Annotated in this window: 50 protein-coding genes (2 of these 50 running past the window's edge); 27 read left to right on the top strand and 23 right to left on the bottom strand. The window is 67.3% G+C overall.

Going from position 1 to position 57,174, the window contains the following annotated elements; translation table 11 throughout:
• Positions 1-1,081 carry the 3' portion of a sensor histidine kinase gene (locus F1609_RS16165; RefSeq protein WP_167077427.1) on the top strand. The gene continues 107 nt to the left of window position 1, outside the view, so 1,081 of the gene's 1,188 nt are visible here — the last part of the coding sequence; the start codon falls outside the window, past its left edge; its stop codon occupies positions 1,079-1,081.
• A gap of 160 nt (positions 1,082-1,241) precedes the next feature.
• Here F1609_RS16165 and F1609_RS16160 read toward each other — a convergent pair whose 3' ends face one another.
• Positions 1,242-1,400, bottom strand: coding sequence for a hypothetical protein (locus F1609_RS16160; protein ID WP_167077426.1), 159 nt, complete (start codon positions 1,398-1,400; stop codon positions 1,242-1,244).
• A 129-nt stretch (positions 1,401-1,529) separates the two neighbouring features.
• Between F1609_RS16160 and F1609_RS16155 the strand changes: the two genes are divergently transcribed.
• Together F1609_RS16155 and F1609_RS16150 are read left to right on the top strand one after the other, a co-directional pair.
• Positions 1,530-1,973 carry a hypothetical protein gene (locus F1609_RS16155; protein WP_167077425.1) on the top strand — a complete coding sequence of 148 codons (444 nt, stop codon included), beginning with the start codon at positions 1,530-1,532 and terminating at the stop codon, positions 1,971-1,973.
• Positions 1,974-2,049: 76 nt separating this feature from the next.
• Positions 2,050-3,186, top strand: coding sequence for a TonB family protein (locus F1609_RS16150; RefSeq protein WP_167077424.1), 1,137 nt, complete (start codon positions 2,050-2,052; stop codon positions 3,184-3,186).
• 9 nt (positions 3,187-3,195) lie between these two features.
• Here F1609_RS16150 and F1609_RS16145 read toward each other — a convergent pair whose 3' ends face one another.
• Complete coding sequence (locus F1609_RS16145) at positions 3,196-4,272, bottom strand: aldo/keto reductase (protein WP_167077423.1); 1,077 nt, start codon at positions 4,270-4,272, stop codon at positions 3,196-3,198.
• Positions 4,273-4,349: 77 nt separating this feature from the next.
• Here F1609_RS16145 and F1609_RS16140 point away from each other — a divergent pair, with 77 nt between their 5' ends.
• Positions 4,350-4,982 (top strand): TetR/AcrR family transcriptional regulator, encoded by a 633-nt coding sequence (locus tag F1609_RS16140; RefSeq protein WP_196785442.1) that lies wholly within the window; start codon positions 4,350-4,352, stop codon positions 4,980-4,982.
• Here the strand turns inward: F1609_RS16140 and F1609_RS16135 are convergent.
• The 4 genes from F1609_RS16135 to F1609_RS16120 all read right to left on the bottom strand — a co-directional run bounded on the left by F1609_RS16135 (position 4,965) and on the right by F1609_RS16120 (position 6,851).
• Positions 4,965-5,396, bottom strand: a complete 432-nt coding sequence (locus F1609_RS16135; RefSeq protein WP_167077422.1) for an STY0301 family protein — start codon at positions 5,394-5,396, stop codon at positions 4,965-4,967. The two genes, F1609_RS16140 and F1609_RS16135, sit on opposite strands and share 18 nt — an antisense overlap.
• 67 nt (positions 5,397-5,463) lie before the next feature.
• Positions 5,464-5,895, bottom strand: coding sequence for an STY0301 family protein (locus tag F1609_RS16130; RefSeq protein ID WP_167077421.1), 432 nt, complete (start codon positions 5,893-5,895; stop codon positions 5,464-5,466).
• On the bottom strand, positions 5,892-6,347 hold the full coding sequence (locus F1609_RS16125) for a BPSL0067 family protein (RefSeq protein WP_167077420.1): 456 nt from the start codon (positions 6,345-6,347) through the stop codon (positions 5,892-5,894). The genes F1609_RS16130 and F1609_RS16125 overlap by 4 nt, the downstream gene beginning before the upstream one ends.
• Before the next feature lie 12 nt (positions 6,348-6,359).
• Entirely contained in the window at positions 6,360-6,851 is a 492-nt protein-coding gene (locus F1609_RS16120; RefSeq protein ID WP_167077419.1) for an Hcp family type VI secretion system effector, read from the bottom strand.
• A gap of 323 nt (positions 6,852-7,174) precedes the next feature.
• On the opposite strand from F1609_RS16120, the gene F1609_RS16115 reads away from it, so the two are divergent.
• Positions 7,175-7,432 (top strand): hypothetical protein, encoded by a 258-nt coding sequence (locus F1609_RS16115; protein WP_308609411.1) that lies wholly within the window; start codon positions 7,175-7,177, stop codon positions 7,430-7,432.
• Here F1609_RS16115 and F1609_RS16110 read toward each other — a convergent pair.
• The gene (locus tag F1609_RS16110) at positions 7,429-8,343 is read right to left on the bottom strand and encodes a LysR family transcriptional regulator (RefSeq protein WP_167077418.1); all 915 of its coding nucleotides are present in this window, start codon (positions 8,341-8,343) and stop codon (positions 7,429-7,431) included. The genes F1609_RS16115 and F1609_RS16110 overlap by 4 nt on opposite strands.
• 129 nt (positions 8,344-8,472) lie before the next feature.
• Here F1609_RS16110 and F1609_RS16105 point away from each other — a divergent pair, with 129 nt between their 5' ends.
• Positions 8,473-9,525: an ankyrin repeat domain-containing protein gene (locus F1609_RS16105; RefSeq protein WP_167077417.1), complete on the top strand. Its 1,053-nt coding sequence runs from the start codon at positions 8,473-8,475 to the stop codon at positions 9,523-9,525.
• Here the strand turns inward: F1609_RS16105 and F1609_RS16100 are convergent.
• A complete protein-coding gene (locus tag F1609_RS16100; RefSeq protein WP_167077503.1) occupies positions 9,522-10,421 on the bottom strand; it encodes a LysR family transcriptional regulator in 900 nt (299 codons plus the stop codon). The genes F1609_RS16105 and F1609_RS16100 overlap by 4 nt on opposite strands.
• Before the next feature lie 101 nt (positions 10,422-10,522).
• On the opposite strand from F1609_RS16100, the gene F1609_RS16095 reads away from it, so the two are divergent.
• Together F1609_RS16095 and F1609_RS16090 are read left to right on the top strand one after the other, a co-directional pair.
• Complete coding sequence (locus tag F1609_RS16095) at positions 10,523-11,374, top strand: type 1 glutamine amidotransferase domain-containing protein (RefSeq protein ID WP_167077416.1); 852 nt, start codon at positions 10,523-10,525, stop codon at positions 11,372-11,374.
• A gap of 112 nt (positions 11,375-11,486) precedes the next feature.
• The gene (locus F1609_RS16090) at positions 11,487-13,997 is read left to right on the top strand and encodes a TonB-dependent receptor plug domain-containing protein (protein WP_167077415.1); all 2,511 of its coding nucleotides are present in this window, start codon (positions 11,487-11,489) and stop codon (positions 13,995-13,997) included.
• 108 nt (positions 13,998-14,105) lie between these two features.
• On the opposite strand, the gene F1609_RS16085 is transcribed toward F1609_RS16090, so the two are convergent.
• Both F1609_RS16085 and F1609_RS16080 read right to left on the bottom strand, forming a co-directional pair.
• The gene (locus F1609_RS16085) at positions 14,106-14,549 is read right to left on the bottom strand and encodes a hypothetical protein (protein ID WP_167077414.1); all 444 of its coding nucleotides are present in this window, start codon (positions 14,547-14,549) and stop codon (positions 14,106-14,108) included.
• A complete protein-coding gene (locus F1609_RS16080) occupies positions 14,546-15,232 on the bottom strand; it encodes a TetR/AcrR family transcriptional regulator (protein WP_167077413.1) in 687 nt (228 codons plus the stop codon). The genes F1609_RS16085 and F1609_RS16080 overlap by 4 nt, the downstream gene beginning before the upstream one ends.
• 162 nt (positions 15,233-15,394) lie before the next feature.
• Here F1609_RS16080 and F1609_RS16075 point away from each other — a divergent pair, with 162 nt between their 5' ends.
• Positions 15,395-16,549, top strand: a complete 1,155-nt coding sequence (locus F1609_RS16075) for an epoxide hydrolase family protein (protein ID WP_167077412.1) — start codon at positions 15,395-15,397, stop codon at positions 16,547-16,549.
• 71 nt (positions 16,550-16,620) lie between these two features.
• On the opposite strand, the gene F1609_RS16070 is transcribed toward F1609_RS16075, so the two are convergent.
• The 3 genes from F1609_RS16070 to F1609_RS16060 form a co-directional block, all read right to left on the bottom strand.
• Complete coding sequence (locus F1609_RS16070) at positions 16,621-16,989, bottom strand: pentapeptide repeat-containing protein (RefSeq protein ID WP_167077411.1); 369 nt, start codon at positions 16,987-16,989, stop codon at positions 16,621-16,623.
• 64 nt (positions 16,990-17,053) lie between these two features.
• On the bottom strand, positions 17,054-17,617 hold the full coding sequence (locus tag F1609_RS16065) for a cohesin domain-containing protein (RefSeq protein ID WP_167077502.1): 564 nt from the start codon (positions 17,615-17,617) through the stop codon (positions 17,054-17,056).
• An 80-nt stretch (positions 17,618-17,697) separates the two neighbouring features.
• Positions 17,698-20,712 carry a reprolysin-like metallopeptidase gene (locus F1609_RS16060; protein WP_229421912.1) on the bottom strand — a complete coding sequence of 1,005 codons (3,015 nt, stop codon included), beginning with the start codon at positions 20,710-20,712 and terminating at the stop codon, positions 17,698-17,700.
• Between the two features lie 480 nt (positions 20,713-21,192).
• On the opposite strand from F1609_RS16060, the gene F1609_RS16055 reads away from it, so the two are divergent.
• The 13 genes from F1609_RS16055 to F1609_RS15995 all read left to right on the top strand — a co-directional run bounded on the left by F1609_RS16055 (position 21,193) and on the right by F1609_RS15995 (position 41,454).
• The gene (locus F1609_RS16055; protein WP_167077410.1) at positions 21,193-21,708 is read left to right on the top strand and encodes a sigma-70 family RNA polymerase sigma factor; all 516 of its coding nucleotides are present in this window, start codon (positions 21,193-21,195) and stop codon (positions 21,706-21,708) included.
• On the top strand, positions 21,708-22,724 hold the full coding sequence (locus F1609_RS16050) for a FecR domain-containing protein (RefSeq protein WP_167077409.1): 1,017 nt from the start codon (positions 21,708-21,710) through the stop codon (positions 22,722-22,724). The genes F1609_RS16055 and F1609_RS16050 overlap by 1 nt, the downstream gene beginning before the upstream one ends.
• Before the next feature lie 94 nt (positions 22,725-22,818).
• Positions 22,819-25,257, top strand: coding sequence for a TonB-dependent siderophore receptor (locus tag F1609_RS16045; protein WP_167077408.1), 2,439 nt, complete (start codon positions 22,819-22,821; stop codon positions 25,255-25,257).
• 328 nt (positions 25,258-25,585) lie between these two features.
• A complete protein-coding gene (locus F1609_RS16040) occupies positions 25,586-26,449 on the top strand; it encodes a hypothetical protein (RefSeq protein WP_167077407.1) in 864 nt (287 codons plus the stop codon).
• A gap of 62 nt (positions 26,450-26,511) precedes the next feature.
• Entirely contained in the window at positions 26,512-27,546 is a 1,035-nt protein-coding gene (locus F1609_RS16035) for a DUF4214 domain-containing protein (RefSeq protein ID WP_167077406.1), read from the top strand.
• Between the two features lie 5 nt (positions 27,547-27,551).
• Positions 27,552-29,507: a glycosyltransferase family 2 protein gene (locus tag F1609_RS16030; protein ID WP_167077405.1), complete on the top strand. Its 1,956-nt coding sequence runs from the start codon at positions 27,552-27,554 to the stop codon at positions 29,505-29,507.
• Positions 29,504-30,154 carry a class I SAM-dependent methyltransferase gene (locus F1609_RS16025; protein ID WP_167077404.1) on the top strand — a complete coding sequence of 217 codons (651 nt, stop codon included), beginning with the start codon at positions 29,504-29,506 and terminating at the stop codon, positions 30,152-30,154. The genes F1609_RS16030 and F1609_RS16025 overlap by 4 nt, the downstream gene beginning before the upstream one ends.
• Positions 30,151-31,356 (top strand): glycosyltransferase, encoded by a 1,206-nt coding sequence (locus F1609_RS16020; RefSeq protein WP_167077403.1) that lies wholly within the window; start codon positions 30,151-30,153, stop codon positions 31,354-31,356. The genes F1609_RS16025 and F1609_RS16020 overlap by 4 nt, the downstream gene beginning before the upstream one ends.
• A 44-nt stretch (positions 31,357-31,400) precedes the next feature.
• Positions 31,401-35,780: a glycosyltransferase family protein gene (locus F1609_RS16015; protein ID WP_167077402.1), complete on the top strand. Its 4,380-nt coding sequence runs from the start codon at positions 31,401-31,403 to the stop codon at positions 35,778-35,780.
• On the top strand, positions 35,777-37,231 hold the full coding sequence (locus F1609_RS16010) for a class I SAM-dependent methyltransferase (RefSeq protein WP_167077401.1): 1,455 nt from the start codon (positions 35,777-35,779) through the stop codon (positions 37,229-37,231). The genes F1609_RS16015 and F1609_RS16010 overlap by 4 nt, the downstream gene beginning before the upstream one ends.
• A complete protein-coding gene (locus tag F1609_RS16005; protein WP_167077400.1) occupies positions 37,228-38,541 on the top strand; it encodes a polysaccharide deacetylase family protein in 1,314 nt (437 codons plus the stop codon). The genes F1609_RS16010 and F1609_RS16005 overlap by 4 nt, the downstream gene beginning before the upstream one ends.
• The gene (locus F1609_RS16000) at positions 38,529-40,544 is read left to right on the top strand and encodes a class I SAM-dependent methyltransferase (RefSeq protein ID WP_167077399.1); all 2,016 of its coding nucleotides are present in this window, start codon (positions 38,529-38,531) and stop codon (positions 40,542-40,544) included. The genes F1609_RS16005 and F1609_RS16000 overlap by 13 nt, the downstream gene beginning before the upstream one ends.
• Positions 40,537-41,454, top strand: a complete 918-nt coding sequence (locus F1609_RS15995) for a methyltransferase domain-containing protein (protein WP_167077398.1) — start codon at positions 40,537-40,539, stop codon at positions 41,452-41,454. Before F1609_RS16000 ends, F1609_RS15995 begins: the two co-directional genes overlap by 8 nt.
• On the opposite strand, the gene cysC is transcribed toward F1609_RS15995, so the two are convergent.
• Positions 41,445-42,035: an adenylyl-sulfate kinase gene (gene cysC, locus F1609_RS15990; protein WP_167077397.1), complete on the bottom strand. Its 591-nt coding sequence runs from the start codon at positions 42,033-42,035 to the stop codon at positions 41,445-41,447. The two genes, F1609_RS15995 and cysC, sit on opposite strands and share 10 nt — an antisense overlap.
• A gap of 112 nt (positions 42,036-42,147) precedes the next feature.
• Between cysC and F1609_RS15985 the strand changes: the two genes are divergently transcribed.
• The 4 genes from F1609_RS15985 (at position 42,148) to rfbA (ending at position 45,592) form a co-directional block, all read left to right on the top strand.
• Positions 42,148-42,795: a hypothetical protein gene (locus F1609_RS15985; protein WP_167077396.1), complete on the top strand. Its 648-nt coding sequence runs from the start codon at positions 42,148-42,150 to the stop codon at positions 42,793-42,795.
• Complete coding sequence (locus tag F1609_RS15980; protein WP_167077395.1) at positions 42,731-43,549, top strand: class I SAM-dependent methyltransferase; 819 nt, start codon at positions 42,731-42,733, stop codon at positions 43,547-43,549. Before F1609_RS15985 ends, F1609_RS15980 begins: the two co-directional genes overlap by 65 nt.
• Before the next feature lie 100 nt (positions 43,550-43,649).
• Positions 43,650-44,705, top strand: coding sequence for a dTDP-glucose 4,6-dehydratase (rfbB, locus tag F1609_RS15975; RefSeq protein ID WP_167077394.1), 1,056 nt, complete (start codon positions 43,650-43,652; stop codon positions 44,703-44,705).
• A complete protein-coding gene (gene rfbA, locus F1609_RS15970; protein WP_167077393.1) occupies positions 44,702-45,592 on the top strand; it encodes a glucose-1-phosphate thymidylyltransferase RfbA in 891 nt (296 codons plus the stop codon). Before rfbB ends, rfbA begins: the two co-directional genes overlap by 4 nt.
• Positions 45,593-45,615: 23 nt before the next feature.
• Here rfbA and F1609_RS15965 read toward each other — a convergent pair whose 3' ends face one another.
• The 9 genes from F1609_RS15965 to F1609_RS15925 all read right to left on the bottom strand — a co-directional run bounded on the left by F1609_RS15965 (position 45,616) and on the right by F1609_RS15925 (position 55,772).
• The gene (locus F1609_RS15965; RefSeq protein WP_167077392.1) at positions 45,616-46,587 is read right to left on the bottom strand and encodes a hypothetical protein; all 972 of its coding nucleotides are present in this window, start codon (positions 46,585-46,587) and stop codon (positions 45,616-45,618) included.
• A gap of 65 nt (positions 46,588-46,652) precedes the next feature.
• Positions 46,653-47,714, bottom strand: a complete 1,062-nt coding sequence (locus tag F1609_RS15960) for a ferritin-like domain-containing protein (protein ID WP_167077391.1) — start codon at positions 47,712-47,714, stop codon at positions 46,653-46,655.
• Between the two features lie 30 nt (positions 47,715-47,744).
• A complete protein-coding gene (locus F1609_RS15955; RefSeq protein WP_167077390.1) occupies positions 47,745-49,604 on the bottom strand; it encodes a hypothetical protein in 1,860 nt (619 codons plus the stop codon).
• Between the two features lie 31 nt (positions 49,605-49,635).
• Positions 49,636-50,406 carry a VOC family protein gene (locus tag F1609_RS15950; RefSeq protein WP_167077389.1) on the bottom strand — a complete coding sequence of 257 codons (771 nt, stop codon included), beginning with the start codon at positions 50,404-50,406 and terminating at the stop codon, positions 49,636-49,638.
• A 48-nt stretch (positions 50,407-50,454) separates the two neighbouring features.
• Positions 50,455-51,558: a TatD family hydrolase gene (locus F1609_RS15945; RefSeq protein WP_229421911.1), complete on the bottom strand. Its 1,104-nt coding sequence runs from the start codon at positions 51,556-51,558 to the stop codon at positions 50,455-50,457.
• A 53-nt stretch (positions 51,559-51,611) separates the two neighbouring features.
• Positions 51,612-52,481, bottom strand: coding sequence for an EboA domain-containing protein (locus F1609_RS15940; protein ID WP_167077388.1), 870 nt, complete (start codon positions 52,479-52,481; stop codon positions 51,612-51,614).
• On the bottom strand, positions 52,478-53,371 hold the full coding sequence (locus tag F1609_RS15935; protein WP_167077387.1) for a UbiA family prenyltransferase: 894 nt from the start codon (positions 53,369-53,371) through the stop codon (positions 52,478-52,480). Before F1609_RS15935 ends, F1609_RS15940 begins: the two co-directional genes overlap by 4 nt.
• Positions 53,368-54,576, bottom strand: a complete 1,209-nt coding sequence (gene eboE, locus F1609_RS15930) for a metabolite traffic protein EboE (RefSeq protein ID WP_167077386.1) — start codon at positions 54,574-54,576, stop codon at positions 53,368-53,370. The genes F1609_RS15935 and eboE overlap by 4 nt, the downstream gene beginning before the upstream one ends.
• A complete protein-coding gene (locus F1609_RS15925) occupies positions 54,567-55,772 on the bottom strand; it encodes a 3-dehydroquinate synthase (RefSeq protein ID WP_167077385.1) in 1,206 nt (401 codons plus the stop codon). The genes eboE and F1609_RS15925 overlap by 10 nt, the downstream gene beginning before the upstream one ends.
• Before the next feature lie 246 nt (positions 55,773-56,018).
• On the opposite strand from F1609_RS15925, the gene F1609_RS15920 reads away from it, so the two are divergent.
• Positions 56,019-57,174, top strand: the 5' portion of a protein-coding gene (locus F1609_RS15920) for an alkaline phosphatase family protein (protein ID WP_167077384.1). It continues 284 nt past the right edge of the window; 1,156 of the gene's 1,440 nt are visible here — the first part of the coding sequence; its start codon is at positions 56,019-56,021; its stop codon lies beyond the right edge, outside the window.

The raw sequence follows: 57,174 nt of genomic DNA, 5'->3' as shown, positions 1-57,174 counted from the left end.
CCGCCGCAACATACGCGGCGCCCAGGCGCTGCTCACGCCCATCCTGGTCAACACCCTGCCCTCGTTCTACGCCAACCTGCTGCAGGCGCTCACGCCCGGCTACCCGCGCGACGACGCCACCAGCCATTCCAGCGCGGCGAGCGCGCACGGCGGCGAGCGCGCCCGCATGACCGACTACGGCGCCGAACAGCTGATCCACGAATACCAGTTGCTCCAGGAAGCGATCCGCGAGGTCAGCGCGGCGCAAGGCGTGGCCATCAGCGGTGACGAATGGCTGATCATCGAGCGCTCCGTCAACGCCGCCATTCGCGAATCGGTGCGCGCATTCACCTCGATTCATGAAGAGCTGCGCCACAAGGTGGCGGCCGCGCTGTCGCACGACATGCGCACCCCGCTGGCCGTCATCCCCAACGGCGCCCAGCTGATCGAGGTGGCGCAAGACCTGGCGCAGGCCAGGCGCCTCGGCCAGAAAATCGGCGCCAATGCGCAGCGCCTCGAGACCATGGTCGGCGAGGTGCTCGATGCGCTCACCGCGCACAAGGGCGCGCGCCTGCCGCTGCGCCTGGCCCGCTTCGACATGCGCGAACTGATCGGGCAGGTGCGGCGCGAATTCGCCGACCGCTATCCGGCCGCGCTGGAAGTGGCCGCGCCCAGCGTCACCGGCTGGTGGTGCCGCGAAACGCTGCGCCGGGCGCTGGAGAACCTGGTGGCGAACGCGATCAAATATGGCGACGGCGGCCCGATTCGCATCGAGCTGACCGAAGCGCATGGAAATATCGTGCTCACCGTGCACAACACCGGCAATCCGCTCGGCGCGGAGCAGCGCGCGCGCATTTTCGATTATCTGCGGCGCGAGCGGCAGGTGCAGGCGCCAGGCTGGGGCATCGGCCTGCCGTTCGTCAGGCAGGCTGCCGAAAGCCACGGCGGCAGCGCGGCCGTGGACAGCTCGGCGGCCGCCGGGACCACCTTCCTGATCGATGTGCCGGTCGACTGCCGTCCATATGTCGACGCGGGCAGCCGCGCGGCAGCGCACGATGCGCCGGCGCTGCCCGCGGCCGGGCTCGCGCCCGCGCTCGAATAAACAGGCCTGCGGGTTAGCGCTGCAGATTGCGGGTCGCCGCGCTGATCTGCTCGAGCGGCACCTTGGGCGTGCGGTCCGCGCAGCAGCCCGTTGGTCTCCTGGAAGATGTCGGCGAACTGGGTGCAGCAAAAGCCGCTTCCGAGCCGGCGCATGCGTAGCCTCAGGTATACTCGCCTGTCGCGCTCCTGTCGAAGGCGATGCCGACGAATTCGGTGAGCACGATCGGCTGGCCGCGCTCGACCCGAACGCGGACAGCGAACTGATTCGCGACATGCAGGCCCTGTGCCCATGACCACCACCTTTCCTGGATAACCACCATGCTGATCCACGCAAGCAGACTCGCGCTGCTCAGCTTCCAAATGGGTCAGCCTGGTGCTCAACAGGGTGCCGATGTTCCTCGGCGCCGCGTTCTGGGTGCTCACTGTCGATTGAGCCGGATGCCTTCACCATGACATCGGACACCTTGCGCATCAAGCTGCTTGAGCGCCGCGTGCGCCAGTTCGCCGCCGCGCTGGACGGACTTGACGATGTGCGCATCAGCCAGCCGGCGCCGGGCGACTTCCTGCGGCACCGCCAGGCGCTTGCGCAGGCGAACGCGCTTGATGCGCCGGGGCTGCGGCGCTGGCCTCATCCGGTCGACCGGGCCGCCGTGCTGGACTTTGTCCGTACCCGCATCGCGCGCGCCGGCCCCGAGGTACACATCCCCTGCGAACAGCCCTTCCACGTGGTGGCGCGGATACACGCTTGCGGCGCCTTCGTCAGCAGCATCTGGCGCCGGCAAGCGACGCTCGACCTGGCCTTGTATTTCACCTCGCCCGCAACCGTCATCGCGCTCCACGATCTCGAATACGAACTGGCATACCTCGAGACAGCGCCCGGCCAAGCACCCTGAAGCAGCGTCATGCTTTCGCACGCGGGCCTCACTAGCCTGTAAAATTGATTTATTGCAACCTTAACGATCAGACCAGATGACCGCCCCTGCTCCATTCATGCTCCACGTGCGCCGCCCGCGCGCACTGATTTGCCTTGCGGCCTCGCTTGCCATGCTGTGCGCAGGCGCGCATGCCCAACAGGGTGACGCACCGGGAGCGGCGGCGCAACGCGCCACGCCAGTCAAGCGCGGCCCCAATTTCGCCACCTGCGCCAAGCCGCTGTACCCGCCCGAGGCGCTGCGCCAGGAGCAGACGGGCACGGTGACGCTGTCGTTCCTGATCGGCACCGACGGCGCTGTAAAGGGATCGAAGATCGTCAAGTCGAGCGGCTTCCCCTTGCTCGACAAGGCGGCCAATGACGGCATCGGCCGCTGCAAGTTCAACCCGACGCTGGTTGACGGCCAGCCGGTGCAAGCCTGGATGCAGATGCAATATGTCTGGACCCTCGGCAGCGGGCCCGACCCGGCACGGGCGGCGGCCGACCTGGCCCACGCTGTTGCGGGCGCCGAACGCGGCGACCCGGCGTACCAGCACCAGCTCGGACTGATCTACATGAATGCGGCCGGACTTGCGCGCAAACCGCGCGAAGCCATGGACTTATGGCGCAAGGCGGCCGAGCAAGGCTATGTGCCGGCGCAGCTGTCGCTGGCCATGGGCCTGCGCGTCGGCCTTGCGGGACCAGCCGACGAGGCGCAAGCCCTGGACTGGTACCGCAAGGCGGCCGACCTGGGCTCGGCGGAAGGCCAGCATGGCCTGGCGACCTTGCTCGCGCGGCGCGATGGCGCCGGCGACAAGGCGCAAGCGCGCGACTGGCTGCGCAAGGCGGCGGAGCGCGGCTACGCGCACAGCCAGGCTGCCTACGGCACCATGCTGATGCAGGAGAGCGAGCCCGAAGCGGTCGCGCAAGGATTGGCGCTGCTGCGCAAGGCGGTCGCGCAAAACCATGCAAGTGGCCAGCTGGCCCTGGCGCGCGCCTACCAGGTCGGACACGGCGTCGAGCGCGACGACACCGAGGCGGCGGCCCTGTTCGAAAAGGCCGCGCTCAATGGCAGCAAAGCGGCGCAGAAAGTCCTGGTCGACCTGTACGAACGCGGTATCGGCGTGACGGCCGATCCGGACAAGGCGGCCCAGTGGCGCCAGATTGCCGCGTCCCCGCCAGCGTCGCCTCGCTGAGGCGCTTTTCTATTCGCCCCAGCCGCGCACCGCGTGCCCGCCAAACACCATGCGCCGGATGGCCGGGCTGGCCAGGCTGTCGGTAAAGCCCGGCACCATGGCGCTGACCGCATCCAGGCGCGCGCGTTGCGCCGGCGTGAGCGTGCAGCCGAGCGCAGCCAGGTTGTCGTTCAACTGCGCCAGCGTGCTGGCCCCGACCAGCACCGAGCCCACGCCCGGCCGGCCCAGCAGCCACGCCAGCGCCAGCTGGGCCGGCGCGCGCTCCTGCTCCGCCGCGACCTCGGCCAGCACATCGAGGATCGCCCAATTCTTATCGGTGAACTTGCTGTCGCCGAAAGGATTGGCGCCGCCCAGGCGCCCCGCACCGCTGCTTTGGCCGCGCTGGTATTTGCCTGACAGGAATCCACCGGCCAGCGGGCTCCACGGCATGACCGCCATGCCCGCCTCGAGCGCGGCAGGCACATGTTCGCGCTCGATATCGCGCGCCACCAGCGAATATTCCAGCTGCATCGCCACCGGGCCCGGCACCCGCCGTTCGCTGGCGATGGTGGCCGCCTTCATCGCCAGCCAGGCCGGCATGTCGGAAAAGGCGAAATAGCGGATTTTGCCGGCCCGCACCAGGTCGCCAAGCGTGTGCATGATTTCCTCGACCGGGGTGACGCCGTCCCAGATGTGCATCCAGTACAGGTCGATGTAATCTGTGCCAAGGCGCTTGAGCGAGGCATCGAGCGCACGGTGGATGTTCTTGGCGCCGGCGCCGCCGGCATTCGGATTGCCTGGCCGTCCCGCCTGCGCAGCCAGCGGGCTGGCCGACCCGTTGAAACCGAACTTGGTCGCCAGCACGACCTGGTCGCGCACCCCGGCGTCGGCGATAAAACGGCCCACCATCGCTTCGCTGGCGCCGCCCGAGTAAATATCGGCGCTGTCGATGAAGTTGCCGCCCTGGCCGAGGTAGGTGTCGAACAGGGTCCGCGCCCCGGCTTCGTCGACGCCCCAGCGCGGCGTGCCGAAGGTCATGGTGCCCAGCGCCAGCGGACTGACAACCAGACCGGAACGGCCGACGGTGCGATATGCGGTAAGGTCCATGTTTGCCTTTCATAGTGATCGTTATTAAAGTCTCGCATGCTTGCGCATGGCGGTCAATCCTTTTTATAATGATTGCTATGAAAGAATCACAAGCGAAGAAAACCGGCCGCCCCCTGTCGTTCGAACGCGGCGTGGCGCTGGAGCGCGCCATGCATGCGTTCTGGCGGCACGGCTACGAAACCACCTCGGTGGCGGAACTAACGGCGGCGATGGGCGTGACCGCCCCCAGCCTGTACGCGGCCTTCGGCGACAAGAAGAGCCTGTTCCTGGAGGCGCTGCGCTTGTACGCGGGCGAGCCGGCGGCCATCGGCGCCGCGCTCGATGCCGCGCCAAGTGCGCGCGCGGCGGTGCTGGCGATGCTGGAGGGGGCGGCTGCGCGCTTCACCGGGGAATCGACGCCGCCCGGCTGTCTGCTGGCTAGCGCCACGGCCAGCGGCTCGGCGGCCAGCGCGGAGGTACAGGCGGTGGTGGCAGGCGTGCGGCACGACATTGCGACGCTGGTGCGGCGCAGGATCGAACGCGACGTCGCGCTGGGACTGCTGGCTGCGGACACGGACGCGCCCGCCCTCGCGCAGCTGGCGATCGGCGTCATCCAGGGCATGTCGGTACTGGCGCGCGACGGACTCGGGCGCGCGGCCTTGCTGGGTGTGGCGGCGCAGGCGATGCACGCATTTCGCGCGGGGCCTGCCGTCTTATTTGCAGATGGCTGAGACCGTGTATTCAGTTGCGTAAACGCGCGACTTGATTTCCCTCACGTCCAGTTTGCAGGAGGTGATAGCCGGCGCCAGCTTTTCCCAGCGCTCGATGTCGCCCAAACCCCAGGAACCACCGCCGTATCGGCATACCAGCCAATTTTCGTGCTGCGGATTGACATCGACGATGGTATACCAGCCGCCCTTGACCTTGACCGGGCCACTTGGCACCACAAACTGCTTTCCGAACAGTTTGCCGAAATACATGTACGCAAACGAGAGATGGCCACGTTTCAGCCGCCCGATGCCGTTCGGGTCGGAAGCGCTGCTCGAAAGCGCCGTCTCGGCCAGCGGATAGATGTTCGGGCAGCCAAGCACCTGCGCCTGCGCACGGGGCGACACGACAAGGGCTGATATCAGCAGTGCTTTCATGCGACTACCGCCACGGCATCGTCCACTGCGTGCCGGGCCGGCTTGCGCGATACGGCAACGCGGCTGATCACTTGCAAACGGCCCAGGCGTTCCAGAGCTGAGGGTTGTGCTTCAACTTGGTCTGCTTGACGTGTAACACGCACGAGCTCAATTTGCTGTCGAGCCGTTGCCAGCGTTCCAGGCTCCCATCGCCCCACGTTGCGCCGCCGTACACGCACACCAGCCAGTTGTCGGTGTCCGGAACGACCCCGAACTCGGTGTGCCATCCGCCTTTGACCTTGGTGCGCGGTGGCGGAACCAGTGTCTGCTCGCTGTAGAGCTCGCCGTCGTGGATGTAGGTATAGCTCAGGTGCGCGCGCTTCATCAGGCCATGCCCTTCCGTGTCGGACGCATCGGGCGCCAACTTCAGGGTCTTGGCCGGATAGACATCGGGACATTTGACCTCGACGGCCTGCGCCGCCGGGGACATGATCAAGGCCGCCAGCAACAGCGCTTTCATTGCACGACCACCACGTAGAATTCCGAGGCCCGGTTCGAGGCCTTGAGCAACTTGGGGTTGCCTTTCATTTGTGCCGCCGTCGGGGTGATCACATGGCGCTTGCCGGGAGCCCGGCCGACCCATTGGTCGACCATCATGATCGCCGTCGGCTTGCCCTTGGCATCTTTCCCGATGTCGCTGAAACCATGGAACAACGCGGCGTGATATCCCTCTTCATTGGGATATCGCCATTTTTTATCAACAAGTTTAAAGTTGGCAATCACCGTGCCAGGCGCCAGGGTCGACAGATCGAGCACCCGTTCCCCCCGCTGCCATCGGCTGGTATGGCCAACACTGGTATAGGCCTGAGGCAGGCGCGCGCACTGCCCATTATCAATCTTTTTCGTGTCAGTGCGCTCCCATTCAGCGACCAGCTCGTCCAGGTCGTCACGGTAAACAACGGGGTGGGGCATCGCGACCTCCCCTTACGCGCATTTATTCGACGCGCAATCCCAGCCGCCGGCGGAGTTGCCTTCTGGTCCACCCTTGATGCCCTGGCGGGTGTACTTCCATTTCATCTTGGAATACGCCAGATGCACGTATTCGGTCACGATGCCGCTGTCGCCGCTATCCGGCGTGACGCTGGCCACGATCACATTTTCCAGATCCACAGTGTAATAATTGACCGGCTTGCCGTCACCATCGGCGCGCATGAACTGGAACGACGCTTTCGGAATGGTCTTGCCCATCGCGCAATGCTGTTGCAGAATCGGGGAAGCCATGTCGGCCAGCTTTTTGAAAGACAGGTCCGACAATTCCGCCCGGCCGGTGGTCATGCCGCCGGCCGTCGATGCGGTCGACGCGCCCGGCTGGTACACGCTCCAGGTCACGCGCGACACTTCGATCCAGTCCTTGTGGCCGGCATCCGTGGATTCGCCCTTGATACCGTCGAGTTGCAAGTAGACATCTGTTGCCATGTTGACTCCAAAAATATTAACTAATCAGTATTATGGCTGCAACGCGGCAGCATTGCCAATAAATTAATGTTAAATCCTTGGCCTCGGTTTTCTACAATTGTGGCGGCTGCATCGCGGCGCACCTTGACCGCATACGATTATCGCGGCAACATCCTCGGCTGGGGCACCACCAATATGATCTCCGAGGTGACAGCATGGACGTTTTTGCGGACTACCTGGCAACGATGGACGATGCGGCCCAGCGCGCGCGAACCTGCGGCGTACTGGACTGGGTCGGCGCCACATTCCCCGCGCTGGAACCGAGGATCGCCTAGAACCAGCCCATGTTCACCGACCATGGCACCTTCATCATCGGTTTCAGCACTGCCCGGCATCATCTGGCGGTGGCGCCCGAAGCGGCTGCCATCGCGCACTTCGCCGGCCAGATCAAGCAGGCCGGCTACGATCACACCAAGCTGTTGATCCGCATTGCCTGGAGCGACAAGGTCGACTTCGCCCTGCTCGAAACAATCATCGGCTTCAACATCGCCGACAAAGCCGATTGCGCAACCTTTTGGAGCAAGCCGGCCACGCCAGGCTAGCGGCGGAGCGCGGCGTGGATCCGGGCGATCTTCTCCAGCACCGCCGCCCGCGTTTCGTGCGCGCGCGCCACCACCTGCACGTCGATCGAGAACAAGCGTTCCACGGCGGGCGGCAGCGCGCGATAGGCCACGCCCAGGCGCGAGGTGGCCCGCATCGATTGCGGGCACAGCGCCACGCCCTCGCCCGCCGCCACCGCGGCCAGCAACTGCGTGAAGTCTTTCGGCTCCGGCCGGCGCGCGGCCGCGTAGCCTAAGCGCCTGAAAGCGCGCTCGCACTTGTCGTAAAAGGCCGGATTGTCGGCGCGCGCAAACCAGAACAGCGGCAAGTCGCCAACGTCGGCCAGATCGACCTGCGCGTTGGCCGCCGCCGCATGCGTCTCGGGCAGGGCCAGGATCATCGGTTCGCAGACGAGCGCCTGCAGCGCCAGGTCCGCCCCGGGCGCGACGATATCGCCGACGATCGCCAGATCGAGCGCGCCGCTGCGCACGCGCTCGACCAGCTGGCGCGACCAGGCCCGTTCCAGCGCCCGCCCGCCGCAAAATGCCGCATCGGCAAGCAGCGCATGCAGGGCCGGCATCAGCGAGTGGTTGATCACGCTGGTCAGGCCCATGCGCACGGCGCCGTCGTCGACCGTCGCCCTGGCCGCGCCAATGGCGGCGTCCAGCGCAAGCAGAATGCCGGACGCCTGTTCCTTGAACGCGAGCCCGGCCGGGGTCAGGCTGACACGCTGGGTGTCGCGCTCGATCAGGCGCACCCTGAGCATCTCCTCCAAGCCCTGGATCTGGCGCGTCAGCGGCGGCTGCGACATGTTCAGCAGCTCGGCGGCGCGGCGGAAATTGAGCTCCTGCGCTACCGCCAGGAAGCACTGCAAGGCCCGGGTGCTGGGCAGGTGTTTCGACAGCATGAGCATGACAAGGTCTCCGGGAAGTGCGCCGCGCCGGCGGCATCGACCGGGCGCATTATCCCATCCCAGCGGCCCGCCTGCCGGGCCGGTATAGAATGCCCGCACCGATCATATTCAGATAACGAAGGACCCCGCATGGCCAAGCCCAAACGAAAACTGCTGCCGAAAGATTTTGAGGCGATGCTCGAGAACGGCGATCTCGACGAACTCAAGGCGGTGTTCGAGACGCGCCTGATCGACGCCCGCGGCGACTACGACAAGCGCCCTGCGCTCGCTTTCGACCTGTGTGCGGAACCGCTGGCGCGCTGGCTGCTTGCGCAAGGGGCCGATCTGTACGCGCCCAACAGCGGCGGCGACACGCCCCTGCACCTGCGCGCGTGCAGCTGGCGCGGCCGCGTGGAAGTCTTGCTGGCGCTCGGTGCGGACGTCAACCGTCCCAACGCGTCCGGCGCCACGCCGCTGCACGAAGCGGCGCGCTGCCACCGGGCCGACAGCACCCGCGTGCTGCTCGCACACGGAGCGAAGGTGGACGCCGTTGACGCCCACGGCCTGACGCCGCTGGAACTGGCGCTCAAGACCTGCGGCAACACGGACCTGACCGAGATGATCCTGATCGCCCGCGACCTGCTGGCGGCCGGCGCCCCGCTCAGCGCGTCAATGAAGGACCATGTACGGTCGGTCGGCACGGGTTTCGAAGAGATGCGCGCCGCGTTCAACCCCGACTACGTCGACGCCACCAGCGCTGCGCTCGACGCGCTGTATGTGCTGTTCGATGTGACGCCGGTGGCGCGCCGCATCATGCACGATGGGCGCAGCCCGATCACCGTCGCGGCGGGCCACTGGCAGGCGCAGCACCAGGAACTGTGGGATGCGCTGGTGCGCCCGGAGGGATACGCGGCCACCGTGCAGGGTGAAGTAATCCGCATTTCGGGACGCATCGCACGCGAACTGGATGGCAACGGCGGCTGCAACTGGGACAGCGACTACAAACGCATGGCCGAGGCCCTGCTCGGGCACGTGCAAAGCGGGCAGCCGCTGCCGGCGCCCGCGCTGGCCGAATTCGCGGCGCTGATCGGCGCCGCCAAGCGCCAATCGTGCGACACCGCGCGCCTGGCCGAGTTGTCGGTGGCCTGGGTGCTGCTTAATCCACAGCCGGTGGCGATGGAAAAGCCGGCCTACCGGCGCTAGCGCACGGCCGTCAGCGCGCCGATCAGGGCGCGCGCAGCCGCCGACGGACGCCGGTGCGCCGCATAGATCGCTGAAAAAATGCGCGTGCGCCCGCCCATTTGCGGCAGCAGCTCCACCAGTTCGCCCCGTTCGATCCGGTCGCGCACGATAAAGTCGTAGCTCTGGCACACGCCCAGGCCGTGCACCGCCAGCGACACGACCCCGAGCACATCGTCCGAGACGGTAAACCGCGCTGGCGGCGACCAGTCCACATCGCCCCCGTCATCGCGCAGCAGCCACGGCGACACGCGCCCGGTACTGGGCATGACAAAGCAGATGCAGGCGTGCGGCTGCAACTGGTCGAAGGAAGCCGGCGTACCCGCCCGTTGCAGGTAGTCGGGCGAGGCCACCAGGCGCAGCGGCGCGTCTTCCAGCTTGCGCGCCACCATGCCGCTGTCGGGCAGCTCGCCCAGGCGCACCGCCACATCGAAACCTTCGGCCACCAGGTCCACGTTGCGGTTGGCGATGTTGAGCTCCACCCGCACCAGCGGATATTGCCGCGCAAAGGCCTCCAGCAGCGGCGGCAGGCGGTAATGGCCGTAGGTGGTCGGCACGCTCAGGCGCACCCGCCCGGCCACCTCGTCGGCCTGGCCCAGGATGGCGCGCTCGGCCTCGTCGATCAGCGCGAACGCGGCCAGCGACTGCTCCAGGTACAGCTGGCCGGCATCGGTGATGCTCAGGCTGCGCGTGGTGCGCCGGAACAGCTGGCTGCCCAGACGCTGTTCCAGCCGGCCCAGCGCGCGGCTGACCACCGACGCCGTGGTGGCCAGCGTGACTGCCGCCGCCGTCAAAGAGCCGTGTTCGGCCACCGCCAGGAAAATTTCCACATCGCCCAAATGCCCGTAACGCCGCGCCATTTTTGCCTTCAAAGAACTATTCATTGACCCAGCAGGCAGTTTATCTCCTTTCGAGGCGCGAATATAGTCTTGCATACCCTAACTACCGAAGGAAACCGGCCATGACCCACCTCAAACCCCTGCTCGCCGCCATGCTGCTCACCCTGGCGGGGGCGGCCAACGCCGCCAACGTGCTGGTCGTGCTGTCCGACGCCGACCACCTGGAACTTAAAGGTGGCAAGACCTTCCCGACCGGCTTTTACCTCAACGAACTGGCCCAGCCCCTCAAGCTCCTGCTCGATGCCGGCCATGAGGTCACCTTCGCCACCCCCAACGGCAAGGCGCCCACGGTCGATGCCGGCTCGCTCGACCCCATGTATTTCGGCGGCGACGCGGCCGACATGAAGCGGCACCAGGATCTGGTCGACAAGCTCGCCATCACCTCGCAGCAGCGTTCGCCGGTGATCAGCCTGGCGCGGGTCGAACAGATTGGCTATGCGCGCTATGACGCCGTCTACATCCCGGGCGGACATGCGCCGATGCAAGACCTGATCCGCAGCGCCGCGCTCGGACGCCTGCTGACGCATTTCCACCAGGCCGGCAAGATCACTGCGCTGGTGTGCCATGGTCCGGCTGCGCTGCTATCGAGCTTGCCCAAGCCCGAGAGCGCCATCGCCCGCATGGAGCAAGGCGGCAAGGCCACGCCGCCGGGTTGGATCTACGCCGGTTACCGCATGACCGTGATCAGCAACCAGGAAGAAGCGCTGGCCAAGGCGGCGTTAAAAGGCGGCACGATGAAGCTGCTGCCGCAGACCGCGCTGCAAACCGCTGGCGCGCGCTACAGCAGCAATGCGGCGCCATGGACCAGCCACGTGGTGAGCGACCGCGAACTGATCACCGGCCAGAATCCGGCGTCCGCCGTGCAGGTCGGGCAAGCCCTGCTGGAACGCCTGGGCCAGCCGTCGCGGCAATGAGACGCTTCTAAGCTTATGTGAAATGCGTCGTTCTGATAACGGCGGGCACACTTTATAGTGACTGCCCGCTCGGCCGCAGTGCCGGTGCACCTATCACTGAGGAGTAAATGGAATGAAGCAACACGGTATTGCGCGCGCACCCAAGGGCCTGCGCCTCAGCATTCTGGCCATGTCGATCGCGTCGCTGTCGGTGCCGGCCATGGCCCAGACCAGCGCGGCCGGTGCAAGCGCCGACGCCGCGCCGCCGGCCGTGGTGGTGACCGGCACCCGCGTATCGAACCGTTCCGTGCTCGATACGGCCTCGGCGGTCGACGTGGTGTCGGCCGACCTGATCAACAACAATGGCGTGACCGAAGTCAGCCAGGCGCTGTCGGCCGCCCTGCCCGCGCTCAATTTCCCGCGTCCGGGCCTGACCGACGGCACCGATACCGTGCGCCCGGTCACCCTGCGCGGACTGGCGCCGGACCAGGCGCTGGTGCTGGTCAATTCCAAGCGCCGCCATGCGTCGGCGCTGGTCAATGTCAACGGCACCGTGGGGCGCGGTTCGGCCTCGGCCGACCTGAACACCATCCCGGCGGGCATCATCCAGACGGTCGAAGTGCTGCGCGACGGCGCCGCCGCCCAGTACGGGTCGGACGCGATTGCCGGCGTGATCAACTTCCGCCTGCGCGAAAACCGCAGTGGCGGGGAATTTACTGCCAGCACAGGCGCGCGCATCTCGGAATACGACTACAACACCGGCGCCGTGCCGGCCGGGCTGGCGCTCGACGTGCCCAACAAGCGCAAGCGCACCGACGGCCAGACCACCACCGTGAGCGGCTGGAAAGGCTTTACCCTGGGCGAGGACGGCTTCCTGACCGTGGCGGCCGAGTACAAGAAGCAATCGCATACCGAGCGCAGCGCCTACGACGTGCGCCAGCAATATCCGCTCATCAACGGCAAGTTCGACCCGCGCGAGCAAACCATCAAGCGCTACAACACCTGGGGCGGCGAGCCGGAGCTGACGCAGACGACCTTGTTCGCCAATGCCGGGATTCCACTGACGGGCGACGCCAAACTGTACGGTTCGGCCAGCTACCAGAAGCGCGATTCGAGCGCGGCCGGCTTCTTCCGCCGTCCGCTGCAAGATGAGAACATTGCCTCGGTGTATCCGGACGGCTACCTGCCGGTTATCGCGCCGACGGTGGACGACTTCAGCGCCACCGGCGGGCTGGCCTGGAGCGCGCAGGGCTGGGACTTCGACGCCTCGCTCGGTTTCGGCCGCAACAAGATGGCGTTTACGGTCGAAAACTCGCTCAACCGCTCGCTCGGCGCGACCAGCAAGACCGAATTCGACGCCGGCGGTTTTGCCTACGACCAGCTGACCTTAAATTTCTCGGCCGTCAAACCGGTCAGCGTGGCCATCCTGCCAGCCCCGCTGAACGTGGCAGTGGGCGCCGAAGCGCGCCGCGAAAACTACGAACTGTGGGCCGGCGAAGCGGACTCCTACCGCTACGGCGGCGTCACCTTGGCCGACGGCCGTCCCAGCGCGGCCGGCTCGCAAGTGTTCCCCGGCTACACCCCGGCCAACGCCATCGACAGCGGGCGCCATTCGATCGGCGCTTTTCTTGACCTGGAAACCAAGCTGACTCCGGAATTGCTGACCTCGCTGGCGGTGCGCGCCGAGCGTTATTCCGACTTCGGCAGCAATGTCACCGGCAAGCTGGCCACACGCTACGACTTCACACCGTCGTTCGGCCTGCGCGGCTCGCTGCAAAACGGCTTTCGGGCGCCATCGCCGCAGCAGCAGTTCTACACCTCGACCGCGATGACCTTCATCGACGGCGCCGCGTTCAACATCGCCACTTTCCGGCCCAACGATCCGGTCGCCGTCGCGCTCGGCGCCAAGCCGCTGGAGGCTGAAAAATCGGTCAACGTCGCGCTTGGCGCGGTGGCGCGCATCGGCGCGCTCAGCCTGACCGTCGACGCCTACCGCATCAAGATCCGCGACCGCATCGTATTGAGTGAAAACCTCACCCAAGCCAACGTGCGCCAGTTCCTCGCGGCAAGCGGTTATGCGGGCGTGGGCGGCAGCCGCTTCTTCATCAACGGGGTCAACTCGACCACGACCGGCGTGGATGTGGTGGCGAACTGGCCGCTGCGCAGCACGGCGGGCTTGATCGACCTGACCCTGGCCGGCAACTTCAACACCACCGAAGTGACGCGCGTGCCGGTCACGGAGCAGCTTGCGGCGCTCAACCCGGCGCCGTCGCTGTTCGGGCGCGCCAACGTGCTGGGCATCGAAGAAGGCCAGCCGAAGAACAAGATCAGCGCCAGCGCGCGCTGGAAACTGGCGCAATGGGGCGCGACCTTCAACGCCACACGCTACGGGAAGCTGCTGTCGGCCGGCACCACGCAAGCGACCGACTTCTGGCTCACGCCCAAGACCGTGGTCAACCTGGAAGCGCGCTACACCCTGGCGGGCGGCGCCACCCTGGCGGTTGGTGCGGACAATCTGTTCGATGTGTATTCGGACCCGGTGCCGGCGTCGCTCAACACCACGGCGGCGGTGCCGTACGCCAACCGCGCACCATTCGGCCGCTCGGGACGCTTCGTGTACGCGCGCGCCAGCTACAAGTTCTGACCACCAACCCGGTGCCAGGTCTGACAAACGGACACGAGCTCGAGCATAAAGCAAACGGCTGGCCCCTTATGCTGAGTTCGTGTCCCAATGTCAGACCTGACACCGGATTTAGGCAGGATAAGTTTCATCGAAGTGTTTTATGGAGGCCTCGATTGCGCCTAACTCCTCCATGCTCCTGCATGCGAGCGCGCGGCGCAGTATCGGAACCGCCTTCGCCACAATGGCCTGATGTTCGATATAGCCCGAATCGACGGCAATCTCGGTCAGCATCGCACCCAGAATGTACGGATCGACAATGCTGGCGGCTTCCTCCATGTAGCGGACCGCATCTGGCGCGGACACACCATAAAGAACATCGAACGCGCCTGCCTGGTAATACACATCGCCGATCTGCTCGCGCAGGATCCTCAATGCCACCGCTTGCGCACGCGCTTTATCTAACTTTGCCAGCGCTTGCAGGGCGTCACCGCCTTCATTAAAATCCTCGACGGCAATTGCCTGCCCCTCCAGCCGGGATAGTTCATTCAATGCGGACGCGTCAATTTTTGTCATTTGTGTACAGTATCCGGGAAGGCAGCTTGATCCCAGCTGTCCAAGGCGCCGCGCGCAGCCAGGAAGTCGATGGCCGCGCCGATGCGCTCTTTCGCGCCCTGCATGAGCCCAGCCTCATTCTCACCCAGCAGCGCGCGCATCAATGCCGGCGCGAGGACGATGTCGATCAGCTGCGCGGCGGGCACGGTCGCCCTGGCGATCTCATCGGGCTCGGACGAGCGCGCGGCGATGGCGTCGGCAACCCGTCCCACGCCCATGCGCCAGCGCACCTGGTCGGCGCTCAGGGCCATGCCCTGCAAGCGCGGCGCTTCCGCAACGAGCAAACGCAGCAACGCAACCGCGTCCGGCTGCAAGGCCTGCTCCACGACGCTCAGGCAAGCCGCTGTCATGCGCTCGCGCAAAGGACTGTCGACCGCGTGCACCACCTCATCCGCTGCAAACAGGCGCGCCAGATTACTTTCGATGACGGCGGCAAACAGCGCCCCCTTGTTGGCATAGCGCGCATAAATGCTCGCCTTGCCGGCGCGCGCATCGAGCGCCACCTGGTCGCAACTGGTGGCGTCGAATCCCAGGGTCAGGAACAGCCGCGTGGCCGCGTCCAGCAGCCGGGCATCGACCTCGCCCTTGCGCCCCGCCGCCGGCCGCCCTCCGGCGCCGCGCTTGTCGTGTTCTACCGGGTCCATACTTTCCTTCTCGCACAATCGTTCGTCATGGCAAATTGATTCTGTGTTAATCTAGACTGAACAGTTCAGTTCAGTTTAAATCCAGCAAACCCGCTGATTGTACCCGCGTCCCACCTGCCCTACCGCCGCCGGCCCGCCGATGCTCACCATGAGGGAAACACCATGCCCGACGCAGTCCATCCATTCCACCTGTCCATCCCCCAAGCCGATCTGGACGATTTGCAGCGCCGCCTTGCGCACACCCGCTGGCCCGACGCCGAAACCGTGCCCGACACCAGCCAGGGACCGCAACTGGCCAAGCTGCGCGCGCTGGTGGCGCGCTGGCAGGATGGCTACGACTGGCGCCGCTGCGAGACCATGCTCAACGAGCTGGGCCAGTATCGCACCGAAATCGACGGGCTCGACATCCATTTCCTGCACGTGCGCTCGCCCGAGCCGGACGCGATTCCGCTGCTGCTCACGCACGGCTGGCCAGGATCGGTGCTGGAATTTCGCAAGGTCATCGCCGCGCTGACCGATCCGGCCGCGCATGGCGGCAAGGCCAGCGACGCCTTTCACCTGGTCATTCCCTCGCTGCCGGGCTTCGGCTTCTCAAGCAAGCCGACCAGCGGCGGCTGGAACGTCGGCCATATCGCGCAGGCGTGGACCACCTTGATGAAACGGCTCGGCTATGCGCGCTGGGCAGCGCAGGGAGGCGACTGGGGCGCCGCTGTCGCCACCACCCTGGGCTACATGACGCCGCCGGGCCTGATCGGCATCCACCTGAACATGGTCATGTTCCAGCCGACCGAACAGGAACGGGCCGACGCCACCGCAGACGAACAAGCCATGCTGGACGACGCCCAGCGCTACGAGCAGCAGTTTTCGGGCTACTACAAGCTGCAAAGTTCGCGCCCGCAATCGGTGGGTTTTAGCCTGGCCGATTCGCCGGTTGGACTGGCTGCGTGGATTTATGCGCTGTTCCAGGACGTGTCCGACAGCGGCGGCGATGTCGAGAGCGTTTTCGCGCTGGACGAGCTGATCGACGACATCATGCTGTACTGGCTGCCCAACAGCGGCGCCAGTTCGGCCCGCTTTTACTGGGAATGCATGCAGGCGATGCGCCAGGACGGCATGCCGTCGGCGCCGATGCCAACCCCGACCGGGATCAGTATGTTTCCGGGAGAACAGGTCAGGCTGTCGAAGCGCTGGGCTGAAGCGCGCTTTGCCAGGCTGGTCCATTTCGGGGAGCTGGAACACGGCGGCCATTTTGCCGCGCTGGAACAACCGGCGGACTTTATCGATGAGGTTCGTGAAACGTTCAGGTTTGCCCGCTAAAGCGGCGTTCACATCCAGCGCCAGTCCATGACGCCAGTGCGGCGTTCCACGGTGGGGTGGCTGCACTCCAACTAGTATTCATGGTCCTTGATCCAGCTGTCGAAGTCCTCCTGGGTCGAGATGCTGCCGTAGGCCCAGTTGCCGGTCCAGACGAGCCCATCCGTTTTGGCGCGTGCATATTGCGAGCTTTCAACGGACAAATTCTCGAAATGGGCGCCGCTCAGGTCGGCATCCCTGAAATCGCAGCATTTGATATTGCCATTGACGAATGTTGCGTTACGCAGATTGGCGAACCGGAAACTGACATAGAAGAAGCAGTCCTCAAACACCACATCTTTCAATACCTGGCGCTCGAAACTCTCGCCGTCGATCTCCAGGCCGTGAAAGCGTCGCTCACCGCGTGCGTATGCCGCCAGTACCTCAGAGACCCGATCTGGCATTGCGTATTTCCCCCGTTGCGCAGGCGGCGCGCCCTGTGCAGCGCGCCGCCTGCTACCCCGTCAATCAGCCGCGCGCCGCCAGCTGGCGCCGGCGCACAACACCTGCCGCCAGCAAACCAATCCCCACCAGCAGGAAGCTTTCCGGCTCCGGCACCACCTGCACCGAGCTACCCTCGGCCACGACCGCAATCTCGTTCAGGTTCGCATCGAGGAACAGCACGTCGGAAAAAGTCAGCGCCGCATTGCCGTTGCCAAAGGTATCGAAACTGAACAGCCCCAGCTCTCCGCTTCCGGATGCGCCCGGCCCGGCACCGACCAGCGTGTTGAACACGAACGAAATCGTGCCGGTCGCATTGTCGATCGTGCCGCCGTCGCTGAACGTAGTGCCGGCGCCCGACAAAAACGCGCCCTCCGTGAAACTGTTCGCCTTGAGCAGCGCCGCATCGAAGCTGAGCGTGAACTGGTAGCCGTACAGGTCGGTAATATCCGAAATCTTCACAGCCAGGTCCAGCTTGCCGCCCGATACCACCGGCGCCGGTAACGCACTCACCGACAGCGTCGGAATGGCAAACGCCTGGGTGCTCGCGGCCAGCAGCATGGCAGCGAAGTATTTTTTGAAAGTCATCATCTGATTGGTCCTATTGCCCTGATGGGATTGTATGCGGTAAGGGCCGGCCGGATGCGCGTGCACCCGGACGGCCACGTCGGTCAGTTGCAGGCGGCGCCTTTGGCCAGGCGCTGCGCTACATAAGTCAGGTCGCGCGCGTTGACAACGCCGTCGGCCTGCGCATCGGCACGGACATCGAAGCCGTCCTGGCCGCTGCGCTTGCCGAACGCCGCCTTGACCAGGGCCAGGTCGGCGCAGTCGACGCTGCCGTCGACGTTCTGGTCGCCCGCCAGGTGGATGCCGATGTCGGCATTGGAAATGTCGAAGAACACATTACCCACCGCTTCCACCTTGATCCGCGCAGCCGCCACTGGCGTCGCCGGCAAGGTCACCTTGGCGCTGCCGTTGTTCGGCACGCCTTCGGCCAGCAGCAGCGGCCAGGTCTTGCCGCCGTCGGTCGAGAGCGCAATGTTGACGCTGGCCGCGCCGACCGGCGCCACGTCGGTGTTGGCGACGTTCCAGGTAACGGTCTGCACCGAGCCCGGATCGAGCGTCACCGCGCTGTTGGGCGAGGTCACCAGGAACGGACCGGCCGCCGGCGCCAGCACCAGGCTGGTGCTCGCGCTGTTGACGCCACCGCGGCCGTCACGCGCCGTCAATTTGAAGGTGAGCGAGGCCGGCGCGGCGTTGGTGCCGGCCAGGCCAACGTAGGCGGCCGTCGGCAGGAATTCCGAATAGCACTCGATATCGGCCAGGCTCGGCGGCGTGGCCGCCACCGCGCACGCGCCCGTCACCGCATTGGTGTTGTTCGACAGGATCTGCGCCAGGTCCGGGAACACCCGCGTCGGATCGGTCGTCGTGTGGTTCTCGCCCGGCGAGTTGTATTCGAGCGTGTCGGCGGCGCTGACGGTGGCGCGGGTGCCGAACTGGCGGAACAGCGGGCCGTTGAGCTTGACGTTGCTGGTCAGCCCGGTGCCGCTGGACGCGCCCCGGTCGTTCTGCTCCCACATGTAGGTGAGCGGGTCGCCATCGGCATCGGTGGCGCTGCCGGTCAGGGCGAATGGCGTGCGCACCGGAATCGTGTAGCTGCCCGGGACGGTCACCACCGGCGCGTTGTTGCCGGTCGCGGCGACGGTGCCGCCGCGCCTGGTCGGGCCGCCCACGGCGACTTCGCCCACAAAACCGCTCGCACCCGGCGTAAAGTCGACCAGTTGCAATGGCGCCACATTCACCCCGGCCAGCGCACCGTTGAAGGTCACGGTAAAGGCCGTGTCGCTCAGGGCGCTGACCGTCACCGTGCCGCCTGCGGGCCAGCCCGGGCTGCTTTCCAGCGCAGCCTTGACGCCGGCCGTGGTGTAATTGGTGCCGCGCACGATCGGCGCCGACAGATTGCCGTTCACGTTGATGCGGAATTGCTGCCCGGCCGTGGTAAAGCCGCGCAGCGCGGCGACCTGCACTTCGTTGAGGATCGACTCGGCGCTCGAGGTATAGGCGACGATCTCGTCGAAGCTGCGCTGCGACCAGTACGGGTCGCTGTGCGGCTGCAGGTTGTCGGTGCTGCAAATGCCGGCGTAGGCCATGATCGACGAGCCGCTGCCGACTTCGACCGAGGTACCCGGATTGCGGTTGCCGCCGCTGCAATTGGAAGTAATGCCGTTAAACGTGTGGTTGCCGGCGAACTGGTGGCCCAGTTCGTGCGCCACGTAGTCGACCGCAAAGGCGTCGCCGATCGGCTTGGGCAGGCCGGTGCAGCCCTGCGCCTTGGCGTTGGCGCCAACCACGCCCAGGCTGGCGACGCCGCCGCCGTTCAGGCCGAGCGCAATGTGGCCGACATCGAAGTTGCCGGCCCCGGCCAGCAAGCCGGTGACGATGCGGTTGCGCGACAAGGTGCCGCTGCCGCAACCGGACGCCTGGGTCGGGGTAAAGCACGCCGCCGCGCCGCACGGGCCGTTCGGCTCGGTCATCTGGGCCGGGGTATCGAGATTGAGGGCGTCGGTGGCGTCGATCAGCACCATGCGGATCGAGGTTTCATCCTCATACACCTGGCTGACCCGGTTCATCAGGGTGACCTTGGCCGCCGTGACGTTGGCCGGACCGCCGAAATAGGTGGCGTAGGTCGGGTCGGTGACCAGCGCCAGCCGGTAGGTGCGCAGCTGGTCGCTGACGGCCACGTTCGGGTTCATGCCGGCGTCCATCACGCGGAACGGCGCGGCGCCCGTGCTGTGGCCGTCGGTGGCGGAGAGTTCGAACGCGCCGGCCCGGCCCGCAGGCAGAATCACGCTGATCGCGCCCCTGGCGTCGGCCGTGGCGCTGACGCTGTGCAGCGCGGCCGCGTCGCCTTCGCCGCGCACGGTCAGGTTGACGGTGGCGCCGGGCACAAAGCCGCTGCCGCGCACCTCGACCGGGACGCCTTCTTTATAGAACGAGTGCGCCAGCGCCAGTTGCGCTTCGGGCAGCGCGCCTTCGAGCAGCGGGCCGTGCTGGTTGATCAGGTCGCTGCGGCTGTAGCTGGCGTACAGGCTGGTATCGAGGTGATAGTACGGGTCCACGTACCAGCCGCCGTTGGCCGAGCGCACCGAGGCGTGCAGGCCGAGCGGGGTGATATCCATGCGCAAGGTGGCGCTGGAGTCGTCGATGCCGCGTCCCTTGTAGGTCTTGATCTCGGGGTGTTTCGCGGCCAGGCCGGCTTCCATGATGGGCGACTCGACCAGGGTAAAGCGCTGGTAGCCGCCGTCCGGATGCGGCAGCGAAATGGTCTGGCTGCTGGCCATCATGCTGTTGCCGCGCTCGAGGGGCGCGCTGGCGGTCAGCGAGGCCATGCCGGCCGCGTCCAGGGTGGCGCCGCGAAAGCGCTTGAGCGAGAGGGCCGGCGTTTTGGCGCCGGCGCTGGCGATGCCCATGCGCCCGGTGGAGACGGTCGCGTCCTGCCAGTACGGGGCGGCGCGCTGCGTGGACACCGGCGCGGCGGCGGGTGCGGCCACGGCCGCCTGCGCGAGAGGCGCGGCGGCGGCGAAGGCCAGGGCAATACAGAGGGCAAGAGAGGATTTCTTACAGACGGCGCTATGCGGATGTTGCAACCCGCCGTTGTACAGCGGATTCCAAGGCTTCATTGTCATGCGGTGCCCTTTCGCGGCTTGGTGAATATCTGGTCGTGGTGAGATGTCTTCCTGCGCTTGGTTGCGGATCTGCGGGCGTGTTTTTGCATAAAAAAACCGCCCTGGCCTAGCTGCAATTAAAGCAACTAAACCGACCTAATAGTATTGCTGGATTGCTATTTGACACAAGTCTAATTTTTAGTTTTTGCAACTTCCGGTGTGGACATGCCAGGCACTGATCAACGATCAAGACCCGGCTGCTTGACAAGCCACGTGGCGGCCCAGATGCGCGAAATCGAAAATGCTGTACCACAAGGCATCAACCGCCCGATACGTTCGAGCCTGTTTAAGCTTGACACGCAATAATGGCCGGGCGCGTGCGGCCGAAGTCCAAATCCCAAATACAAGATTGAAATTGCCATGCCATCCGAGCGTCGTCTATAATGATAATCATTCTCATTCACATTTGTCGGTGCAGGGCACCTGACCAGGAATCGTGTCATGTCCGTTGCCGCCCCGGCGCTTCTTCAGCAGCAGGTCCACCAGCTGTACAGCCACCACCACGGATGGCTGCGCGGCTGGCTGCGCAATAAGCTCGGCTGTTCGCAGCGCGCCGCCGACCTGGCGCACGACATCTTCCTGCGCCTGCTGGCGCGCGAGGAGCCGGTCGCGATCGACCAGCCGCGCGCCTTCCTGACCACCGTGGCCCAGCGCGCGCTGGCCAACCACTGGCGCCGCGAGCAGATCGAGCGCGCCTGCCTGGACGCGCTGGCGCAGGTGCCGGCCGCGCTCTCGCCCTCGCCTGAAGAACGCGCCATCCTGCTCGAGACGCTGGTCGAGATCGACAGCGTACTGGCCGGCCTGCCGGCCCAGGTCAGGCGCGCCTTTTTGCTGGCCCAGCTCGATGGCATGGGCCAGGCCGAGATCGCCGCCGAACTCGGCATTTCACTGAGCACCGTCAAGCGCCACCTGGTGCGCGCCGGCGCCCAGTGCTACTTCGGCCTGTCGCTCGACTGATGGGGGCAATCGACGCCAGCGCGCAGCTTCGGACCGACCCCACGCCGGTCCCGGCCGCGGTGGCGCGCCAGGCGGTCGAGTGGCTGGTCGAGCTCCAGTCGGACGAGGCCAGCGAGGCCACCCGCGCCGCCTTGCAGCAATGGCGCGCCGCCCACCCCGAACACGAGCGCGCCTGGCAGCACATCGCCGCCGTCAACGCGCGCTGGCGCGGCGCCGCCGGTGCCTCGCCGCTGTCGCACGCGGCCCTGCTCGATACGCCCGCCGCCCCGGCGCGTCCCCTGCCCCGGCGCGCCGCCGCCAAGACCCTGGCGGCCCTGCTGTGCGCCGGCGGCGGCGCCTGGCTGGCGCAGCAGCAGGCGCCCTGGCGCGAATGGCGCGCCGACGCCCGCACCGGCACCGGCCAGCGCCGCAGCATCGTGCTGGCCGATGGCGGCACGGTCTGGCTCAACAGCGGCAGTGCGGTCGATGTGCGCTTTTCCGCCACCGAACGGCGCGTGCGGCTGGTCGGCGGTGAAATCCTGGTCACGAGCGGCAAGGACCCCGGCGAGCGCCCTTTCATCGTCGAAACCGCCGAAGGCGAATTGCAAGCGCTCGGCACCCGCTTCGCCGTGCGCCAGCATGCCGGCGCCAGCAGGGTCGATGTATTCGACGGCGCGGTTGCGATCCGCCCGCGCAACGCCATAGAGGCCCCGCTACGCATCCTGCGCGCCGGCCAGCAGGCCCGCTTCAGCGCCGCTGCCGTCGCGCCAGCCCAGGCCGCCGATGACGACAGCGTCGCCTGGGCCGACGGCATGCTGGTCGCCAGCGGCATGCGCCTGGCCGATTTTCTGGCCGAACTCGGACGCCACCGGCCCGGCCGCCTGGGCTGCGACCCGGCGGTTGCCAACCTGCGCGTGTCCGGCAGCTACCCGCTGGCCGACACCGGCCGCATCCTCGACACCCTGCGCACCACCCTGCCGGTGGAGATCGATTTCCTCACGCGCTACTGGGTTACGGTGCGTCCGGTACGCCAATAAAAATATATTTTCACAAACCTGAGCTGTTTTCGATTCTCGCGTGACATGGAAGGTGAGCACTCAACATCTTCAACTATTGCACAAGGAATCAACCATGCGGTCACGCAACAAGGCGCAACACCTTTCCATCACCCCCCTGCCGCGCACGCGCTTCACCCAGCGCGCGCTGCTGGTGGCCATCGGCCACGCGCTGGCCACCGGCCTGGTCGCCACGGCCGCCCTGCCAGGCGCGGCGCTGGCCGCCGACGCCACCCCGGCGCGCAAGGCCTACGCCATCCCGGCCGGTCCGCTCGAAGGCGCGCTGAACCGCTTCGGTCGCGAAGCGGGCATCTTGCTGTCGTTTCCGACCGCTACCACCGCCGGCCTGCAAAGCGCGGGCCTGAACGGCAACTACAGCGTGAATGACGGCCTGGCCGTGCTCTTACAAGGCAGCAACCTGACGGCCGTGGCGCAAGCCAATGGCGGCTATATACTGGTCAAGCAGGCGCCGGTCGCCGCCACGGCCGCCGTGGCAGCGCCGGCGCGCACCCAGGCTTTGTCCGAAATTACCGTGACCGCGCGCGCCGAAGGCGACAGCCCGAGCGCGCCGCTGGCCGGCTACGTCGCCAAGAAAAGCAGCACGGCCAGCAAGACCGCCACCGCCACGCGCGAGATGCCGCAGTCGATCTCGGTCGTCACGCGCGACAACCTGGACGCGCGCGGCGTATCGAACCTGGCCGAAGCGCTCGAATACGTGCCGGGCTTTACCCCGCGCACCTACGGCCGCGACGACCGCTATGACTGGTCGATCGCGCGCGGTATCGGCAGCACCAACGGCGGCAACTACCGCGACGGCCTGAAGGACGCCGGCAATGTCTACGCCATGCCGCGCCTGAACAGCTACGGCGTGGAGCGCGTCGAATTCCTGCGCGGCCCGGCCTCGCTGCTGTTCGGCAGCGCCATCCCCGGCGGCACCGTCAATTCGATCACCAAGCGTCCGACCGCGGAAGCGCAGGGCGAGATCCGCGTGCGCGCCGGCGACATCGCCCGGCGTGGCGTGGCCGGCGACATTTCCGGCCCCTTGAACGCGGACGGCTCCCTGCTGTACCGCCTGGTCGGCCTGACCGAGCAATACGACCTGATGACCCCGGGCTCGACCAAGAAAGAGCGCTACTTCGCGCCCTCGCTGACCTGGAAGATCAACGGCGACACCTCCCTGACGGTGCTGGCGAACTACCAGGAAGACCGCATCGCGGGCGACGCCTATCCTTTCAAGTACGTCGAAGCGCTGGGCTACTACGTTCCGGTGGCCGAAAAAGGCTGGGATCACTTTCACCGCGATCAATGGTCGACCGGCGTGCTGTTCGAGCACCGCATCAACGACAAGCTGAGTTTTCACAGCCGCAGCCGCTATGGCAAGGTCAAGCTCGACTACCAGGTCAATTTCCTCACCGGCCTGATCAGCAAGAGCGTTGTGACGCGGCGCGGGCAGCACATCAACGATTACACCGAGAGCCGCCAGACCGACAACTATATGGAATACCAGTGGAACGCCGGCAAGTGGTCGAACACCACCATCGCCGGCGTCGACCTGAGCAAGATCAGTGGCGCGTCGTTCCGTGGCACCACGGCCACCAACCAGTTCGACCTCTCCACCGGTAGCGGCGCGTTCGCCGCGCCGCTGCTCAAGGCCGAGTACGTGGCGACCACGCGCCAGACCGGCCTGTACGTGCAAAACCAGGCCAAGTACGACGGGCAGTTCGTAATCGTGGCCGGCGTGCGCCAGGACCGCTTCCGCGAAAGCGCCGTCGCCGCCTGGGTCGACGGTCCTGTCAACACCAACAAGACCACCGGCCGCGTCGGTGGCGTGTGGCTGCTGCCGAACGGCGTGTCGCCTTACGTCGGCTACGCCACCTCGTTCGAGCCGCAGAACGGCGCCACCTATGATGGCCTCAAGTTCAAGCCGACCAGCGGACGCCAGTACGAAGTCGGCGTGCGCTACGAGCCGGCCGGCAGCAACGCCATGATCTCGGCGGCCGTGTTCGACATCGTCCAGCAAAACGTGGCCGCTTCCGATCCGCTGCACGAAGGGTTCAACGTGCAGCGCGGCGAAGTCGGCTCGCGCGGGATCGAGCTCGAAGCGAACGCCAGCCTGGCGCAGGGCATCGACACCACCGCCAGCTACAGCTACACCGACGCCAGGGTCACGCAAGACACCAAGCCGAATCTGATCGGGCGCAAGAACGGCCTGGTACCGTCGCACAAGGCGGCGCTGTGGGTGAACGCGCGCATCCCGGGCGCGTGGGTGTCGGGCATGAAAGTCGGCATGGGCGTGCGTTATAACAGCAAGGTGCCCGACTTCGAGAACGTGCGCTGGGTACCGGGCGTGACCTTGTTCGATGCGCGCCTCGGCTATCAGATCGGCACGCATTGGGAACTGTCGCTCAACGCGCGCAACCTGTTCGACAAGAAGCATCTGGGCAATTGCAGCGATGGCGATTGCTATCCGGGCGACCGGCGTGAAGTGCTGGCCACCGCCAACTATCGTTGGTAGACAAGCCGGCGGCGCGTTAGCTCAGCAGTACGCGCCGCGCTAGCTCAGCAGTAAGGATTTTTTAGCTCAGCAGTACGGATTTTTTAGCTCAGCAGTAAGCCCTCTCCAGCTCAGCAGTAAGAAGCGCGCCATACGCCATATGGTGCGCTTCCTTACGCTATCGATTCCTCCGTTTTACAACACCCGAAAAAAATAGCTAGCACTCAAGACGTGCGCACCCTTGCTTTGCGTTATAGTTTTTGCATATGAAACTTAGCCATTAATCTATTTTTTCTGGGTGGTGTACCGCATGGAAATTACTGGTTCCACAGTTCTACTTCAGCCTGGCATGTATATCCTGCGCCATCCCAAGCAGGGCATGGCGCCTCTTTCCATCGCACGCGCCCCCGGCGCGCCCGGCGACGGCAAGATGGAAACCCTGGGCACGCCCAACACCCATCACACCATCCTGCGCGACGGCAGCGACTGCATCGTCGTGCACATCAGCGAGGGGCCAGTCAGTCTTCTGGTCACCGCATTTCTCGAACAACAGGGCGACCCGGTCCCGGCGCTGCGCGTCGACCAGATCGGTCTCGACCGCCCCGGCGCATCCGCCCCGCCCGCTCTTGCGCAGCCGGCGCGCAGGAGTGCGCCGCCGCCATCGGCCCGGGCCATCGTTGCCGCGCCGCCGGCGGCCGCCAGCATGCAGATCGGCGCCAGCGGCATCACCCTGATCGGCCATGTGGAGCGCGAGGGCGACGTGGTCGCCGCGCCGGGCGAGCTGCTTGGCGACCCGCACAGCCTGTTGCGCCTGGAAGGCTTCCAGGTGATGTGGCCCGACCGCCCGGAGGGCGTCGACCTGGCCTACAACATCGTGGTCGAGGGCGGCGGCGCCCTGCCGATGGTCAAGAGCGGCAAATTTTGCGGCACCCGTGGCGAAGCGCGCCGCATCATCGCTGTCACCTTCGCCCTGATCGGCCCCCAGGCCAGCCAGTGGCGTCTGGATGGAACAGCTTACTTCAGCGGCGGCTATCAGGTGCCGCTGCAATCTGCCGTACCGCTGAGCGGGCCATCCGGGCTCGAACATCTCACGGCAGTCAACCTGAGCGCAACATTGGACGAGCAGGTCGGCGCCCAGCGCAATCCCTGGCAGGAATCGGCCAGCACCAAGGTGTTCAAGTCGAACGGCACCGCACAGCAGCTCGCTTCGTGAGCAGCATGCGGGCGCAAGGTCCGGCTTGAGCAGGCGTCTCAACGACAAGAGGAGAACTACCTATGTATGAACTACCGAGCGCGAGTGCCACCACGACCCTGCGTGGCATCAATCCCCTGATCTTCACCCAGGGCACCATCGACCGCATTCTGGGGCTCACCGCCGCCACCGATAATTCGGTGCGCTTCGATACGGTCGCTCCCGACACCTACGGCAAGGTCACCGCACCGTTTGGCGCCGAAGTGTTGTTGGTCAACTCGTCCGACAATTTCGTCACCGTCATCACGCCACCGACCAATGCGCCGGTGATCGTGTTCCAGGGCAAGGGCGGCGTCGACGTCAAGTTCCAGGACATCGGCGGTCCCGCGCCCGACAACAAGGTCGACCGCGTTGTGGTCGGCACCAACAACACCGACAAGTTCGTGATCGCCGATTCGCGCGATACCCAGCTCAACCTGGGTAGCGGCAACAGCACCGTGCAAACCGGCGGCGGCAACGACACCGTGGTTGCCGGCCTGGGCAACAGCACCGTGGTGGGCGGCACCGGCAACGCCATCGTCAAGCTGGCGGGCAGCGCGGCCGATTACAAGGTCACGGTCAAGGACGGTCACGCCATCGTGAGCAGCAACACGACCCTGAAAACCACCGACATCAGCAAGCTGCAGTACGTCGAGCTCGACGGCGGCAAGGCGCTGATTTTCGCCGAGGACTTCAAGGAAGCCGGCGTGGCCACCATCTACCAATCCGCGCTGGGCCGTACGCCGGACGCCGGTGGTCTCGACTTCTGGCTCGACGCCGCGCGTGCCGGCGTCTCGCTGGAAAGCATTGCCCAGAGCTTCCTCGACTCGGCCGAGTACAAGGCCCTGCCGGCACTGGACAACCAGCAATTCCTGACCACCTTGTACAAGAACACCTTCGACCGCGCACCGGACGCCGGCGGACTGGCGTTCTGGACCAAGGTACTGGAAAGCGGCGTCTCGCGCGCGTCGGTGCTGTCGGGCTTCGTTTCCGATGCCGGCCAGAGCCTGGACGGCACCGCTGCCCACGTCGAGCCGGTCGTGGTCGGCTCGGTGACCGTCGTCCACAATATCGTCTGACGGTGGTGGCGAGCGCGCCGGTCACGGCGCTGCCATCGGCCTGGCGCTCGCCACGCCTGCGCGACGACTTCCTGTTGTCGCGCGCCGTCGAGGCATTCCAGGCCGGATTTCCGGCCGATGCCCTGCTCGGCGCGGAAGCGCTGTGCCGGCGCCATCCCGAACTGGTGGCGCCGGCATTGCTGCGCGCCGTCGTTCTGCAATCGCTGGGATCAAACCTGGCTGCGGCGGCGTGGCAACGCGCCTGGTGCCGCGATCCGCAAGACCCCAACTTACAAGACAATCTTCTCACTGCCTGGCTGGCCGCCGGCGACCCGGCACGGGTAGCCTCGCTGGCGCCGGTCCTGCTGCCGCAGCGCTGCCGCGCCGGCAACCACGCCAGCCTGCTGGCGCGCGCGCATGCGGCGGGCCTGGCCCCGGCTGGCGCCTGCTGGCGCAGCGGGACCGAGATCGAAGGCATGCTGTTCGATGCCGCGCCTAACACCACCCTGACCCTGCAAGACGAACAGCGCGGCGAGCACTACGAAGTGCGGATCGAAGGCGCGCGTTTTCGCTTCGCGCCGCCGCATGCGGACGGCGTCTGGTCGCTGGCCTTGCCGGGCGCGGCCGCCCTGCCCGGTTCGCCCCTGGTGTTTGCCGCGCCCAGGCGCGCCAGCGCCACGCTGGCACCGCAAGCGCCGCTGACCGTGCTCGTGCCCCTGTATCGCGGCCTCGAACAGGCCCGCGCGTGCGTTGCCAGCGTGCTGGCCAGCCTGCCCGCCAACCAGGTAGCGGCGCGCCTGCTGCTGATCGACGACGCCAGCGCCGACGCGGCGCTCTCAAGCTGGCTCGACACGGTCGAGGCCGACCCGCGCGTGGCGGTGCTGCGCAACCGCTACAACCTCGGTTTCATCGAAAGCGTCAACCGCGGGCTGCGCCACTGCGCCGGGCACGATGTGTTGCTGCTCAACGCCGACACGCAGGTCCAGGGCGACTGGCTCGACCGCCTGCGCGCCGCGCTGTACCGCGCTCCCGGCATCGCATCGGTGACGCCATGGTCGAACAATGGCGAAATCAGCAGCTTTCCCGACATCGCCCGCGCCGCCCCCGTGCCCGATGCGGCCCGCCTGCGCGAGCTGGACCAGGCCGCCGCCGGCCTGCACCGCGCCGGCGCCACCGTGGACGTGGAAGTGCCGGCCTGCTGCGGCTTCGCCATGCTGATGCGCGCCGAGGCGCTGGCCGCCATCGGCACCCTCGACGGCGCCGCGCTCGAACGCGGCTACGGCGAAGAAGTCGACTGGTGCCTGCGCGCGCGCGCGGCCGGCTACCGCCACGTCGTGGCCACCGGCGTGTTCGTCGCGCACGCCGGCGGCGTCTCGTTCGGCGCCGAAAAACACCTGCGCGTGCACCAGAACCGCGCCGTGCTGGTGGCGCGCTATCCCGGCTACTACCCCGAGTACCAGCGCTTCCTGCGCAGCGACCCGCTGGCGGCGGCGCGCGCCGCCCTGGCGCAGCGCGCCGGTCCCGACCCCGGCGCCGCCATCGTTTCCGCCGCCCAGCCGGCGTCGCCCGGCTTCGCGCAGGCGCCGGCCTCGTCGTGCACCCGCATCGCGGTCTGGCGTCACCGCCTCGGCTCGCCCCAGGCGGCGCAAGTGCTGGCCCTGGCGCGCCTGGTGGCCGCCCGCGCCAAGCAAAGCGTGCGCCTGCTGGTCATCGGCGAAATGAGCGAACTGCTGTGGGCGACCGGCGTGGTCGACGCCCTGCCGGTTGCCACCCGCCATGGCGAAGCGCTGCTGGACGACACCAGCCTGCTGGCCATCGGCGCCTGCGCCGTGGTGCTGCTGTGCGAAGGCGACGAACTGCCGGTCGACATCGACACCGTCCGCATCGGCCCCGCCTTCGACGCCCGTTACTGGTTCAGCGCCTGGCTGGGCGCGCCGCCATCGGCCGCGCCGTTCCAGTACGCCCACAGCGGCGCCCGATGAGCAGCGCAGCGGCGCCATGCCTGCCCCCACCACCTGACGCGATCGCCAGCCAGCGCGTGCGGCGCCTGCTGCACGTCGGCTGCGGCGCGCGCAATGGACGCGCACTGCCGGCCTGCTGGCACGGCCCGCACTGGGAGGAAATCCGGCTCGACATCGACCCCGGCGTCGAACCCGACATCGTCGCCAGCATCTGCGACCTGTCGATGCTGGCCGACGCCAGCGTCGACGCGGTCTACTCCGCCCACAACCTGGAACACCTCGACGCCTTCGAGGTGCCGCGCGCGCTGGCCGAGTTCCGCCGCGTGCTGCGCCCGGACGGCTATGCGCTCATTACCCTGCCCGACCTGCGCGCCATCGCCGTGCACATCGCCGCCGGCCAGCTCGACGCTCCGCTGTACCAGTCCGCCGCCGGCGCCATCAGCCCGCTCGACATGCTGTTCGGGCACCAGGCCGCGCTGGCCGCCGGCCACCGCCACATGGCGCACCGCACCGGCTTTACCGCCGCCACCCTGGGCCGCCACCTGCTCGGCGCCGGCTTTGCCGAAGCGCGCGTGCACGAGGGCACCCGCTGGGACCTGTGGGCGCTGGCCTGCATGAGCGCCACCGATGCGGCGGTGCTGGACCAACTGGCAGCGGTGATGCAATGAAGATCCTGTTCATTCACCAGAATTTCCCGGCCCAGTTCCTGCACCTGGCGGCCGACCTGGCGCAGCGTCCCGGCCACCAGGTGGTGGCGCTGTGCATGGAGAAGCGCGCCGCGCCGCCCGGCGTTACCCTGCGCCGCTACCAGCTGCTGCGCGCGCCGGGGGCCGATGTCCATCCGCTGCTGGCGGAACAGGAAACCCATGTGCGCTGCGCCGAAGCCTGCGCCGCCGCGGCCCTGCAGCTCCAGCGCGACGGTTTTACGCCGGACCTGATCTATGCCCATCCGGGCTGGGGCGAAGCACTGTTCATCAAGGACGTGTTCCCGCGCGCGCGCCTGCTGATCTACTGCGAATACTATTACGCGCCGGAAGGCCAGGACGTCGGCTTCGATCCGTCCCTGCCGCCCCTGAGCCTGCCCGAGCGCTGGCGTCTGAGGCTGCGCAACAGCACCAACCTGCTCAGCATGGAGCTGGCCGACGCCGCCGTCTCGCCGACGCACTGGCAGCGCAGCACCTACCCGGCCTGGGCGCGTGACAAAATCACGGTGATCCACGACGGCATCGACAGCGAACGGCTGCGCTTCAATCCCGATGCGCGCCTGGCGCTGCCGGTGGCCGTCGGCGACACCCGCAGCTTCCAGCCCGGCGACGAGGTGGTCAGCTACGTGGCGCGCCACCTGGAACCGACACGCGGCTTCCAGGTATTCATGCGCGCCCTGCCCGAACTGCTGCGACGGCGCCCGCAGGCGCATGTCATCGTGGCCGGCGGCGAAACCGGCGGCTACGGCCACGCGGCGCCGGGCGGCGCCAGCTGGAAGGAACACCTGCTGGCGGAACTGGGCGACAGCATTGATCTTGAGCGCGTGCATTTCAGCGGCCAGCTGGCGCCGGCGCAGTACCTGGACCTGCTCAGCATCAGCCGCGTGCACGCCTACTGGAGCGTGCCGTTCGTGCTGTCATGGTCGTTCCTCGAAGCGGCCATTTCCGGCCTGCCGGTGATCGCCTCGGCCACCGCGCCGGTGCTTGAATTCGCCGCGCGCCTGGACGTGCCGACCGTACCGTTTTTCGATGCCGCCGCCTTTGCCGGCGCCCTGGCCGAACGCTGCGCGGCCGGCGCGCAGGGTGCGCGCGAACCACGCCACCTCCCCGAGACCGACCTGGCGCAGTGCCTTGCGCGCCAGCGCCAATGGCTGGGGGCCAGCTAGCCGCAACCGTCTTTCCAACTCCCTCTATCGATTCAGGAGACAGCATGGATGTCAGCAGCAACGCGGTATCGAACGATCACGCCGGCAACGGCGCACTGGCCGGACGCGCCATCCGTGGCCTGATCGAGCGCATCGGCCCTGACGGCATCAGCGGCTGGTGCCTGGACCTCAATTGCCCGCAGGAGCAACTGGCGCTGGAATTTCGCGCCGGCGGCAAACCGATCGGCTTTACCACTTGCAGCGTCGAGCGCGACGATGCCGGCGGCTTCGGCTTTCACTGGCCGCTGCCGCGCCACATGCCGCAGGTCGCGCTCGACACGCTCGAAGCCTGGGTGTTCGACACCGGCATCAAGCTGGCGCGCGCGCCCGCGCAAGACGGCGGCGCGGCGCTGGTGCACCATGCCACCGGTGGCATCGCGCTCGACCAGGTGGAAGCGGCCGGCATCGGCGGCACCCTGCACGGCGCCCTGCCCGGCCAATGCCTCACTGTCGAACTGTATGCCGACGGCCAGCTGCTCTCCACGCAGGCGGCCGGCCAGACATTCATGCTGGCGGTGCCGGACGCGCTGTTCGACGGCCAGCTGCACCAGTTGACCCTGCGCGTGCCTGAACTGAACGCCCAGCTGGCCCTGCCGCGCGAACTGAGCGTGTTCACGCCTGTCGATGCCGGCAACTACCACGTCCGCAACGGCATCCTGTACGGCTGGATCGATCCGCTGCGGGTGCCCGGGGGCGCGACCGGACTGCGCGTCGACGACGGCCCGCGCAGCCTGGGCCAGATGCCGGCCGGCGCCGGCGCCGAACACGGCGCGGCCTTCGACTTCAAGTTCGAGCTGCCATTGAGCCTGTACGACGGCGCCGAGCACGCCATCGCCATCAACCTGCACGGCACGCGCTACCGCCTGCGCACCCAGGGCGGCGCGCTGTCGCTGGCGTGGCGCCATCCGGTGGTGGGCCGGGTCGACAAGGTGGGCGACAACGGCCTGCACGGCTGGGCGCTCGACACGCGCGACACCAACCAGGTCCTCACGGTCGGCCTGTACGACGGCGAGCAGCTGCTTTGCCAGAGCCAGGCCCAGCTTCTCCGGCCGGACGTCAACAAGCAGCTCCAGACCGAAGGCAATCACGGTTTCGAACTGCTGTTCCCGGTGGCGCTGTACGACGGGCAGGCGCGCCGCATCAGCGTGCGCGTGGACGGCATGCCGCTCAATTTCCGGCTCGAACACGACGTGCCGCTCGTGCTCAAGTCCGAGCAACTGGCGAAGATCGACCCGGCCGAGCGCTATCACGGCCATGTCGAGCAGCTCAACACCGGCATGATCATGGGCTGGGCCTGGGACCGCAAGAACCCGGTGCTGCCGGTGCACGTGGCCGTGTATGTCGACGACGAACTGCTGGCCGTGACCCAGGCCAACCGCTTCAGCGCGCGCCTGCGCGGCGACAACCGCCATGGCCACCACGCCTTCCTGGTCAGGTTCCCGGCGCACCTGATGAACGGCGCGCAGCGCAAGATCAGGGCGGTGATCGTCGAAGGCAACTTAGCCATCAAGATCGAGAACGACAGCCTGCGCTTCCCGCTGGTCGACCATGCCGGGCGCCAGATCGCGCCGCTGCCGGACGGCCACTACACCCACCGCGCACCGCCGCATCTTTGGCAGGGCAAGCGCGCGCGCCTGCCGGCGCCGCTGGCCGAACCAGGCGTGCCGCTGATCTCGATCATCGTCCTGAACTGGAACGGCGCCAATATCCTGCGCGACCTGCTCGACTCCATGCTGCGCGTGGACTGGCTGCACGACTATGAACTGCTGCTGGTCGACCACGGCTCGGTCGACGACAGCCTGGCCGTGGCGGCCGAATACGCGGAACGCCTGCCCCTGCGCATCCTGGCGCGCGGCGTCAATTTTTCGTTCGCGGCCTCCAACAACCATGGCGCCACCCTGGCGCGCGGGCGCTACCTGGTGTTCGCCAACAACGACCTGGTCATGCTGCACGACTGCCTGGCGACCATGCGTGAGCACCTCGACGATCCGCAGGTCGGCGCGGTGGGCCTCAAGCTGCTCGAGCCGCTCGCCACCGGCGCCGACGCCTGGCGCTACGTGACCCATCACCAGGGCGTGCAGTTCAAGGTCGACACCCTGGCCGGCAAGGGCCAGCGCTATTACGCGCCGATGGAAGTGGGCGAACAGGCGCACGCCGAGCTGGCCGGCTGCTACGACCTGCCGGTGGCCACCGCCGCCCTGCTGATGTGCCGCGCCGACGAATTTGCGGCCGTGGGCGGCTTTTACGAAGGCTATGTGTACGGCATGGAAGATGTCGACCTGTGCCTGGCGCTGCGCCTCAAACTCGGCAAGGCGGTCCTGTGCGATACCGCCGCCGTGGCGCTGCACAACCGCAGCGCCACGCGCGACTCCAAGATCCGCGCCGGCACGCACCAGAAAATGTACTCGGCCAAGCTGCATGCGAACAACCGCAAGCTGTACATCGAGCGCTACGGGCGCCAGTTGACCCGCACCATCCTGCGTTCGCTGGTCGAGGGCGAGAGCATGTGGCGCCCGACCCCGCTGCGCGTGACCATCGCCGTGACCGCCACGGCGATGAGCACCCCGGCCGGCGACTTTTTCACCGCGCTCGAACTGGGCGAGGCGCTGCACCGCCTGTACGGCTGGGAAGTCATGTTCGCCTCCATGCCGACCCACCAGTTGCCCGGCACCGACGTGCTGGTGGTGATGCGCCACGATTACGCCATCGAAAAAATCAGCGAAGCCAATCCGGGCCTGATCACGGTCGCCTGGGTGCGCAACCGGGTCGACCAGTGGCTCGACGCCCCGCACCTGCAAGCCTACCAGCTGATCTTTGCATCGTCGCACAAAGCCATTGCCCATATCCGCGACGCCACCGGCATCGAGGCCACGCTGCTGCCGATCGCCGCCAACGCCGCGCGCTTCAAGCCGATGCCGGCAGCGCCCGAACACGCCAGCGACGTCACCTTTACCGGCAGCTACTGGGGCGCCGAGCGCGAGGCCATCGGCCTGCAAGACCTGGCGCGGGATTCCTACCGCTTCGCCATTTACGGCCACGGCTGGCAAGACCGGCCCGACTGGAAGGCCAACTGGCGCGGCGCCGTGCCGTACGCGGCCCTGCCCGCAATCTACAACTCCGCCAGGATCGTGCTCGACGACAGCCACCCGGTCACGCGCAACTGGAACTCGCTCAATTCGCGCGTGTTCGACGCCATCGCCACCGGCAAACTGGTGCTGACCAACTGCCGTGGCGGCGCCGAGGAACTGTTTCCGGACCTGCTGCCGGCCTTCGACGACGAGCAGCAACTGCAAGCCCTGCTGCGCCACTACCTCGACCACGACGAGGAGCGCGAGGCCCTCGCCGCGCAACTGCACCGGGAGGTGCTGGAGAAGCACACCTACGACGTGCGCGCCGCCACCTTCCGCGACGGCCTGCGCGGCCTGCTCGCGCACACCCTGCGCTTTGCGATCAAGATCGGCGTGCCGGCCATGGACCAGCGCGAGCAATGGGGCGACTGGCACTTCGCGCTCGGCATCAAGCGCGCGCTGGAAAAACGCGGGCATGTGGCGCGCATCGACATCCTGCCCGACTGGTACTGCGGCCTCACCGCCGCCGACGACGTGGTGATCGTGCTGCGCGGGCTGTCCCAATACCAGCCGCAGCCGACCGCCATCAACCTGGCCTGGCTGATCAGCCATCCGGACGACGTGACCGTGACCGAGCTGCAGCAATACGACCACGCCTTCGTGGCCTCGACCAGCTTTGCGGCCTGGCTGGGCGAGCGCATGGGCGACCAGGTCAGCCCGCTGCTGCAATGCACCGACCCGGCCCTGTTCTATCCGGAGCTGGACCAGGAACTGGAAGTGCCGGAGGTGGTTTTCGTCGGCAATTCGCGCGGCCAGCTGCGCGAGGTGGTGCAGTACGCGCTGGCCGGCGGCGTCGATTTCAGCGTCTACGGCGGCATGTGGGAAGGCATCCTGCCGCCGCAGATGGTGCGCCAGACATATATTCCCAACGAGCGCCTGCGGCATTACTATTCAGGCGCCAAGGTGGTGCTCAACGACCACTGGAGCGACATGCGCGACCAGGGATTCGTCTCGAACCGCCTGTTCGACGCCGGCGCCTGCGGCGCGACCATCGTCAGCGACGAGATGCAAGCGTGCCGCGCACTGTTCGGCGATGCGGTACATTACTACAGCACGCCGGACGACCTGGCTGCCGGCGTTGCCAAGCTACAGCGCGGCAAAACAAACACTGACAAAGGAGGCAAGCGCTTGCGTGAACTGATCATCTCCCAACATACCTTCCAGCACCGGGTCGACGAGATCTTGCAGGTCGTCGCACGGGTGGCACCGGATACGGTCTCCGCACCGCAGCCTTCGGTCGCCGGGGAGGCAGCATGAGCGCCGTCCTGAACGCCGATACCAACGACGTGCTGCTGCCGCCGGCCAACCTGCGCTTCATGGCCGAGAGTGAAGCGGATTTTTTGCCGATCTGCGACCACCTGTGCGGCAACATCCTGACGCGCAAGGCCAGCCTGACCGCCGACCTGCTCGACGTCGGCTGCGGCTACGGGCGCCTGGCGTACGGACTGCGGCGCGCCGGCTTCAAGGGCCGCTACCAGGGCTTCGATATCCTGTCGCGCCAGATCGACTGGCTCAACGCCAACTTCGCCGGCCCGCAAGACGCGGGGCGCTACCGCTTCGCGTTCCTCAACGTCCATAACGCCCGCTACAATCCGGGCGGCCTGCCGTTCGAAGACCTGAGCCTGCCGTTTCCCGAAGCCAGCTTCGATTGCGCGACCGCGTTCTCGGTGTTTACGCACATGTACGAGGACGATATTCGCCAGTACCTGCGCCGCGTCGGCGCGCTGCTGCGCGAGGACGGCAAGTGGATCTGCACCTTTTTCAGCCTGCCGGACGACTTTTCGCTGGCCAGCCAGCATCCGAACGTGCGCTACCACCTGACCGAGCAGATTTCCGAACACGCCTTCATCCACAACCCGGCCGAACCACTGCACGTGATCGCCTACCACATCGGCTTCCTGCACCGCCTGTTCGCCGCAGAAGGCTGGGAAGTGGAAGACTTCCAGCGCGGCAGCTGGCTGCGCGACCCCGGCAAGGACGAATTCCAGGACTGGTTCGTGCTGCGCCGCCGCAAAGCCGTGCAGGAACCGGCGCCGCCCGCCTGCAACATCTGCGGCGGCGGCGACTTCGGTCCCGGTCCGGCCGGCCGCCTGGCCAGCACCGGCGCGCCGCCCTGCTGCCGCCAATGCGGCGCGCTCGAACGCCAGCGCGTGGTGCGCCAGATGTTCCAGGCGCTGCCGGTCGGCTTTCTCGACTGGCGCCGCAGCCTGCAATTCAGCCCCGACCAGGCGCACAACCCGGCCTGGTTCCGCAGCCATGAAGTGTCGGTGTACGAAGGCGAAGGCAGCCTCGACATCCAGGCGATCGACCGTCCGGACGCCAGCTACGACTACATCACGGTCAGCCACGTGCTCGAATGCATTCCGCGCGACCTGGCCGCGTTCGACGAACTGCACCGCATCCTGTCGCCGCGCGGGCTGCTGCACATCGGCTTCGGCGGCGCCCACACGCGCGCCGTGACCGAGGATTTCGCCGTCCCGGTCGACCGCTACGCCAACCTGCACCGCTACGGGCGCGACGTCTACCAGCGCTTCGGCTGCGCCGCCAAGGGCATGGGCATGCTGGCCGTGCAAGGGACCGACCCGGTAACCGGCGCCATCGACGTGGCCCACCTGTTCGCCAAAGACCCGGCCGATATCGCCCGCATGCGCGCCTGGCTGCTGGCGTGGGACCCGACCCTCGTCATCGTGGAGGAAACGCTGCCATGAACCGCCACCCGGCGCCCACCTTTCAGCGCACGGATGCGCAATGCAATCTGTGCGGGACCGGCATGCACCTGGAGGCGGGCGAAGCGTGTCCGCTGTGCGCCAGCACGCCGCCCCAAAGGGTGATGCGCAGCGTGTTCCAGGCGCTGCCGCATGGCTTGCTGGCGCAGCGCACGCTGGCCCCTGCGCCAGGCCCGCACGGGCTCGATGAACGCTGGTTCGCCGGCCGCGCCACCCCGGCCGATCTGGCCCTCGCCGATCGGGCCGGTGCCATCGACGCGCTCGACAACCTGTCGGCGCGCGGCGTGGTGTATCTCGATGGCGACGGCGGCGCCATCGGCGCACTGCTGGCCCTGAACTGCGCGCCGTGCTCGGTGATCGCCATGGACGTGGCCGAACCGGGCGGCGGCGCGCGCCAGCGCGCCACCCTGCTGCTGCGCGATCCTGCCGACGCGGCGCGCTGGCTGCCCTGGCTGCAAGCGTGGCACGGACCCGGCGCGGTGGCGGCCAGCGTGGTCGAGGACCCGTTCGCGGCGCTGCGCACCGAACTGGCCGTCTGGCAAGCCGAACAGCGCGAATGCAGCTTCTGGTGGCGCGACGACGACCTGGTCGCCGACAGCCCCGCCCTGCGCCGCCTGGCCGCGCTCTCGCAGCGGCACGACGCGCCGGTGCTGGTGGCGGTGATCCCGGCCCAGGCCGACGCCGAACTGGCAAGCGCCAGCGCCGGCGGCATGCCGACCCTGGTCTTTTGCCAGCACGGCTGGGGCCACATCAACCACGCCGGGGCGGGCCAGCCCAACAGCGAATTCGGCCCTGAGCGCGATGCGCACGACGCCGAAGCCGACCTGGCGCGCGGCGGCGAACGCATGCGCGCGCTGTTCGGCGAGCGCTTCATGCCGGTCATGGTGCCGCCCTGGAACAAGCTCTCGCCGGCGCTGGCGGCGCGCCTGCCGGCCCTTGGCCTGGGCGGCGTGTCGCAATACCTTGCCGAGCCGCACGCGCCGGTGGCGGGGCTGGTGCGGGTCGATACCCATCTCGACATCGTCGACTGGCGCAACGGCGCCGGCGTGCGCGAGCCGGCGGCGCTGGTCGAGCGGCTGGTGGCGATCTTGCAGATGCGCCGCAACGGCCAGCTGCGCGAACCGATCGGCGTGCTCAGCCACCATCGCGTGATGCTTGATGGAACCTGGCGCTTTCTCGACCAACTGCTGGCCGTGACGGCCGGATTTTCCTGCGTGCGCTGGCTGCACCCGCGCGACGTCTTCCAAGGAATGACATCCATGATCCAGACAGAAGCGCAATGCGCTGCCTGATCGTCGGCGCCGGCAAGACCGGCACCACGGCGCTGGTGTACGCGGTGGCGCAAGCCATGGGCGGCGAACCGGTGATCCATTTCGAAGACCCCATTGCCGGCCTGCAGACACCCGCGCCCCACACGGCGGCCAAGGTGCTGTTCGAAGACGAGCGCCCGGACGATATTGCCGCCTTCGGCGCAAAGTTTGACCGCCGCATCCTGCTGGTACGCGACCCGCGCGATAATCTCATCAGCCACCTGCTGTACGCGGTCGCCACGCACCGGGTCCAGATGGACGACCCAGGCTGGCTGCGCACCATTGCGCAGCTTTTGCAGCGCAAGCAAAAAGAGCCGGCATCGGTCGATTTGCAGGAGTTCCCGCAATTAAGACCCCCGTCCGCCCTCCTGAACCTGGTCTGCGCGACCAACCAGGCGCTGGCGGCGTTCGCGCAAGCGCATGCCGGCAACTGGTTCATTCTGCGTTACGAAGACATGGTGGCCGGCCGGCTCGACGCCCTGTCGGCCTACCTCGGCATGACGGTGCGACCCGACGCCAAAATCGACCCCACCTACCAGCGCGTGGCGCGCACCAAGGGCACCGGCGACTGGCGCCACTGGTTCACCAGGGACGACGTCGCGCATTACCGGCCGCTGCTCGACCCCTTGATGGCCGCCCTCGGCTACGCCGACGACTGGAGCCTGGCCACCCCGCCGTTGATCACACCCGAGCATAGCTGGGTGTATTTCGAGCGCCTGGTGCGCGAGCGGCGCCAGTTTTTCGGCATGCCGCCGCTGGCGCTGCCCACACCCGATCAAGTTGGCCCGGAAACGCGCGCGCGCATCGGCAAGGCTGACGTGATCAACCGCCTGGTGCGCCAGTTCGGCTTCAAGCGCTATCTCGAATACAACAAGCTCGACGGCGGCAAGTGCTTTTCCGAGGTCGTCTGCGAGAGCAAGACCCTCGCATTCATCCCCGAACACGCCTATCTCGACGGCCCGGTCACCGAGCGCCTGCTGCAAACGGTGGAAAAATTCGGTACCGGCGACATCCTGACCCTGCCGCAACTGCTGGAACGGCATGCCGGGCAAGGCTTCGACATCATCTTGTACGACCCGGTGCATGTGCGCCCCGAGGTCGACCTGGTGGCGCGCGCCCTGCCGGCCCTGCTCAATCCGGGCGGGATCCTGATCGTGCACGACTGCAATCCAGAGAAAGAGGCGATCACCAGCGTCAAGCGCTGTCCCGGCGCCTGGGTCGGCGAAACCTACAAGGCGTTTGCCCTGCTGCGCCATTACAATCCGGGACTGGCGTTCACGGTGGACGAAGATTTCGGCTGCGGCCTGGTCTGGAACAACGGACTGGTGCTGGACTATCCGGTCGAGGCCGACCTCACCTACCAGCAATTCGACGCCCAGCGCGCCTCGTACACCGGTTTGATGAGCTACCACCAGTTCCTCCAAAAAACCGCATCCGGCAAGATCGCCGACCTGTTCGCCGCCCCCGCCGCGCCGGCGCCGCTGCGCTTCCAGAGCGCCCCCCCACCCGCGCCGCGCATGGCGTGCCAGCTGTTCTGGCGCGGGCCGGACGAGGACTTCTGCGAAGAACTGGCGCTGACCCTGCCGATCGTGCTCGATGGCAGCGTGCAGGTGCTGCACTTCACCTTTCCAGCGGGCGTGGCCGGCATCGAGCGCCTGCGCTTCGACCCGGCCGACGGCATCCTGGCGCTGCGCCTGGCCTCGCTGGAACTGATCAGCCCCAAGGGCGCGCTGATGTGGCGCTGGGACGCCGATGCGCACGCCGGCCAGGACTGGCGCGCCGTGCGCTTCTGCGAGGTCGACGGCGCCACCCTGCTGCTGACCACCGGCAGCGATCCGCAATTTCATCCAGCCTTGCCGGCGAGCGTGCGCGCCCGGCTCGGCGCCGGTTGCAGCCTGTCGGTGGTGATGACGCCGCAGCCGCCGCTGGTCGGCACCTTGCTGGGCGCGCTGGAGGCATCGCGCCAGGAGGCGTCGCATGAATGATGCGCAACAAACCGCCGCGCACTGGAACGCGCCGCCGCCTTTGCCGCTGCGCACGCGCTGGTGGCAATCGAGAGCCATCGTGCGCCACATCAACCGCCGCATCGCGGGCGAAGAAAGCGACGGCACTGCGGGCGGCGACCTGGCCCTGCTGCGCGCGCAGAATGGCGGGGCCGCGTTCGGGCGCGCCATTTCGGTCGGCTGCGGCACCGCCTACCACGAGCTCGAACTGCTGCGCGCCGGCGTGGTCGAGCACTTCGACCTGTACGAAATCGCCCCCAGCCGGGTGGCGGCGATCCATGCGCGCGCCGCAGCCCTGGGCTTGAGCATGCGCGTCTCGGTCAGCAGCACCGACGCCTTTGCCAATGTCACGCCCGGGCAGTACGACCTGGTCTACTGGCGCGACGCCCTGCACCATATGAACCCGACCCTGGACGCGGTCGCGTGGAGCCGGCGCGTGCTGGGCACCGGCGGCCTGTTCTACATGCACGAGTGCGTGGCGCCGAGCTACATGCAGTGGAGCGATCACCAGCTCGACCTGGCCGAGCGCGTGCGCCGGATACTGCCGGCGCGCTACCTGGACGATCCGCACCAGCCGGGGCGCCTGCTACCTGCGCGCAGGAGCCGTCCGACCATCGCCGGCATGCGCGAGGCCGATCCGAGCGAGTGCATCGACAGCGCCAACATCCTGCCGAGCTTGCGGGCGGTGTTTCCGAATGCGGCCATCGTGCCGGCCGGCGGCATCGTCTACATGCTGGCGCTGAACGATATGTTGGCCAACCTGGACGAGGAGCGCGACGACGGCCTGCTGGCCGCCTTGCTGGCGATTGACGACATGTACACCGATGCGGGCGACTTCGTGTATGCGGTGGCGCACGCGCGCAAGCTCGATCCGGCCGCCGCCTACGCCTGATGGACAATGCGCCGCTCGCGCAGCAGCACAAGCAGCGCCGCCAGCGCGTCGTCGACCGAGCCGCTGGCGGTGTCGAGCGCCAGGTCGGGCGCGGCGGGCGCCTCGTAGGGCGAGGAAATGCCGGTGAACTGGGCCAGCTGGCCGTCGCGCGCGCGCCGGTACAGGCCTTTGACGTCGCGCTCTTCGCACACCGCCAGCGGGCACTGACAATAGATTTCCAGAAAAGCGCCGTCCGGCACCAGGGCCTTTGCGCGGGCGCGGTCGGCGCCGAAGGGCGAGATGAAGGCGCAGATGACGATCATGCCGGCATCGGCGAACAGGGCCGCCAGTTCGCCGGCGCGGCGGATGTTTTCGCTGCGGGCGGCGTCCGAAAAACCGAGGTCGGCGCACAGGCCGGTGCGCAGCTGGTCGCCGTCGAGCACGTAGCTGCGGCAGTCCATCTCGAACAGGCGCCGCGCCAGCGCCTGGGCCACGGTCGACTTGCCGGCCCCGGACAGGCCGGTCAGCCACAGCACGGCGCCCCGGTGGCGGTTTTGAGTAGCGCGCTCGGCGCGGGTGATGCTGGCGGCAGTCGTTGGCATGGTGGAACTCGGCAAGAGGGGTTGAGCGAACTGGAGCGACGATATATTCACATAAACAATGCCTTCGCGGCGGGTTTTCCGGCCGCGCGGCGCGATTTTTTTCAGGTGGAGCATGGATACGCGCATCGACACGCAACTGGCGCTTGAACGCTTGCAAGCCCCGGGCACGCCCGTTTGCAACCTGTGCGGCGGCACGGAGTTCGGCCCCGGTCCAGGCGGACGCCTCGGCAAGGACCAGCTCGGCCCGCACTGCATCGCCTGCGGCTCGCTGGAACGGCACCGCGTCAGCGCGGGCGCGCTGCAAGCCACGCACAAGGGCGACCTGGACTGGCGCCGCGCCCTGCTGCTGGGCAGCGAGTACGGCGCCGATCCGCGCTGGTTCGCCAGTTGCGCAACGCTGCCTTCGGCGGCTGCGGGCAGCTTGCCGGCGGCGCTGTCCGGCTACGGGGCCGGCAGTGTCGACTTCATCGGAATGATCCACCTGTTCGAGTATCTGGACAACGACCGCAGCGGTTTTGCCCAGTTGCTGCGTTTGCTGTCGCCGCGCGGGTTATTGCAGGTCTGCTTCGCCGATCCGCGTGCGCGGCCGTGGACCGCGATCCAGGCGGGTCCGGCGGGCAGTGTGCGGCGCTGGTACGGGCGCGACCTGGAGCGCCATTTCCGCTGCCCCGGCCGGCGCGTCGGCGTGACCATGCATGAAGCGGCCGACCCCGGCACCGGCGCAGTCCTGCCTGTGCATTTTTTCCACCACCAGCCATGAAAGCACCAGCTTGATGACCACCGACGACATCGCCAGCAAGAAGGACTACATCCGCCAGCGCATCAAGGGGCTGGACAAGGCGCTGCTGCCGCTGGGCGACCCGGCCGGCAAGGACGTGCTGGTATTCGGCTGCGGCCAGGGCAACGAAATCCTGTGGAGCGCACGGCGCGGGGCGCGTTCCGTGCTCGGCATCGACCTCGGCAACCCAATCCATGCACCGCTGGCCGAGCTGATGGCGGAAGAAGGCTTCGGCGATTTCTGCTATGCCATGCACGAATGCAATGTGCATGACCTGGCGCTCGACCATCCGGGGCGCTACGACCTGATTGTCTCGAACGGCGTGTTCGAGCATGTGAGCGACCTCAAAGGCGTGCTGAACGCGATGCGCCCCTTGCTGCGCCCGGGCGGCCGGATTGCCATCTACGCCGACGGGCTGTGGTTTTCGGCCATCGGCGGCCATCTGGGCAAGACCAACTGGGAACACCTGTGGATGGCGCCGCACGAGATCAAGGAGCAGTTTCCGGAGCGCTGGCACGCGTACATCAGCAACCTGAACCGGATGACGGCGGTCGACTTCTTGCAGGCGCTGCGCGACGTCGGCGCGCTGGTGTTGCAGTTCAACGTGCGCAGCGACCCCTATCTGCGCAATGCGGCGCCGCTGATGGAGGCGATCCGCGCGCGCCAGCAAGTCTCGCCGACCGATATGTCGATTACCTCGGTCGGGTGCGAGATCTGTTTTCTGGAGCATCTGTAGGGAAGCTGTATTCGTGCAAATGTTAAACAATTCCATTCCCGCCACGCCGCATTTCACCTAAAATCAGCGTGTCGAATTGCCGACCTTCCAGGGAAACTTCATGATTCTTGTCACCGGTGGCGCCGGCTTTATCGGATCCAATTTCATCCTCGACTGGCTGGCGCACAGCGACGAGCCGGTTCTCAATCTCGACCAGCTGACGTACGCGGGCAACCTGGATAACCTGGCGCCGCTGCGTGGCGATGCGCGCCATGTGTTCGTGCAGGGCGATATTGGCGACCGCCTTCAGGTGGCGCAGCTGTTGGTCAGGCACCGGCCGCGCGCGCTGATCCATTTTGCCGCCGAAAGCCATGTGGACCGCTCGATCGACGCACCCGGCCAATTCATCGCCACCAATATCAACGGCACGTTTTCGCTGCTCGAAGCCGCGCGCGCTTACTGGCAGGCGCTTGAAGGCGCGGATAAGACCGCCTTTCGCTTCCTGCACGTCTCGACCGATGAAGTGTATGGCACCCTGGGGCCGCTCGATCCGGCTTTTACCGAGCAGTCGGCATATGCGCCGAACAGCCCGTATGCGGCATCCAAGGCGGCATCCGACCATCTGGTGCGCGCCTGTTATCACACCTATGGCTTGCCGACCCTGACCAGCAATTGCTCGAACAATTACGGGCCCTGCCAATTCCCGGAAAAACTCATTCCTTTAATGATCGCCAATGCGCTGGCCGGAAAAGCGCTGCCGGTGTATGGCGACGGGCGCCAGATCCGCGACTGGCTGTATGTGGGCGACCATTGCGCGGCGCTGCGCCGCATTCTCGAGGCCGGCCGTCCGGGCGAGGTCTATAACGTGGGAGGGAATAAGGAAATGACCAATATCGACGTGGTGCACACCCTGTGCGACCTGCTGGACGCCGAGGCGCCGGGCGCGCAATCGTACCGCGGCCAGATCGCGCACGTGACCGACCGCGCCGGCCATGACCGCCGTTACGCGGTCGATGCCGGCAAGCTGCAACGCGAACTGGGCTGGGCGCCTGCCGAAAACTTTGCCAGCGGACTGGCGCGCACGGTGCGCTGGTACCTCGCGCACCGCGACTGGGCGGCGGCGATTGCCTCGGGTGCGTATCGGGAACTGCGCTGGCCGGCGGGAGTGGCTCCATGAGCGCGCTTGAACGCAAGGGCATCATCCTGGCCGGTGGTTCCGGTTCGCGCCTGTATCCGGTCACGACCAGCATCTCCAAGCAACTGCTGCCGGTGTACGACAAGCCAATGATTTACTATCCGCTCACCACGCTGATGCTGGCCGGGATACGCGATATATTGATCATTTCGACGCCGCAGGACACGCCGCGTTTTCGCGAGCTGCTGGGCGATGGCAGCGCCTGGGGCATCAACCTGGAATACGCGGTGCAGCCGTCGCCGGACGGGCTGGCGCAGGCCTTCATTATCGGACGCCATTTTGTCGGCAACCGGCCGTCGGCGCTGATTTTGGGCGACAATATCTATTACGGCCACGAACTCGATAACAAGCTGAAAAAGGCCAACGACCACCACGACGGCGCCACCGTGTTCGCGTATCACGTGCTCGACCCGGAACGCTACGGCGTGGTCGAATTCGGCGACGAACAGAATGCGCTGTCGATCGAAGAAAAACCCAAGGTCCCGAAATCGAACTACGCGGTCACCGGCCTGTATTTCTACGACCGCCAGGTGTGCGACATCGCGGCCGAAATCCGTCCATCGGCGCGCGGGGAGCTGGAAATTACCGATGTCAACCGCGCGTATCTGGCGGCCGGCCAGTTGCACGTGGAAGTGATGGGGCGCGGCATGGCCTGGCTCGATACCGGGACCCACGAATCGCTGCTGGACGCCTCGCAGTTCATCGCCACCATCGAAAAGCGCCAGGGCCTCAAAATCGCGGTGCCGGAAGAAGTCGCGTACCGCAAGGGCTTCATCGGCGCCGAAGAACTGGAAGCGCTGGCGCGGCCGATCAAGGACAATGCCTACGGCAAATATTTGCTGCGGGTCTTGTACGACCAGATTTTCTGACACCAGGCGCCGGCCTGGCAAGGTCAGTGCGGCACCTTGTCCCCGGCGCCGGACGGCACCCCGTTCCATTGCTGGTGGCTGGTCGCGGCCTTGCTCTCGCCGCCCTCGCAATCGCCGTCGAACAGGCAGCACCATTGCGGCTGCGGCCGGCATGTCCTGGCCACTTGATCCCAGGTCGTGCGCGGATCGGGCGGCTGCATGCGGAAGTTGCGGTAGTTCTGGCTGACGATGGGCGCGTTCGGCGGGTCGCCCGGAAAGCCGGAAAAGTAGAACGATTGCGGATGGCGGTAGGCCGGCGCCGCCTTGTTATAACTGTCGCGCCGCGCCCGTTTTTCGAAGGCATAGCCGAACAGCGGTCCGGCCCCGCCCGTGGCGTAAGCTTGCAGGCTGCCGCCCAGATGCGCGCTGCGCGCCGCATCGTACGGCAAGTGCTTGATGAAATCGCGCCGGGGTGGGTGATTCTCCAGCGAGAACTGGCAGCACGCGGGCGTGCCGGCGGGCCGGTCCGCATAGCGCAGGAAATATGCCTTGTTGCCGAGCGAAATGAACGCGCAACTGAAGTCGTTTTTCATCGGGAAGATCGGCAGGCAGCGCTTGCGATAGTATTCCATCATCGCCCCGCTGCCGTCGCCATCGCGCGGGCGGTAGTTGGCGTCGTAATACGTGGCGCCGTGCGAAATCTCGTAGTCGGACGGCGTCAGGCCGTCCGGCGGGGAGGCGTACGGCGGCGGGAATCTGTCGGCATTCCTGAACACCCGGTACATGATCCATTCGCTCGACCAGGTAGCCGGATACAGCGGATCGGTAGGCTCGCCCGGCTTGCGCGGCGCAATGCAGTTCGACGGCGGCGTGCAACCTTTGGTATTGTGCACGCCGCCGGTGGGGTACACATGGCGTTCGGCGGGACTTTGCGCCGCCGCCGGCACGGTGGCCGCCATGCTCCAGGCAAACCATGCCGCGGTCAGCGGCAGGTACAGGGAAATCCGGATCGTCATGGCGGGTCCTTTAACGGCTGGCTATTCGGCGCGAGCGCGAAGCAGTTGTTTCATCGTTCTTTCCTTCATCTCGAACGGTGGGATTGGTCCAGCGCTGGATTGCTTGGCTGGTATTGAAAACTTGGCCCGGTCGGGATGTTGCCGTAGGCAACGCCTGCGGCCATGACCTGGGCTTGCAGCTTGAGCGACATCATCAGGCCGATGGCGACGTTGAATTCGTCGCTGTTGTCCCGTCCGTTAAACACCGCTTGCAGCGCATTGAGCAGACTGGTGTAGGTGTAGTTGAAGTTATCGAAGGCGAACAGCTGGTTCCCGTTCGCCGTCTTCTGGTACAAGGCGGCGGTGGGATTGACCGGCAGCCGGTACACTCCGCCCTCGTCGAACGAGATGGCCGCGCCGGCGTAGGCATAGGTGGTGCCCGAGCGCACCAGCATCCTGCCCTTCTTGATCTGCATGAAGCGGTAGTAGTGGGCGTAGCCGTCGCCCGCGCCTTCGTCGGGCGAAAGCAGGCTGCCCTCGCCCTGCTCGATGATGGTGTCGAGCGCCCGCTGCGCGCTCGCCAGGTCGTCGACCACGACCACCTCGCGCATCAGGCCCGGTCCGACCTGGTTGCGCGCGGGCTGGACGAAGGACCCGGGCGGCAGCAGCGCCAGCGCTTCCCTGATCTTGCGGTAGAACTGGCCGATGGTGACCTGCTCTTCCAGCGCATCGCTGGGCCCGCGCCTGAAATGCAGCGGGTGCTCCGGTTCCTCGATCGACAGGAAGGCATCGAGCTGGGTCATCGAAAACGGCGCCAGGTTGACCGTCAACTGGCTGTCGACGCCGCCCGGCAAGGGCCCCGGATAATGCGGCACGAAGTCGGGACGGTCGACCCGTGGGGTGCCGCCCAGCGCATTGAGCACATTCGCCACCAGGGTCATGTGCAGCATCTCTTCGGTGACGACCGACTTGAGAATGGCCGCGATCTGCGTATTGCGGGAGGCGTCAAGCGAATACAGCGCGTACAAATAGGGTGGAATGGTGGCGTGCTCAAGTTCGAGCGCGTTCTGCAGGGCGGTGTGGACGTCGGCGAGCGCGGGGGCCGGGCCATCGAGGCCCGCGAGCAAGCTGTTTTGAATGAGGATCATGCTGTTCTCCTGGTCGATGGGCGATGGGCGTTAGCGCAGGCACAGGCGGCGCGAGGCGGCGTAGGCCTTGCCGCCCCTGGCTTTCATGGCGTCCGCTTCGGGGCTGGGCGCGGTGTTCGCGCGCAGCCGCCGCGCCGGCGCCGCGCCGTTGCCCGACAGCGGGTTGTCGAGCCAGGAGAGAATCGCGTTGCGCTTGGCCGGCGACAGGTCGCGCGTGACCGGCATGGCGTTCGGATTGGACGGATCGAGTCCGAACGCCAGCTTGAGCAGGGCCGCATTGGCCACCACGTCCTGGAAATTGCCCAGGTCGAGAAAGCGCTTCATGACCGGATACAGATTGGCATACTGCTGGAAGATCGGCTGCAGCGCGTCCCAGGTGACCGGGGCTGGCGGGGCGAAATCGCTCCACAGCAAGATGCTGATGAAATTCCACTGGTTCTCGTTGTACGCGAAGCGCTGGTCGGTGAAGCGCACGCGGATCCCGTACACCTGCCCGTCGATACCGTAATCCTGGCCGCCATTGAAGTAGCGCGGCGTGCCCGGGTCGGTCGGCGCCAGCGCCAGCCACGCCACGCCGTTCCTGTCGGTGCATGCGCTGCGCTCGAACGGCATGGCCGAGAGCGGCACGGCGACATTCGGTACATCCTGCGCATTGATACTGTTACTCGGCTGCAGCCCGCCGGCATCGGCGACAAAGGTCAGGTCGGCGCCGGCAAAGGGGCGGCCCCAGCGGGTCGCGTACACCGGCACCCGCACCGTATCGCCCGGACTGAGGCGGTACACATACCGGTCGGCACGCACGAACGCGCCCAAAGGCGACTCCATGATGAAGGCATCGGCCGGCGCCAGGTCGCCGCTGAGCACCAGCGCCTGCTCCTCGACCGCCTTCAATTGCTCCGCAGTCAAGTTGATGACGACCACGCCCGCCGTCCGGCCATACCACGCGGGATCGGTATACCCAGCGGGACCGTGCGGCTCGATCGACCCCAGGCCCGGGGTCTTCCCGTCCGCCGTGGCCACGCCCAGCGTCAACCGCCCGAGGTCGCTCATTGGGCCTCCCGGCGTGGGTGTGCTGAGCGCATTGCCCAGGTCGAGAAAGATACAGCCGGCGGAGGTATCGACCTGGGCGGCGAAAAAATTGATCCCCCCTTGCGGCGCGAAAAATCCGGAAGGCGGCTGGGTGCTGACAGCCATGAACTGGCGCCCCAGCAACAAATGATCCGGCTCGCCGGCAGCGGCCGGACCGATCGTGCCGACCAGGCGCCCGCACATGAATTCGGGGTCGCCGAAGTTGAGGTTGATGCCGTCGACGTTGAACTTGATCGACAGTTTGCCCGAGCCGGCGGCGCCGCGCAGCGCCAGCAGGAACGGCGAGCCCGCGATGTCGCCCCATTGCAGATTGGTCAGCACCGACTGGTACATGGCGCCGGCGGCGTTGTCGCCACCGGAATTGCCGCCGGTGGCACGGTTCCAGATATCCATGAAGGCGGCCGGCGTGTAGTCGCCGAGCAGCAAGGTGTTGCCGGCCGCATCGGCGATGCGCACCTGCAGGCCCCAGATCTCCGACACCATTTGCTGCTCGCTGTCGAGATCGGCCAGCTTGGCGCTGACGCGGCTGTTGGCGTCGGCCACCTGGCAAGCCAGTACCGGGTCGGACGCCGCGACCGCGCCGTCCGGGGTCCAGGCCGCCGTGATCGCGCAGCCGAGCAGGCGCCACGAAGCGTCGCCCTCCGGATTGAACCAGCCGTTGGCCGCGGCGGCAGTCTGCATCTGCTGGTAACTGGGATCGAAGGTGGCATTGTCGAAATGGCCGGGATCGTTGTTGACGGTCGAGACATTGGCCTGGAAGCGGCCGGAAAAATGCAGGCGCAGCGGGTTCAAGTAGCTCATCATGTACTCCCTGGTTGGTCCAAAATGCGGTCTACGCGGCGCTGAACGGCTCCAGCAGCCCGATCTCATTGCCTTCGGGATCGGTGATCATGGCGAAGCGGTAGCCATCGGCCTGGGTAGGGTCCATCAGGCGCCACCCGCCTGCCGCGAGCGCGCGCGCGATGGCCGTCTCGAGGTGCTCGACCGTGAGATAGAAGCGGCAGCCGGGCGCTTCGCCCGGAACGGCCGGGTCCATCTGTCCGATGCCGCCCATGCTGGCCGCGCTGCCGCTGCCGAAATGAACGTAGGCAAAGTCATGGCTGCCGCGCACGAAGGTCCAGCCGAACACCGTGCCGTAAAAGGTCAGCGCCCGCTCCTGGTCCCTGGCGATGATCTCGAACATACGCGACGGGTGGCCATTGCCTGGCGCTGGCGGCGCCGCCGTGCGGCCGGGGCGCACGAAACCGGCCTGCTGCGACAGGAAATCGACCGTCGTATATGGCTTGCCGTGGGACGAGACGAACAGCGCCCCGTACGTTTGCGTGAAGCCGGTGAAGGCCGGCCCGTTCAGGTGCGCCAGGAAGGCGTCGGCGTCGCGGTACTCTTCGAAGAACACCACGCTGTGCGCAGCGGCCGGCGGCAGCGCCTGCAAACGTGCGTCGGCCGTGAACGGGGTGTGCACGCGGTAGATCAGGGTGCCCGGCTCCTGCGCCTGCACCTCCTCGGCCAGCTTGCGCAGGCCGGCCAGCGCCTCGCTTTCGCAACCGGGCCGGATGAACCAGGTCGAGGTCAGGCTGACCGTCGTTGAGTTTGCTTGCTGCATTGCCGCTCCTTTGGTGGGTGGGGATGAGCGTGCTCCAGGCTCGGGAAACTAACTGATCACATCGCTACCGGCCGCCGCGTCGATGCGCGGCGCTTGTCCGCGCAATACCGAGTTGCCGCTGTAGAGGTTGCGCTGGTCGATCGGGGGCGGCGCCAGCCAGTCCTGTTCGCGCATTTCGCCATTGAGCCCGTAGACGGCCAGCGCATTGGCGTAGCACACCTGGTGAATCACCTCGGCCGGGATGCCCCGGCTGGCCATCAGGCGCGCCGATTTGGGCACCGCCAGCGGATCGGACACGCCCCAGTCGCAGGCCGAATCGACGATCAGGCGCTCCGCGCCATACTGCGCCACGATGGCGGCCAGGCGTTCGTTGCCCATCTTGGTCGATGGATAAATCGTGAAGGCGCACCAGTAGCCCCGGTCGAGCACCTCGGCCACCGTCTCTTCGTTGTTATGGTCGATCACGCAGCGCGCCGGGTCGGCCCCGCACTCCTCCAGCACGTCCATGGTGCGCGTGGTGCCGCGCTTCTTGTCGCGGTGCGGCGTATGGATCATGATCGGCAGCTCGAACTGCCTGGCCAGCGCGATCTGGGCGCGCAGGGCCTTGTCTTCCAGCGCCGTCTGCTCGTCGTAGCCGATCTCGCCCAGCGCCACCACGCCCTCCTTGGCCAGGTAGCGCGGCAGCACGTCGAGCACGGCCTCGGCCAGCGCCTCGTTGTTGGCCTCCTTCGGATTGAGGCCGATGGTGCAGTAGTGGCGGATCCCGAACTGGCCGGCGCGAAAGCGCTCGAAGCCGCTGATGGTGGAAAAGTAGTCGATGAAGCTGCCCACATTGGTGCGCAGCTGGCCCAGCCAGAAAGCCGGCTCGATCACCGCCACGATGCCGGCCCGCGCCATGGCCTCGTAATCGTCGGTGGTGCGGGCGATCATGTGCGCGTGCGGGTCGATCAGCATGCCGCTGGCGCCGGGCGGCAGGCGCCGCGCGGCCTGGCGCGCGCTGTTCATCTGCCCCGCCTCGGCCACGATGCGCTCGATCATCGCCGGACTGAGCGTGCCGCCGCAGCAGGGGCAGGCGGCCGAGCGCCCGCCGAACATTTCATCGATCAAGGCTTCGTCGGCGCCGAACTGATGGTCGTCCGCACTGTGTGTCATCGTCTGCTCCCCTCTGATTGAAATGAATGACCGGCACCGCCGCGCCCGGGGCGCTAGCCGCTGGCGGCGGCCAGCGCAGCCCAGCCGGCGCGCGCGGCGCGCTGGTCCAGGCCTTGGCGCGCGCAGGCGGCGCGCAGCAGCGCGGCATCGCTGCCCTCGGCGCGCGCCAGGGCCAGCGCCACGCCGAGGCGCTCGGGCTCGGACCCACCGGCCAGCACCCGTTCCATCGCGGCACAGGCGGCCGGCCCCGGATACGGGGCGACGCAACGCCACAACTCGGCGCTGACCGCGCGCCCGGCGGCCCAGCGCTCATGGGCCAGATCCAGCAGGATCGCGGCCAGGGCCGGATTGGCGCGCCGCTCGATGCCCTGCACCGGCCACAAGGGACTGTCCAGGAAAAACGTCTTGACCACCATCTGGTTCCAGGCCGCCTCGTCGAACTGCTCGGCCGGATACGGATTGCGGTGGGCGATGGCCTCGAACAGCGGGCGCATCGCCGAGCGCACCGCGGCGCGCGCACGCGCTTCGATCGCCGCCGCCGCCGGGTACAGCGGAAAACCGCGGTACAGGGCGATCGCTTCGTTCAGTTCGGCCGTATCGGCCAGGCTGTCGAGGCGGCCCGCGAACGCTTCCGGCTCGCCCCCCAAGCCGGCCAGAATGAAGGCGATGCGGGCCGCCTGGTCGACGCTCCAGAGCGCCGCATCGAGCCCCGGGCGCAGCGCCGCCGCCTGCTCCGCCTCGCTGTCCGACAATCCCAGGTCGGCCTTGCCCAGCTTGCGCGGCGCCCAGCCGAGCGCGCGCGCCAGGGCCGGCTCGCCGCCCTCGTGTGCGACCTCCCGTAGCGCGCCGTCGAACCACTGGGCGCAAGCGGGCGTGACGCGGCGCCGCACCCAGTTCCCCAGCATGGCAATGCGCGCCTTCATGTGCCGGCCACCAGGCGTTGCAGAAGGCGCGTGCACAGATAGGCGCCGGCGCAGGCGCATACCAGCGCCGGCGAAGCGCCCGCCGCCGCCATCACCACCCCGTCCAGCAGCGCGGTGGCGGCGATCAGCTGCGCCACCGCGCCGGGCACAGCGCCGCGCGCGCTGCGGCGCGCCAGGCGCCGCACGGCGGCCGCATTGGCCAGCGCCAGCGCCGCCCAGATCGCCAGCCCGGCGGCGCCGCCGGCCCCCGCCCTCCAGCCATACAGCGCCAGCGGCAAGGCCAGCAAGGCCAGTGGCCACAGCCGCCCGATCCGGTCCAGGCTTTCCTGCTTGGCCGCGTAGGTCAGGCCCGCCACATGGGCCAGCATGGCCAGCGCCGCCAGCGCCAGCGCGCCCGCGCCGCCCGCCGCCATGCCGGCCGCCGCCGCGGCGGCCACATACACCAGCGCGCGGCAGGCCCCCATCACCAGCGGGCTGGCCGGATTGCCCTTGTGCCAGATGTCATACACCAGGATGGTGGCGACCAGTCCCGCGCCGGCCAGTCCGGCGCGCTGGCCGCACAGCGCCAGCCCGAACAGCCCCAGCGCCAGCAGCGCGAAGCCGATCGAAAACACCGAGGCGGCGCTGATTTCGCCGGCCGGGATCGGGCGCTCGGGCCGTTCGCGCGCATCGACCGCGCGGTCGAAGGCATCGTTGAGGTACATGCCGGCCACATAGCAGGCCGACACCGCCGCCATCACGATCGGCAGGGTGGCCGAGGCCGCCGCCGCGCTGCCGCCGCCGAGGTAGACGCCGGCCAGCACATTGGTCCACACGGTGGGCAGGTTCGACACCCGCCCCAGGCGCAGATACACGCCGGCCGCGGGCAGCTTGCGCGCCGCGCTGCTCATGCCGCCAGCGCGTCGATGACGGCCGCCAGTTCGCGCGCGATGGCATGCGCTTTCGGGCCGCCGCGATAGGCGGCGGGCAGCACATCCCAGGTGTAGGTTTCCACTTCGAGGTGCGGCAGGCGCGCCATGCCGCCCAGCGCGCCGAGCACCGCGCGCAACTGCTCGTCGGTCGAAGCCAGCTCGCCGTCCGCGCCGGCCAGCACCGGCACATGGCAATGGATACGCCATTCGCCCTCGGCCTCGCCGCGCCGGAACGCTTGCAGGGCCTGCGGCAGGTCGGTGTAGCGGCGCAGCTGCGCGCCGCGCACCGACACCTGGTGCAGGTAGACGCCGTCGTCAAGGCGCGCCACCGCCTCGGCCAGGCCGGCGTGCATGCGCGCGATGCGCACCGCGCACGAGAGCTGGATCTTGGGCACCGCGATGCCGGCCTGGTGCAGCCGCGCCAGCGCCGCCAGCGGGTCTTCGAAGCCGACCGCGGCGTGACAGACGTCGAAGCACACGCCCAGGTGGCGCCGCAGCAGCACCTGCGCCGCGGCCTCGTCGCAGCCGGCCAGTGCGGCCAGGCGGGCGTTCGCGGCGGGCCCGGACAGGTGCGCCGCAAAGAAGGCCAGCACGTCGTCCACGCTCTCGAGCAGGCAGGCCGGCTCCGGTTCCAGCGCCAGCACGATGCGCTTGCCGCTAGCGCGTTCGAGCGCGGCCAGCTGCGCGACCGCGCCGATCAGGTTGGCGGCAATCGGCGCGCCGGCCTGCTCGCCGGCGTCCCCGAAGGCGCCCGGCACGGTCGAGATGCTGCCCTCGACCCCAACGGGCAACAGCTGCGCCAGGATATGCGCGGCGTGCAGCGTAAAGTCGAGCCGCTGCGCATGGCGCCAGTCCGGCTGGTACACCTGTTCCTTGACGCGTCCGCCGTGAAAGGCGCCGAACGGAAAGGCGTTAATGGTGAACACATAGGCGTCCAGGCGCGCCAGCTGCTGCTGGAAGGCGCGCAGCGCCGGCGCCTCGCTCAGGGACGCCGCCGCCGCCGCGGACAGGCGCAGGCCGATGCCGAACGGCCCCGGCGGCGCATGCCCCGACTGCGCCAGGCGTGCGCGCACCTGCGGAATGTACCGGTCGAGCGCGGCGCCGATCTCGTCCCAGCTCTCGCCCGGATGGATATTGGTGCAGTAGCTCAGGTGCGCCAGCCGTCCCGCGTGGATCAGGCGCATGGCGCCTCCCGGTCCAGTTGCCGCAGCCAGCCGATGGCGTCGGCCACCAGGCCGCTGTCCATCCAGTGCACTTCGACTCCGCTGCCTAGCCCCGCCAGCAGGGTGATGGTCAGATCGCCGCCCAGGTGCTGGCGAAACTCGGCCAGTCCCCGCAGCACGGCCAGGCCGCCATCGTCGCCCCGGCTCAGGAGCTGCTCGTGCCACAGGCGAAACCCGAGGCCGGCCAGCAGACGGTGGATGCGGGCGTCGTCGCCGGCGGGCAGCAAGCCCGCCAGCACCGAATAGCGGGCGTCGAGGGCGATCCCGATGGCCACCGCTTCGCCGTGCGAAAGCGCATGCCCGCTCAGTTGTTCGAGCTTGTGCGCGGCCCAGTGGCCGTAGTCGAGCGGGCGCGCCGAGCCGCGTTCGAACGGGTCGCCCCCGCTGGCGATCTGGTGCAGATGCAGCGCGGCCGAGCGCGCGATCAGCGCCGCCAGCGCGGCCGGCTCGAAGCGCGCCAGGGCCTGCATCTGCCGTTCGATCTGGAGGAAGAACGCGCGGTCGCGGATCAGCGCGACCTTGACCGCTTCGGCCATGCCGGCCCGCTTTTCGCGCGCCGGCAGCAGGTCGATGAAATCGCCGTCGTTGACGATGCCCCAGGCCGGGCTGAAGGTGCCGAGCAGGTTTTTCTGGCCATGCCAGTTGACCGCATTCTTGACGCCCACCCCGCTGTCGGCCTGCGCCAGCACCGTGCTCGGAAAGCGGATATGCCGCACGCCCCGATGAAAGATCGCGGCCGCGTAGCCGACGGCGTCGAGCAGCGCGCCGCCGCCGATGGCCAGCACGTAGGAATGGCGGTCGATGGCATGCCTGGCCAGGCATGCCAGCAACTGCGGCACCAGCTCCGCATCGTTCTTGCACGCCTCGCCGCCGGGCAGCACCACCAGCGCGGCGGCCAGCTCGATATGGGCCGCATGCGCGCCGGCGTAAGCGGCCACCTGGTCGGCCAGGTGCGGCATCGCGGCCACCACGCCGGCGTCGGCAAAGACGATCATGCGGTGGCGCCGGTGCGGCTCGCGCAAGGTGAGCAGCGTGCACAGATGCGGATTGGCGGGATCGAAGGCGCTGCGCGTAAACACCACCGGGATGCGGTACTCGACGCTGAACGCCACCGTGCGCAAGGCGTCGGACAAACTGCTGTCGGCCCGTTCCATCATGTGCTTTCTCTCCCGGATAGACATCGTCGATCACTGCGGAAACCCAAGGCATGCACGCCATAACATTCTTGATAGACATGAATATACACAGATTTTATTGTGAAAAAACCAGCGAATGTCGCAATTTAAATAAATAGATGAGCGTAGCGATATTGTTAGACTTTCCGCAAGAAAGTGGAGTAAGCTCGGGTGCCGCGATGTCCTGCCAGCGTTGTCCCGATCCGTCACCGAATGCGAGGTACGCCGATGCAAACCCTGCTTATCCTGAACATCGTCGGCCTGACGCCGCGCCACCTCGGACCCTTGACGCCCAACCTGGCCGCCTTTGCGGCGCGCGGCACGATGCGCCCGCTGACCAGCGTCACGCCGGCCGTCACCTGTTCGGTCCAGGCGACGTTCATGACCGGCCTGGCGCCGGCCAGGCATGGCATTGTCGGCAACGGCTGGTATTTCCGCGACACGGCCGAGATCGGCTTCTGGAAGCAATCGAACCAGCTGGTCGCTGGCGAAAAGCTGTGGGAAAGCGCAAAACGGCGCGATCCCGCTTTCACCTGCGCCAACCTGTTTTGGTGGTTCAACATGGCGTCCAGCCATGATATCGGCGCCACGCCGCGTCCCATCTACAAGGCCGACGGCCGCAAGCTGCCCGATTGCTATACCAAGCCGGCGGCCTGGCGCGACACGCTCGGCGCGGCGCTGGGCAAGTTCCCCCTGTTCCAGTTCTGGGGTCCGGGCACCTCGATCGCCTCGAGCGCCTGGATCGCCGCCGCCGCGAAGATGGCGATCGACGAGCATGACCCCACCCTGACCATGGTCTACCTGCCCCATCTCGACTACGACCTGCAACGCCATGGTCCGGACGAACAGCATGCGGCGGTACGCCAGTCGCTGGCCGACGTGGACCGGGTGGCGGGTGAGCTGATCGCGCACGCCCAGGCCGCCGGACGGCGCGTGCTGGTGCTGTCGGAATACGGCATCACGGCAGTCGACCGGCCGGTGCACCTGAACCGGCATCTGCGCGAGGCGGGCTTGCTGGCGGTGCGCGAGGAAGACGGCGCCGAACTGCTCGACCCCATCGCCAGCGCCGCGTTTGCGGTGGTCGACCATCAGCTGGCGCACGTCTACGTGGCCGACCCCGGCCAGGTCGAGGCGGTACGCGCCCTGCTGGCCGCAGTGCCCGGAGTCGAGGCGGTCTGGAGCGGTGCGCAGCGCGCCGCCGTGGGCCTGGACCATCCGCGCTCGGGCGAACTGGTGGTGATGGCCGACGCCCGTTCCTGGTTCAGCTATTACTACTGGCTCGACGAGCGCCGCGCGCCCGACTTCGCGCGCACCGTGGAGATCCACCGCAAGCCCGGTTACGACCCGGCCGAACTGTTTTTCGATCCGGCCCTGCGCTTCCCCA

Origin of the sequence: Massilia aquatica, assembly GCF_011682045.1 — a bacterium.
In the GTDB taxonomy this organism is placed as follows: domain Bacteria; phylum Pseudomonadota; class Gammaproteobacteria; order Burkholderiales; family Burkholderiaceae_D; genus Telluria_A; species Telluria_A aquatica.
The sequence above is the reverse complement of the archived record's forward strand: the minus strand, read 5'-3'. Positions and strand labels throughout refer to the sequence as shown.

Coding starts and splice junctions, on each gene's coding strand:
- F1609_RS16160 (WP_167077426.1), bottom strand. CDS start 1,400: ATGGTGGTTATCCAGGAAAGGTGGTGGTCATGGGCACAGGGCCTGCAT.
- F1609_RS16155 (WP_167077425.1), top strand. CDS start 1,530: ATGACATCGGACACCTTGCGCATCAAGCTGCTTGAGCGCCGCGTGCGC.
- F1609_RS16150 (WP_167077424.1), top strand. CDS start 2,050: ATGACCGCCCCTGCTCCATTCATGCTCCACGTGCGCCGCCCGCGCGCA.
- F1609_RS16145 (WP_167077423.1), bottom strand. CDS start 4,272: ATGGACCTTACCGCATATCGCACCGTCGGCCGTTCCGGTCTGGTTGTC.
- F1609_RS16140 (WP_196785442.1), top strand. CDS start 4,350: ATGAAAGAATCACAAGCGAAGAAAACCGGCCGCCCCCTGTCGTTCGAA.
- F1609_RS16135 (WP_167077422.1), bottom strand. CDS start 5,396: ATGAAAGCACTGCTGATATCAGCCCTTGTCGTGTCGCCCCGTGCGCAG.
- F1609_RS16130 (WP_167077421.1), bottom strand. CDS start 5,895: ATGAAAGCGCTGTTGCTGGCGGCCTTGATCATGTCCCCGGCGGCGCAG.
- F1609_RS16125 (WP_167077420.1), bottom strand. CDS start 6,347: ATGCCCCACCCCGTTGTTTACCGTGACGACCTGGACGAGCTGGTCGCT.
- F1609_RS16120 (WP_167077419.1), bottom strand. CDS start 6,851: ATGGCAACAGATGTCTACTTGCAACTCGACGGTATCAAGGGCGAATCC.
- F1609_RS16115 (WP_308609411.1), top strand. CDS start 7,175: ATGTTCACCGACCATGGCACCTTCATCATCGGTTTCAGCACTGCCCGG.
- F1609_RS16110 (WP_167077418.1), bottom strand. CDS start 8,343: ATGCTCATGCTGTCGAAACACCTGCCCAGCACCCGGGCCTTGCAGTGC.
- F1609_RS16105 (WP_167077417.1), top strand. CDS start 8,473: ATGGCCAAGCCCAAACGAAAACTGCTGCCGAAAGATTTTGAGGCGATG.
- F1609_RS16100 (WP_167077503.1), bottom strand. CDS start 10,421: ATGGCGCGGCGTTACGGGCATTTGGGCGATGTGGAAATTTTCCTGGCG.
- F1609_RS16095 (WP_167077416.1), top strand. CDS start 10,523: ATGACCCACCTCAAACCCCTGCTCGCCGCCATGCTGCTCACCCTGGCG.
- F1609_RS16090 (WP_167077415.1), top strand. CDS start 11,487: ATGAAGCAACACGGTATTGCGCGCGCACCCAAGGGCCTGCGCCTCAGC.
- F1609_RS16085 (WP_167077414.1), bottom strand. CDS start 14,549: ATGACAAAAATTGACGCGTCCGCATTGAATGAACTATCCCGGCTGGAG.
- F1609_RS16080 (WP_167077413.1), bottom strand. CDS start 15,232: ATGGACCCGGTAGAACACGACAAGCGCGGCGCCGGAGGGCGGCCGGCG.
- F1609_RS16075 (WP_167077412.1), top strand. CDS start 15,395: ATGCCCGACGCAGTCCATCCATTCCACCTGTCCATCCCCCAAGCCGAT.
- F1609_RS16070 (WP_167077411.1), bottom strand. CDS start 16,989: ATGCCAGATCGGGTCTCTGAGGTACTGGCGGCATACGCACGCGGTGAG.
- F1609_RS16065 (WP_167077502.1), bottom strand. CDS start 17,617: ATGATGACTTTCAAAAAATACTTCGCTGCCATGCTGCTGGCCGCGAGC.
- F1609_RS16060 (WP_229421912.1), bottom strand. CDS start 20,712: ATGACAATGAAGCCTTGGAATCCGCTGTACAACGGCGGGTTGCAACAT.
- F1609_RS16055 (WP_167077410.1), top strand. CDS start 21,193: ATGTCCGTTGCCGCCCCGGCGCTTCTTCAGCAGCAGGTCCACCAGCTG.
- F1609_RS16050 (WP_167077409.1), top strand. CDS start 21,708: ATGGGGGCAATCGACGCCAGCGCGCAGCTTCGGACCGACCCCACGCCG.
- F1609_RS16045 (WP_167077408.1), top strand. CDS start 22,819: ATGCGGTCACGCAACAAGGCGCAACACCTTTCCATCACCCCCCTGCCG.
- F1609_RS16040 (WP_167077407.1), top strand. CDS start 25,586: ATGTATATCCTGCGCCATCCCAAGCAGGGCATGGCGCCTCTTTCCATC.
- F1609_RS16035 (WP_167077406.1), top strand. CDS start 26,512: ATGTATGAACTACCGAGCGCGAGTGCCACCACGACCCTGCGTGGCATC.
- F1609_RS16025 (WP_167077404.1), top strand. CDS start 29,504: ATGAGCAGCGCAGCGGCGCCATGCCTGCCCCCACCACCTGACGCGATC.
- F1609_RS16020 (WP_167077403.1), top strand. CDS start 30,151: ATGAAGATCCTGTTCATTCACCAGAATTTCCCGGCCCAGTTCCTGCAC.
- F1609_RS16015 (WP_167077402.1), top strand. CDS start 31,401: ATGGATGTCAGCAGCAACGCGGTATCGAACGATCACGCCGGCAACGGC.
- F1609_RS16010 (WP_167077401.1), top strand. CDS start 35,777: ATGAGCGCCGTCCTGAACGCCGATACCAACGACGTGCTGCTGCCGCCG.
- F1609_RS16005 (WP_167077400.1), top strand. CDS start 37,228: ATGAACCGCCACCCGGCGCCCACCTTTCAGCGCACGGATGCGCAATGC.
- F1609_RS16000 (WP_167077399.1), top strand. CDS start 38,529: ATGCGCTGCCTGATCGTCGGCGCCGGCAAGACCGGCACCACGGCGCTG.
- F1609_RS15995 (WP_167077398.1), top strand. CDS start 40,537: ATGAATGATGCGCAACAAACCGCCGCGCACTGGAACGCGCCGCCGCCT.
- cysC (WP_167077397.1), bottom strand. CDS start 42,035: ATGCCAACGACTGCCGCCAGCATCACCCGCGCCGAGCGCGCTACTCAA.
- F1609_RS15985 (WP_167077396.1), top strand. CDS start 42,148: ATGGATACGCGCATCGACACGCAACTGGCGCTTGAACGCTTGCAAGCC.
- F1609_RS15980 (WP_167077395.1), top strand. CDS start 42,731: ATGAAGCGGCCGACCCCGGCACCGGCGCAGTCCTGCCTGTGCATTTTT.
- rfbB (WP_167077394.1), top strand. CDS start 43,650: ATGATTCTTGTCACCGGTGGCGCCGGCTTTATCGGATCCAATTTCATC.
- rfbA (WP_167077393.1), top strand. CDS start 44,702: ATGAGCGCGCTTGAACGCAAGGGCATCATCCTGGCCGGTGGTTCCGGT.
- F1609_RS15965 (WP_167077392.1), bottom strand. CDS start 46,587: ATGACGATCCGGATTTCCCTGTACCTGCCGCTGACCGCGGCATGGTTT.
- F1609_RS15960 (WP_167077391.1), bottom strand. CDS start 47,714: ATGATCCTCATTCAAAACAGCTTGCTCGCGGGCCTCGATGGCCCGGCC.
- F1609_RS15955 (WP_167077390.1), bottom strand. CDS start 49,604: ATGAGCTACTTGAACCCGCTGCGCCTGCATTTTTCCGGCCGCTTCCAG.
- F1609_RS15950 (WP_167077389.1), bottom strand. CDS start 50,406: ATGCAGCAAGCAAACTCAACGACGGTCAGCCTGACCTCGACCTGGTTC.
- F1609_RS15945 (WP_229421911.1), bottom strand. CDS start 51,558: ATGACACACAGTGCGGACGACCATCAGTTCGGCGCCGACGAAGCCTTG.
- F1609_RS15940 (WP_167077388.1), bottom strand. CDS start 52,481: ATGAAGGCGCGCATTGCCATGCTGGGGAACTGGGTGCGGCGCCGCGTC.
- F1609_RS15935 (WP_167077387.1), bottom strand. CDS start 53,371: ATGAGCAGCGCGGCGCGCAAGCTGCCCGCGGCCGGCGTGTATCTGCGC.
- eboE (WP_167077386.1), bottom strand. CDS start 54,576: ATGCGCCTGATCCACGCGGGACGGCTGGCGCACCTGAGCTACTGCACC.
- F1609_RS15925 (WP_167077385.1), bottom strand. CDS start 55,772: ATGATGGAACGGGCCGACAGCAGTTTGTCCGACGCCTTGCGCACGGTG.